The sequence below is a fragment of the Marinobacter iranensis genome, assembly GCF_029207565.1.
Lineage (GTDB): Bacteria > Pseudomonadota > Gammaproteobacteria > Pseudomonadales > Oleiphilaceae > Marinobacter > Marinobacter iranensis.
In genome coordinates this window covers 1-57,671 of record NZ_JANCMW010000008.1, presented here as the reverse complement: position 1 = coordinate 57,671, position 57,671 = coordinate 1, and the positions used below count along the sequence as shown (strand labels likewise).

Below are 57,671 nucleotides of genomic sequence, written 5' to 3'. Positions count from 1 at the left end.
ATCAACAAGGGCCTGCTGAAAATTCTCTCCAAGATGGGCATTTCAACCATCACTTCCTACCGTGGTGCCCAACTGTTCGAGGCGATCGGTCTGGCGGATGATTTGGTGGACCTGTGTTTCAAGGGCGTTCCCAGCCGTATCCAGGGTGCGGGATTCTTCGATTTCCAGCAGGATCAAGAACAACTGGCGGCTGTTGCCTGGAAGCATCGCAAACCCATTACCCAGGGTGGCCTGCTGAAGTATGTCCACGGCCAGGAATACCATGCGTTCAACCCGGATGTGGTTGGCAAGCTCCAGGAAGCCGTTACCAGCGGCGATTACGGGCAGTATATGGAATACGCCGGGTTGGTGAATGAGCGGCCGGTCTCCACACTACGGGATCTGCTGGGCTTCCGGAAGGACATCAAAGCCATTGACTTGTCGGAAGTGGAGCCGGTGGAAAATATCTTCCCACGCTTTGATTCCGCAGCCATGTCGCTGGGCGCACTGTCTCCGGAGGCCCACGAAGCCCTGGCGGTAGCCATGAACACCCTGGGCGGCCGTTCCAACTCCGGTGAGGGTGGGGAAGACCCTGCCCGCTATGGCACCGAGAAACGCTCCAAGATCAAACAGGTGGCGTCCGGTCGCTTCGGTGTGACGGCGGAATATCTGCGCAGCGCGGATGTTATGCAAATCAAGGTAGCCCAGGGCGCCAAGCCTGGGGAGGGTGGCCAGTTGCCCGGTGGCAAGGTCAATGACCTGATCGCCCGCCTGCGCTATTCGGTGCCCGGTGTAACGCTGATTTCGCCGCCACCGCACCACGACATCTACTCGATTGAAGACCTGGCGCAGTTGATTTTCGATCTCAAACAGGTTAACCCTCACGCCCTGGTTTCAGTGAAGCTGGTATCGGAGCCTGGTGTTGGCACCATTGCCGCCGGTGTGGCGAAGGCCTATGCCGACCTGATTACCGTCTCCGGTTACGACGGTGGTACGGCAGCCAGCCCGCTGACCTCCATCCGCTACGCCGGCTCGCCTTGGGAGCTGGGTTTGAGCGAAACCCAGCAGGCGTTGCGGGCCAACGACTTGCGGGGCAAGATCCGTCTGCAAACCGATGGTGGCATCAAGACCGGCCTGGATGTGGTCAAGGGTGCGATCCTGGGCGCCGAGAGCTTTGGCTTCGGCACCACCCCGATGGTGGCCCTGGGTTGTAAATACCTGCGGATCTGTCACCTGAACAACTGTGCGACCGGTGTCGCCACCCAGAATGAGTATTTGCGGGAAGAGCATTTCAAGGGCACGGTCGAGATGGCCATGAACTTCTTCCGTTTTGTGGCGACCGAGACCCGGGAATGGATGGCGAAGCTGGGTGTACGGAACCTGGAGGAACTGGTGGGCCGTGTTGACCTGCTGGAGCGCCTGCCCGGTGACACCCCGCGCCAGAAGAAGCTGGACCTGACGCGCCTGCTGTCCAACGACCATATTCCGGCGGATAAACCCAACACCTGTCAGGTGGAGCGTAACCACCCGTTCGATGAGGGCAAGCTGGCTGAGCAGATGGTGAAAGACATCTCAGATGCGATAGTTGCCAAGGCCGGTGGTACATGGTCCTACAGGGTGACCAACTGCGACCGTTCCATCGGTGCCCGCCTGTCGGGTGAGATTGCCCAGCTACACGGCAACCAGGGCATGGTGTCTGCTCCCATCACCCTGGAGCTGACCGGCACTGCCGGCCAAAGCTTCGGGGTCTGGAACGTGGGCGGCCTCAATCTGCTTCTGGAAGGCGATGCCAACGATTACGTGGGTAAGGGCATGACAGGCGGCAAGCTGGTGATCCGGCCGCCCTCCGGCAGTGCCTTTAAATCCCAGGAGACCTCGATTATCGGTAACACCTGTCTGTATGGTGCAACCGGGGGCAAACTGTTTGCTGCCGGTACAGCCGGTGAGCGTTTCGGCGTGCGTAACTCTGGTGCTCATGCGGTTGTGGAAGGCGTCGGGGACCACTGTTGTGAATACATGACAGGTGGTCTGGTAACCGTTCTTGGCAGTACCGGCCATAACTTCGGCGCCGGTATGACCGGTGGTTTCGCCTATGTGCTGGACCTGAACAATACCTTCGTGGACAAGTACAACCATGAACTGGTGGAAATTCAACGGATCTCCAGTGAAGAAATGGAGTCCTACCGGAACCACCTGCGCGGTGTTGTCCGGGAGCACATTTCCGAGACCGCGAGCGAATGGGCAGAGCATATTCTTGACAATTTCGACGACTATATCGGCCGCTTCTGGCTGGTCAAACCCAAGGCGGCGAACCTTCGCAGCCTGCTGGCCAGCACCCGGGCGCGCCCGGAGTAAGGGTGGTTGAAACAGGATCGGGGCGTTGCCATTAAGGCAGCGCCCGCGTCGAAATTGAGTCTGATGAGAGCTTCATAATGAAAGAACGACTGAGTAACGACTTCCAGTTTGTCGAAGTAGGGCGTGTCGACCCGAAAAAGGTGCCGGCAAAGAAGCGCAAAAAAGAGTTTGGTGAAATCTATCACCCGTATACCCAGGATAATGCTGCATCCCAGTCACATCGCTGCCTGGAGTGCGGTAATCCGTATTGCGAGTGGAAGTGCCCGGTACACAATTACATCCCGAACTGGCTGAAGCTGGTTTCCGAAGGCAACATCATGAGAGCGGTGGAGTTGTGTCACCAGACCAACTCGCTGCCCGAAGTCTGTGGCCGGGTCTGTCCCCAGGATCGTCTGTGTGAGGGGGCCTGTACCCTGAATGACGGCTACGGCGCGGTGACGATCGGGTCTGTGGAAAAATACATCACCGATACCGCTTTTGCCCTGGGCTGGAAGCCGGATATGTCTGCCGTCAAATGGACGGACAAAAAGGTCGCGGTGATTGGTGCTGGCCCTGCTGGATTGGGCTGTGCCGACGTTCTGGTGCGCAACGGTGTGAAGCCGGTGGTGTTCGATATCTATCCGGAAATTGGCGGCCTGCTGACCTTCGGCATTCCCGAGTTCAAGCTTGAGAAATCGGTGATGACTCGCCGTCGTAAGGTATTCGAGGAAATGGGCGTGGAATTCCGCCTGTCCACGGAAGTGGGCAAGGACGTGGTGATGGCAGACATTCTTGAGGAGTACGATGCCGTTTTTATGGGCATGGGCACCTACACCTACATGAAGGGCGGCTTCCCGGGCGAAGACCTGCCTGGCGTCCACGATGCCCTGCCGTTTCTGGTCTCAAACGTGAACCGTCGCCTTGGGTTTGAGAAAGATGCTGCCGAATTCATCGACATGAAAGGTAAACGAGTGGTGGTTCTCGGTGGTGGCGATACCGCCATGGACTGTAACCGCACCTCGATTCGCCAGCAGGCCGCGAGTGTTACCTGCGCCTATCGCCGTGACGAGCAGAACATGCCGGGTTCCCGCCGGGAAGTGTCCAACGCCAAGGAAGAGGGCGTTAAGTTCATGTTCAACCGTCAACCGATCGCTATTATTGGCGAAGACCGGGTTGAGGGTGTGAAGGTGGTTCAGACTCGCCTCGGCGAGCCCGATGAAAACGGTCGTCGCCGCCCGGAAGTGGTTGCTGGAAGCGAGGAAGTCATCCCCGCCGATGCCGTGCTGGTGGCTTTCGGTTTCCGGCCAAGCCCGGCCGACTGGTTTGACGAGCTGAAGGTAAACACCGACGATTCCGGCCGTGTCAGTGCCCCGGAGGAAGTGGAGTTCGGCTTCCAGACCAGCAACCCCAAGATTTTCGCCGGCGGCGACATGGTCCGTGGCTCGGATCTGGTCGTAACGGCTATCTGGGAAGGTCGCCAGGCGGCGGAAGGTATCATGGACTACCTGGACATCTGACCGTCACCAGGGTTGATCCGGATCATAAGGGCGGCTTGCTGATGGCGGGTCGCCCTTTTTTATTGCCACAAACCGGGTATCATTGCCCTCCAAACTTAGACAGACAGCAGATTGGGAATGCTATGACCGAGCTGAAAAATGACCGTTTCCTGCGCGCGCTGATGCGTCAGCCCGTGGATCGCACACCGGTGTGGATGATGCGTCAGGCCGGCCGATACCTGCCGGAATACCGTGCCACCCGCGCCAAAGCCGGGGATTTTCTCAGCCTCTGCAAGAACACACCGCTGGCCTGCGAGGTTACCCTGCAGCCACTGGAGCGCTTCCCGCTGGACGCCGCCATTCTTTTTTCAGACATTCTCACCATTCCCGATGCCCTGGGGCTGGGTTTGTACTTCGAAACCGGGGAAGGCCCGAAATTTCGCAATACCATTCGATCTGCCGCCGACGTGGCCGCGCTGCCAAAGATCAACGCGGAAGTGGACCTGGACTACGTGATGAATGCTGTGTCCACCATCCGTAGCGCGCTCAATGGCAGCGTTCCGCTCATCGGCTTCTCTGGCAGCCCCTGGACCCTGGCCACCTATATGATTGAGGGTGGCTCTTCCAAAGACTTCCGCGAAGCCAAGAAGCTGATGTACGGACAGCCTGAGGTGATGCACCAGCTGCTGGATCATCTTGCGGATTCGGTCATCGATTACCTGAACGGCCAGATCCGCGCCGGCGCCCAGGCGGTGCAGATTTTTGATACCTGGGGTGGCGTGCTGAGTAGTTGGGCTTATCAGGAGTTCTCCCTCAACTATATGAAGAAAATTGTATCGGGTCTGATTCGCGAGAATGACGGCCGCCGCGTGCCGGTGATCCTGTTCACCAAGAACGGCGGCCAGTGGCTGGAGTCGATTGCGGAGTCCGGTGCCGATGCCGTGGGCCTGGACTGGACAACGGACATCGGCAACGCCCGTGCCCGCATTGGTGATCAGGTTGCCCTGCAGGGCAATATGGACCCGGCCATGCTGTACGCGCCGCCGGAGCGGATTCGCCAGGAAGTGGCGGATATCCTGTCCCGCTACGGTTCCGGGCCAGGGCACATCTTCAACCTTGGGCATGGAATAACCCCGGACGTTGATCCGGAGCACGCTGGTGCGTTTATACGCGCTGTGACTGAGCTTAGTCCCTCGTATCATAAACAAGATTGATAATAGGGAGTATCGGGTGGTTGCCGGGCCATTCCAAAACGCGCCCGTGAATACGTCCATGTAGGGCTCGGTCGCGCCATCCCTGGCGCTCCACGGTTTTGGAACGGCCCGGCAACCACCCTTTGTCGCAATTTCGCGTTAACGCTCCGAAGTTCGCCCTGTTGGGTGCCAACGCTAGATAGAAGCTCCTGTGAGGTCTATAGTCATATCAGACAAGACCGGTAAACAGGAGTAACCCTTGCCAACCAAAGCTCCCGAAAAACGCCGTTTCCACAGAATCTCCTTCGACGCCGAATGCGAACTGCACTGGCAGGATGAAGTGTGGGTGAGTGAGGTTTTGGATATTTCGCTAAAGGGCGTGCTGGTGAAACGGCCGGAAGGGTGGAACGTTCCGCTGAAACAGCCTTGTGAGGTGATTATCCACCTGGATGATCAAGAGACCGGGATCGTGATGGCCGTTGAGTTACGGCATATTGAAGAAGAGCGGTTGGGGTTCAAGTGCCAGTATATTGATCTGGAGAGTGCCACCCACCTTAAGCGGTTGGTGGAGTTGAATTTGGGGGACCAGGCGTTGTTGGAAAGGGAGTTTGCGCATTTGATTGATTGAGGTGTTCGGGCGGGCTGGTTGTCGGATTACGGCTTCGCCTAATCCGACGGTTAAAGAAATAACTGCGAAGTTTGAGGGCGGGATTGGAAGGGCCTTTCCAAAAATGTGCGGAGCCATGGATGGCGGAGCCCAAGCGCACATGGATGTGCTTGAAGCGTTTTTTGGAAAGGCCCTTCCAATCCCACCAAGCACCAAACAAGCAGGCTAGGGCTCAAGCTTTAGAGTTCCTCCAATGCTGAAAGTGCATCGCTAAGCTTGGTCACAGGGATAACCTTCATCCCCTCAATAGTCTTGCGGGGGGCGTTGGATTTGGGTACCAAGGCACGGGTAAAGCCGTGTTTCGCGGCTTCATAGATGCGCTCCTGGCCACTGGGCACCGGGCGGATCTCGCCGGACAGGCCGACCTCACCGAAGATCACCAGATCCTGGGGCAGGGCGCGGTCACGGAAGGATGACACTATGGCTGCGAGTAATGCCAGGTCTGCACTGGTCTCATTGACCTTCACGCCGCCCACCACATTCACAAACACATCCTGATCCGACACATGCATGCCCCCATGGCGGTGCAACACCGCCAGAAGCATCGCCAGCCGGTTCTGGTCCAGGCCTACCGCAACGCGCCTCGGGTAGCCTCCCTGGGCCATATCCACCAACGCCTGGATCTCCACCAGCATCGGCCGTGTGCCCTCCCAGACCACCATCACCACACTGCCAGGGGCGGCCTCCTCGCCCCGGTTCAGGAAGATCGCGCTGGGGTTCTTTACCTCTTTCAGCCCCTGCTCCAGCATTGCAAACACGCCCAGTTCGTTCACCGCGCCAAAACGATTCTTGATGCCCCGCAGGGTGCGGTAACGGCTGTCGCTGGAGCCTTCCAGCAGGATGGAGCAGTCGATCATGTGCTCCAGCACCTTCGGCCCGGCCAGGCTGCCGTCCTTGGTGACGTGGCCGACCAGGAACAGAATGGTGCCGGTCTGCTTGGCAAAGCGGGTCAGATAGGCGGCACTTTCGCGGACCTGTGAGACGCTGCCGGGGGCGGATTCCGACTCGGCAACGTGCATCACCTGGATACTGTCCACCACCAGGATGCGGGGCTTCTCGGCCTCCGCGATCTGCATGACCCGCTCAACGCTGGTTTCCGACAGCATTTTCAGGTCTGCGGTAGGTAGTCCCAGACGTTTGGCCCGCATGGCGACCTGCTGAAGGGACTCCTCGCCGGTGACGTACAGCGCCGGAACGCTGGAGGCCAGATGGCAGACCGCCTGCAGCAGCAAGGTACTCTTGCCGGCGCCAGGGTGGCCCCCCATAAGGATGGCAGAACCCTCCACAAGGCCTCCGCCCAATACCCGGTCGAATTCCTGCATGCCGGAGCTGATGCGAGGCTGTTCCGCCAGACTGACGTCATCCAGGCTCTTCACTTCCGACAGGGCACCTGCAAAGCCCTCAAAGCGGGCTCCGCGGGCGCCTCTGGCATTGCCGCCACTGACGCCGCGAACCTCGCTGATGGTGTTCCAGGCCTGGCAGGCGGTGCATTGACCCTGCCATTTGGAGTAGTCCGCACCACATTCGGTGCAGACATAGGCGGTTTTGGCTTTTGCCATGGCGGTGGTGCGACCTTCTGGATTGGTTGTCGGATTACGGCTTCGCCTAATCCGACCTACGGTTAGCGTTGAATTATGATGTATTTCGCGTAGGTCGGATTAGGCCCGCAGGGCCGTAATCCGACAACACACGTCAAGCCAGTTTCTTGTACTTCATTCGCTGGGGCACCATGGCAGAATCGCCTTTGCGCTTCTTGTGGTCCTCATCGTATTCGCTGAAGTTACCCTCGAAGTACACCACTTCTCCGTCGTCCTCGAACGCCAGGATGTGGGTGGCCACCCGGTCCAGGAACCAACGGTCGTGCGAGATTACCAACGCGGAACCCGGGAAGTTGAGCAGGGCTTCTTCCAGGGCGCGCAGGGTTTCCACGTCCAGGTCGTTCGTGGGTTCGTCCAGCAGCAATACGTTGCCGCCTTCCTTCAGCAATTTCGCCAGGTGCAGGCGGTTGCGCTCACCGCCGGACAGGTCGGCCACCCGCTTCTGCTGATCGGCACCCTTGAAGTTGAAACGGCCCACGTAGGCTCGTGACGGCGTCTCGTAGTTGCCGATCTTGATAATGTCGTTACCGTCGCTGAGCTCTTCCCATACGGTATTGTCGCCGTTCAGGTCACGCATCTGGTCCACATAGGCCAGCTTCACGGTTTCGCCCACGGTGATGTCGCCGGAATCCGGCTTGTCGTGCCCGGCAATCATCCGGAACAGGGTGGACTTGCCCGCGCCGTTGCCGCCGATAATGCCCACGATGGCGCCGGGAGGCACACTAAACGACACATCCTCGTATAACAGGTGGTCGCCGAAGGACTTGCTGATGCCGTCCACTTCGATCACCTTGTCGCCCAGGCGGGGGCCGGGCGGGATGTAAAGCTCGTTGGTTTCGTTGCGCTTCTGGAATTCCTGGGAGCTCATTTCCTCGAAGCGGGCCAGGCGAGCCTTGCTCTTGGACTGGCGGCCCTTGGCATTGCTGCGTACCCACTCCAATTCGTGCTTGATGGTCTTCTGGCGGGACGCTTCTTGCTTGGCTTCAACTTCCAGGCGCTTCTCCTTGTTCTCCAGCCACTGGCTGTAGTTTCCTTCGAAGGGAATACCTTGCCCACGGTCAAGCTCCAGAATCCAGCCGGCAACGTTGTCGAGGAAATAGCGGTCGTGGGTAATGGCAACCACGGTACCGCTGTAGTCATGGAGGAAGCGCTCGAGCCAAGCCACGGACTCCGCATCCAGATGGTTGGTGGGCTCATCCAGCAGCAGCATGTCCGGGCTTGAGAGCAGCAGCCGGCAAAGTGCCACACGGCGACGCTCGCCACCGGAGAGATTTTTCACCATGGCGTCCCAGGCTGGCAGGCGCAGTGCATCAGCAGCGACTTCCATCTTTCGCTCGATATCGTGACCATCGCTGGCCTGGATAAAGGCCTCCAGTTCACCCTGTTTCTTCGCCAGGGCATCGAAGTCGGCATCTGGCTCGGCATAGTCGGCATAGACCTGGTCTAGCTGCGCCAGGGCATCGTGAATGCCGGAGACCGACTCATCGACAATTTCCTTGACGGTCTTGGCATCATCCAGCTCAGGCTCCTGAGGCAGGTAACCCACATTGATGCCCGGCTGGGGGCGTGCTTCACCAATGTAATCCTGATCGATACCCGCCATAATACGTAGCAAAGTAGACTTACCGGCACCGTTGAGGCCCAGTACGCCGATTTTGGCACCCGGGAAAAAACTCAGGGAAATGTCTTTAAGTATTTCGCGCTTGGGCGGAACCACCTTGCCCACGCGGTTCATGGTGTATACGTATTGGGCCATGTTGGCTAAACCTCTTTGAAAACAGGGTGTGAATTCTGGCGCCGGTGGCGCGGGCATCGGGGGGGGGGCCTTCAGGGATACGCTGTGAATACATCCCTGTACGCTCGACAAAATCATCCCTGATTTTGACGATCCCTGAAGGCCCGCCCCGACGCCCTTGATCTGGTTGCGTACTTTGATTCGGTAAGGTATCGAAACCAATCAGGGATAGCAATTGAGCAAAAAGCGCAGGTAGCGGCGTGTCGGTATCTGCGGACCGCATAAAGGATGATTTTTTACCCATTTGTAAGATAGAATAGCGACCCATTTTTTCGGGCAGCTAAGCACACAGGGGCAGCGCATCCATGTTTAATCGTGATATGAAAATCGCCGGCTTTGACGACGAGCTCTGGAACGCCATGCAGGCGGAAGAAAAGCGCCAGGAAGCTCATATCGAGCTGATCGCGTCTGAGAACTACACCAGCCCGCGGGTGATGGAAGCCCAAGGCAGCGCACTGACCAACAAGTACGCAGAGGGCTATCCCGGCAAGCGTTATTACGGTGGCTGCGAATTCGTCGACATCGCCGAGGACCTTGCTATCAGTCGCGCCAAAGAACTGTTCGGTGCTGCCTATGCCAATGTCCAGCCCCACTCAGGCTCCCAGGCCAACGCCGCCGTGTTTATGGCGCTGCTCAAGCCGGGCGATACCGTCCTGGGCATGAGCCTGGCCCACGGTGGCCACCTGACCCACGGGGCCAGCGTCAACTTCTCCGGCAAGATATACAATGCCGTGCAGTATGGCCTCAACCCGGAAACCGGCCTGATTGATTACGACGAAGTGGAAAGCCTCGCCCTTGAGCACAAGCCAAAGATGATCATCGCCGGGTTCTCGGCCTATTCCCAGGCGCTGGATTTCCCCCGTTTTCGCGAGATTGCCGACAAGGTCGGTGCTTATCTGTTCGTGGACATGGCGCATGTGGCAGGCCTGGTGGCAGCCGGTGTCTATCCGGACCCTATGCCTCACGCCCACGTGGTTGCGACGACTACCCACAAAACCCTGCGCGGCCCCCGTGGTGGCCTGATTCTGGCTTGTGATGACGCCGATCTGCAGAAAAAACTGAACTCCGCGGTATTCCCCGGCGGCCAGGGTGGTCCATTGATGCATGTTATCGCCGCCAAGGCGATATGCTTCAAGGAAGCCATGAGCGATGAATTCAAAACCTATCAGAAGCAGGTCATCAAGAACGCCAAGGCCATGGCCGAGGTCTTCGTATCCCGTGGCTTTGATGTGATTTCCGGCGGTACCGAAAACCACCTGTTCCTGGTCAGCCTGATCAAACAGGACATCACCGGTAAAGACGCAGACGCAGCCCTGGGCCGAGCGCATATCACCGTCAACAAGAACGCGGTACCCAACGATCCACGCTCGCCGTTTGTAACCTCCGGCCTGCGCATTGGTACTCCGGCTGTAACAACTCGTGGCTTTGGTGAGTCCGAGTGTCGCGATCTGGCGGGCTGGATGTGCGATATTCTGGATAGTCTGGAAGACGAAGCCGTCAATGGCCGGGTTCGTGAGCAGGTTGAAGGCCTGTGTTCACGCTTCCCGGTCTACGCCGGCTAATTAGCCCGAACGCACTGTCAGGCGCCCTGCAACGCAACGCCTGACGGATTGCAGGAGCTTCAGCTTATGCATTGTCCTTTCTGTGGTGAAGCGGATACCAAGGTAATCGACTCCCGGCTGGTGGCTGAGGGTGATCAGGTGCGTCGCCGCAGGGAATGTCTGTCCTGTCGCGAGCGTTTTACCACCTTCGAGTCCGCTGAGCTGGTGATGCCTCGTGTCGTCAAGCAGGATGGCACTCGGCAGCCGTTTGACGAGGAAAAACTCAGGGCCGGTCTGATGAAGGCGTTGGAAAAGCGCCCGGTCAGCATTGAGGAAATTGAGGCTGCGTTGAACCGAATCAAGTTCCGGTTACGGGCTACCGGCGAGCGGGAAGTAAAGTCCATGCAACTTGGTGAAGAGGTTATGACCGAGTTACGCCAATTGGACAAGGTCGCCTACGTGCGTTTTGCCTCGGTGTACCGCAGTTTTCAGGACGTCAACGAGTTCAAGGAAGAGATTGAGCGGCTTTCCGCGACGTCGGGCGACGACCCTGTGGATGTGGCCAAGGTCCTGGCGGATAACCATTCCTCCAAAGGACAGGCATGATCGACGCCCAGGACACAGCTTTCATGGCAAGGGCGGTGCAGCTCGCGTGGCGTGGCCGCTATTCGACCCATCCGAATCCACGCGTGGGATGTGTTATCGCCCGTGGCAGCAAGATCCTGGGCGAAGGCTGGCACGAGCGCGCCGGTGAGGCCCACGCTGAAATCCGGGCCCTGAGCCAGGCCGGACCAGAGGCCCGCGGTGCAACTGCGTATGTCACCCTGGAGCCCTGCAGCCACTTCGGCCGCACGCCTCCCTGCGCCAAGGCACTGATTGAAGCAGGGGTTGCCCACGTCTTTGCGGCCACCAAGGATCCCAATCCTTCAGTTTCCGGTCGTGGCCTGGATATGCTCCGTGAGGCTGGTGTCCGCGTAACGGAGGGTTTGCTGGCGGAAGAGGCGGTGCGACTGAATCCCGGTTTTATGAAACGGATGAACATTGGCCGGCCCTACGTACGGCTTAAAATGGCATCCAGCCTCGATGGCAGGACCGCTATGGCGTCGGGTGAAAGCCAGTGGATTACCGGCGTGGAGGCTCGCCGGGACGTTCAACGGCTCAGGGCCATCAGCGATGCCATCCTGACCGGTGTGGGAACCGTGCTGGCGGACAACCCGTCTTTGACCGTGCGCCGGGGTGAGCTGGGTGATATCGGTGATGCCACCGAGCCGTCTCGCCAGCCGTTGCGGGTGATCGCGGACCGGGATGCACGCACACCGCCAGGTGCTACGATCCTTCAGGGGGGGAACGTACAGGTTTTCTGTGCCTCTCCGACATTGGCAACGGCACCGGCGCAGGATCTTGCCGCGCTTGGCGTGGGCCTGACCGGTGTCGCCTGGAAGGACAACGGCGTTGATGTGCGCGAGTTGCTTGATTCACTGGGTGAGCTGGGCATCAACGAATTATTGGTGGAAGCCGGCCCGACACTGGCCGGAACCTTTATCAGCGAACGCCTGGTGGATGAGCTCTGGCTTTACCAGGCACCGGTGTTCCTCGGCAGTACTGGCCGGCCGACGGCCAATCTGCCACTGGAATCCATGGCGGACAAGGTGCAATGGAAAGTGCTGGATCGCCGTCAGTTGGGTGAGGATCAACGGCTGATCCTCACCCCGGGTTAACGGTTACTAAATTCATGGTTGGCACGTGCCGGTGACGGGGCGGGCAGACCAACAGGATGCGGAAACGGTATGGCACTGAACAGTATTGAAGAGATTATCGAAGATATCCGTCAGGGCAAGATGGTCATCCTGATGGATGATGAAGATCGTGAGAACGAGGGCGATCTGGTGATGGCTGCTGAATACTGTACGCCGGAAGCCATCAACTTCATGGCGAGGTTCGGCCGTGGTCTGATCTGCATGCCGATGACCCGACAGCGCTGTGAACAGCTCGGTCTGCCGTTGATGGTGCAGCAGAACGCTTCCGGGTTCGGGACCAAATTCACACTGTCCATCGAGGCTACCGAGGGTGTAACCACCGGTATTTCCGCTGCCGACCGCGCCCGCACTGTTCAGGCGGCAGTGGCGCGCAACGCCAAGGCGTCGGATCTGGTGCAGCCGGGGCATATCTTCCCGTTGATGTCGGATCCGGGTGGCGTTCTGAGCCGTGCCGGACATACCGAAGCGTCCTGTGATCTCGCTGCCCTTGCCGGTTGTGAGCCCGCCGGAGTGATCTGCGAAATCATGAACGATGATGGTTCCATGGCCCGCCGTGAGGACCTGGAAAAGTTCGCCGAGACTCACGGCCTGAAGATCGGCACCATTGCAGACCTGATCCACTACCGCACGCTGAACGAACGCACGATTGAGTGCGTGGAACAGTATGATCTGGACACGGAATACGGTGTGTTCAACCTGCGTACCTATCGCGACAACATTCAGGGCTCGACTCACCTGGCGATGGTGATGGGACAGATTTCCGCCGATGATCCGGTGCTGGTACGTGTGCATATCACCGATACCTTGCGTGATCTTCTCGGTGCACGCCGCTTGGATTCCCGCAGCTGGCCGCTCCACCATGCCCTGGAGAAGGTTGCCCAGGAAGGGCGTGGAGTTGTGGTGCTGCTCAACAGCGCGGAAGACAGCTACAATCTTGAAGATCGTATCCACGAATTTTTCGAACAGGACAAGAAATCTGCGGGTAAGGGCAGTTCCGGTGTCTATTTTACCGTCGGCACCGGTTCCCAGATCCTGCGGGACCTCGGCGTTGGCAAAATGCGGCTGCTGAGCCCGCCCATCAAATTCTCCGCGATTTCCGGTTTCGAGCTGGAAGTGGTGGAATACGTGCCCTACACCCCTGAATGATGAACCCCGGCAGCTCCGTACCTTAGGGGCGGGGTTGCCAACGAAGGAGCCATGCATGGCGGATATCAAAGTAATTGAAGGTGATTTCACTCACTGCAGCGGTAAGTACGCGCTGGTTGTTGGTCGGTTCAACGGTTTCGTTGTCGAAAGCCTGGTTGAGGGTGCGGTTGATACCCTGCGGCGCCATGGTATCGCCGATTCCGATATCACCATTGTGCGGGTGCCCGGCGCCTATGAGATGCCTCTGGCGGTCAAGCGCGTGGCCGAGACTGGCAATCATGATGCCATTATCGCCCTGGGAGCGGTTATCCGCGGTGGTACACCCCATTTCGAGTATGTTGCCGGTGAAGCATCCAGCGGCCTGGGCGCGGTCAGCCTTGAGACCGACGTACCAGTGACCTTTGGTGTACTGACCGTCGATTCCATCGAACAGGCAATCGAGCGTGCCGGCACCAAGGCTGGAAATAAAGGCGCCGAAGCGGCGATTACGGCCCTGGAAATGGTCAGCCTCTTCAAGAAACTGGGTGAATGATGAGCGCATCGGAAGACAGTACTGCGCAACCGGCCCCTGCAGGCCAGCCCAAGGCAGGCGACAGACGCCGGGCTCGGGCTCTTGCCATGCAAGGACTGTATCAGCGCCACTTCAGCAAGAGCTCGATTACGGATATTGAATCCGAGTTCATCGTTGACAATGATATGTCCAAGGTGGACACCGCCTACTTCCGTGATCTCCTTCGGGGCGTTCACCGGGAGCAGGCCGAGCTGGACCGTTTGCTGGAGCCTTTCCTCGACCGCCCCATCCATGAGGTGGATGCCATTGAGCTGGCCATCGTGCGTCTGGGTACGTACGAGCTCAAGCACCGGCTGGACGTTCCCTATAAGGTGGTGATTAACGAGGGGATCGAGATGGCCAAAAAGTTCGGTGGTACCGAAGGCCACAAGTTCGTCAACAGCCTGCTTGACAAGCTCAGCCATCGCCTGCGGCTCGCCGAGATACGCCCCCGCTGAGTGATGGGTGAATTCGAGCTGATCCGCCGTTATTTCTTCCCGATTGCCGAGGCTGGAAACACCTCGGCGATTCGGCTTGGGCCTGGCGATGACTGTGCGATTCAGCGTATTGAGCCGGGCATGGATCTGGTGTTCTCCGTGGACACCCTGGTTGAAGGTGTTCATTTCCCCCGCCAATACGACCCGGAAAAGCTCGGCTGGCGAAGCCTGGCTGTCGCGGCAAGCGATCTGGCGGCCATGGGGGCCGACCCGGTCTGCTTTACCCTGGCGTTAACGCTCCCCGATGCCGATCCGGATTGGCTGAGTGCCTATGCTCGCGGGCTGGCAAAGGCAGCCAGGAACTTCGGTTTGTCGCTTGCGGGCGGTGACACCACACGCGGACCGCTCACTCTCAGTCTGCAGGTTCATGGCACGGTACCGAAGGGGCAAGCCATCCAGAGATCGGGCGCGCAGAGTGGGGACTATGTCTGTGTTTCCGGCACCCTGGGTGAGGCGGGAGCCGCGTTGGATCATCTTGGCAGCGATAGTCCCGGGCCGGATGTACAGGCGGTTTTGGCACGATACCATTTCCCTGAACCAAGGCTGGCACTTGGCGCGGCCCTACGCGGGCGCGCTACTGCTGCCGTGGATGTGTCGGACGGGTTGGTGGCGGATTTGGGGCACATCCTTGAAGCCTCTGGCGTCGCGGCCAACATTGATACAGATCGCCTGCCGTTATCCGAACATCTGAAACGCCTGGCAGGCGAGGCGGCCATCGGCCTGGCATTGAATGCCGGCGATGATTATGAATTATGCGTTACCCTGTCGCCACAGGTCTGGGCTGACCTGCCCAGGGCAGTCCGCAGCCAGTTGACCGTCATTGGAAAGGTGGTTGCAGGAGAGGGGTTAACCATAGAGCGGAACGGCTATACTGAGAGCCTGCCGGCAGGAGGGTATGATCATTTCAGGAACTGATTCATGAGCAGCGACAATAACCTTCAGGAGCCGGAACTTCCCGAGGCCCTTCTGCCGCCGGGTTTTCTTCGGGACCCGGTTCATCTGCTCGCGTTCGGTTTCGGCAGTGGTACTGCCGCCAGAGCCCCGGGTACCTGGGGTAGTCTGGCCGCGATACCTATCTGGTTCTGCTTTTTCTGGTTGCCGCCCGTTGCCTACTGGGTGGTTGTCCTGCTGGCTTTCGTGGTGGGGATCTGGTTATGTGGCAAGACAGCCGGGGATCTCAAGGTCCATGACCACGAGGGCATTGTCTGGGATGAGTTTGTAGGCATGTGGATTGCGTTGGGGCTGTTTCCGGACAACATCTACGGAGTGCTGATGGCCTTCTCGCTATTCCGCCTTTTCGATGTGCTCAAACCCTGGCCCATCAGTTGGCTGGACGAATACCTTCCAGGCGGGCTTGGTATTATGGTGGACGACGTGGTAGCAGGCTTCATGGCATTACTATCCCTGTTCGCCATTGATCGGTGGTTAATGCCGATCATTGTCTGAACATCATGCCGAGACAGGAAATCAGTCTGGCTCAGTGAACCTGCTGCTCTTCGGGAAGAAGCCGCACAACATGCAGAAAACGCCTGAGGCCGGTTTCTGCGCGTTGCCGGGAGGCGAAAGGACCGCTATCAAAACCCTCCCGGGTGGTAAAATACCACTTGCTACCGACGCAGAAGAACCGACTGCTTCGGAACGGTGCGGGACCGTCTTCTCCGGACCGACGTTGGGTATCCATGTTTTCTCCTGAGCCCTTAAGCGCACTTCTGGTATCGGGCGGCGCGTGATTTCACTCTCTGACTGTTTAAAATTAAATCAATTCCTGCCAAATTCAACATTTTTTTACATTTTTCGGATGGCGCTGGCTCCTATTACGTAACCAATTTGTCATGGGGTTACTGTAAACAGGCAGCATGTCTTGCTCTTGGCCCGGCCACTCTTCAAAATGCCTTTCAACCACAAGTGATCATCCGCCGGGAAAACCGGTGAACTGCACAAGGATATAGCATGAGTATCTATCACGTTTCAGTCATTTTCAAGAAAGCCTGTTTCCTGGCGGTAACCCTTGCCGGATTGGTTGCACTGGCCGGATGCAGCTCAACCATGAGCAACGTCAAGACCTGGGAGGGGGATGCCGTTGATGCCTCTCAGACCGCCGTTCTCAAGGCTCCCGGAGAGATTCAGGTGCAGCAGGTGAATGGCCAAAGGCTTGGTAATTTCCTGATGGACGACCTGGCTCTGGACTATGAACTGTTGGCGGGCGAAAACCAGGTAATATTTACGTATAAGACAATCTGGGCCAAAAGTGGTGTTGTCCGCAATGGTGAATCCAAGGTGCATGTGATCGAGACTGCGCCTCAGAGTGTGACCATTGATGCTCAGCCGGGAGAGACTTACCGCTTCAGCTTTGAGGCTCCCGAAAACAGGAGCGAGGCAGAAGCGTTTGCGGATAATTTTGCTGCGAATATTGTTGATGCATCAAGCAACGTTGTTGCCCGTGCCAATGCATGGGATGGACAGTCTGAAAGCACCCGCACGGTTGCGAGGGCGCCGGTTGGCTCGGCCAAGAACGATGAAGGTGCCGGCACGAGCGCCAGCAGCGAAGGTACACTGGGTGAGCTCAAGGCATTGTGGGGCGAAGCGAATGAGGAAGAGCGGCGGGCCTTCCTGCACTGGGCTTTCGAATAACAGTCACTATTTGAACGGGTGGCGCCACCCGTTCAAATCACTCGTCGTTCAGCCTCGAAATCGGCTGAAAACCTTCCGCAGTGCACCTTCCATCATGTTCAGGGCGTCATCCGCCAGGGTGGAGTGGCTGTTTTCATAGTCGCTCCTGTCTTCCCCCTGCGATGGCAAGGCATGGGCGGCCGATTCGATCGCCTCCAGGCTGTCTTCAAGCAACCCGGTCAATGACTCTCCATCGGCAACCACATCAGGGCACAATGTGAAGTTGACCGTCAGCCTGCCTTGATAGCTCACAGCAACGATCACCAGCCCCATGCTGTCAAACAGGGGCGCAGAATTGAACTGCCTCACCAACCTTGCGCCCTGCAGATAAAGAGGCACCTGCGGCCCCGGCACGTTGGTAATCGGAAGGTTGAATACCGGCTGGTAGCGCTGGGCAATCTGTAGTTCGGAATAGAGCCTGGCAGACAGGGCCAACATGGTGGAAGGCAGGAGCTCTGTCAGGCGGTCCGCGGCAATGGCTTCGCGATAGGGCTCGGACTCCACTGCATTCCAGTGGATCCTGCGAATCCGTTGGGCTGGGTCGGGCTCACGGGTGGCAAGGTCCAGCAACATCGCTGACATCTGATTGCCGGTAGCTTTGCGAAGGCTGCTGGAACGAACGGAAACCGGTGTCATGGCAACCAGTGATCGTTCGGTATCCGCATTGTTGTTGGCCAGATAGCGGCGCAGGGTTTCCGCGCAAAGGCCCAGTACCACGTCATTCAGTGTTACATCTCCCAACGTTGCCTTGATGGTCTTGAGTCGGGAAAGATCCAGGCTGGCGGAGACAATCTGGCGGTTGGCCGTAATCTGGCGATTAAAGGGGCTGTGGGGTGCAGAAAACAGTGGAAAGGGCAATGGCAGTTTCCGCATCTGTTTCTGGATCAGGCCGCGGGCGGTTGCTTCTGCGGCACTGACGGCCAGCGAGGTCATCTGCAGAGGTTTGCGCAGGAGGTTCGCGCCGGTCTGGAGGAAAATCCGTTCTTCCGAGGGCTCTGGCTGCGGGTGCCATGGTTGTGGCGTTTCGATGGCGCGGGCTTTGGGTGTGTACTCCAGAAGCTTGCCAATAATTTCCTCGCCACTGAACGCATCAATGGCGGCATGGTGTAGTTTGACGATCAGGGCGAAGCTTTTGCTTTCTGTGTCTTGATCGTCCAGTTGAAACCCGTCAACAAAAGTGATGTGCCAAAGAGGGCGGTCTCGTTTCAGCGGCTCTTCGAGGATCCGCGAGGCCAGCCCCATCAGGCTATCGACCTTGCCATGGTCGCCCAGGTTTACATAGGCCAAGTGCCGCTCGATGCTGAAATCGGGATCATCAATCCAGTAGGGGCGCCCAAGGCGCAGTGGAATTTCCTTCAGGCGTTGACGGAACAGCGGCACCACATGGAGCCGGCTGCGCAGGTAGGCAACAAAGGTGCTGAAGGCCAGCGGCTTGTCGCGCTCGCGGGCATCGAAAAGGTAGATGCCGCCAATGTGCATGGGGGCGGTTTCGGTTTCCAGGTAGAGGAAAGAGGCATCCAGCTCCGACAGCTGCCGCATGGTATGAGCTCCGTTCACAGGTTTTTGCGTCGGGGCAGTATAAACGACTACACCGGTGATCCGTTGGCTCTTTTGCCCGGAAAAGCGTTCCGGGGAGCCAGCCCGGCTTTCAGTGCTGATTCAGGCGTTCAGCCAGGATGAAATGTCTGGTGACTGCCCCAGCTTATCCCAGAACCACATCAGGGCTTTGCCTTGGTCTTCAGCATGGCGGGCCAGGTGCAGCATGATGGGTTGTCTGGGTTCGTGGACCTGCAGGGTTTGCAGGCTGCCACTGGCGAGTTGATCACGCACGCGGGCCTCCGGGAGCCACCCCACTGCAAGCCCGGCCTGTTGAACCGCTATTTTCTGGTCAATGTTGGCGACGGTAATGGTGCGTTGGCGGCGGAATATACCGGCGTGGCCGGGTGGCAGTGAGCGGGAGGTGTCTGCTGCCACAGCGGCGGGGAAGCGGGCAATGTCTTCCTCGGTTAGCGGCTGTGTAGCGCTGGCCAAGGGGTGATCGGGTGCCACAGCGTAGACAAATGTCATTTCTCCAAGTGGTCTGGTGGTGAATGCGCCAGCGGGTTTGCTCATCTGGTCGGCGCCGACAATCAGGTCCACCCGTCGGCTTTGCAGGGCATCCCATGAACCGGCAAAGACTTCTTCCACCAGTTGCACTTCCACGGGCACGCCAAGTTCATAGAACTCTTTCACTGCAGGGAACAGGCACTCGGCCGGTAGCAGGGAGTTGAAGCCGATTCGCAGGCGGGTTTCCCAGCCCTGGGCGACCTGGCGGGTGGTATGGGCCAGGTTTTCGGCGGCCTCCAGCAGGGTGCGGCCTTCTTCCAGCAGGTAGCGGCCGGCCGGGGTGAGGGCTGCGCGGTGTCCGGTGCGGTCGAAGATGGCGACATTGAGGTCTTCTTCGAGTTTCTGGACGGTGTAGCTGATGGCGGACGGTACGCGGAAGAGTTCGTTGGCGGCACCGGCGAAGCTGCCTTTGCGGTCGATGGCATCGAGGACTTTGAGGGCGTCTATGGTGATGGCTGTGTGCATGTTCGAATTATCTGATTGTGTTGGCCAGAAATGATTGTTTGAGAGCGTAGCAGGGTGGCCGGTATTCTTCCTCTAATTTCTTGTGGGCCAGTTTCGGGGCGCGGGAATCGGGGCAGGCCTTCGCAAACACGCCGTGAACCCATCCATGGGGGCTCGGCATTGCCATCCATGGCAATGCACGGTTTGCGAAGGCCTGCCCCAATTCCCTTGATCAGCAGAGTGCTTGCCGCCCACTCAAATCACCAAGTGTGCGTTCAGCGGAGGACTTATGGGACTGCTTGTAGATGGCAAATGGCACGATCAGTGGTACGACACCTCGAAAACCGGTGGCAAGTTTGAACGTGAGGCCGCCAGGTTTCGCAACTGGGTGACGGCGGATGGATCGCCGGGGCCAGCGGGGGAGGGTGGTTTTCCGGCGGAGTCCGGGAGGTACCATTTGTATGTTTCCATGGCATGCCCCTGGGCACATCGGACGTTGATTTTTCGGGTTTTGAAGGGGCTCGAGAAGCATATTTCGGTGTCGGTGGTGCATCCGGATATGGTGGAGAACGGTTGGGAGTTTCGGCCGGATGAGGCGGCGCATCGGGATGATGTGAACGGTAAGCGCTTCCTGTACGAGGTGTACCTGAAGGCGGCGCCGGATTATTCCGGGCGGGTGACGGTGCCGACGTTGTGGGACAAGCAGAAGCAGACGATTGTCAGCAATGAGTCGGCGGATATTATCCGGATGTTCAACTCCGCGTTTGACGGGCTTGAAGGCGTACGCAGTGATCTGGATTTTCACCCGGAAGAATTGCGCGGTGAGATTGCCGAGGTGAATGAGCGAGTCTATCACACCGTGAATAACGGCGTGTACAAGGCAGGGTTTGCTACGGCCCAGGATAAGTATGAAGAGGCGTATGGGGCGCTGTTCGATTCGCTGGACTGGCTGGAGGAGCGGCTTGCAGGGCAACGTTATCTGGCGGGTAACCGGCTGACAGAGGCGGACTGGCGGTTGTTTACCACGCTGATTCGGTTTGATTCGGTGTATTACAGTCACTTCAAGTGCAATCGGCAGCGGATCTCGGACTTCCCGGCGCTGTCCGGCTATGTGCGGGATCTGTACCAGGTGCCGGGAGTGGCGGATACGGTGGATATCGGGCAGATCAAGCGGCACTACTATGTAAGCCAGCGGACCATTAATCCGACGCAGATTGTGCCGGTGGGGCCGGAGCTCGATTTTGACGCGCCCCATGGGCGGGAAACCCTGGGGTGAGCTTTTTGTGGCTGCGTTCGGGTTTGTCGGATTACGGCTTCGCCTAATCCGACCTACCGTTTGCGTCCAACCCGGATGCGCCCTCCCCCGTAGGTCGGATTAGGCCCAACGGGCCGTAATCCGACACTCCACTGCCAGCAGGCTCACTAACTAACCCGGACAACCGCAAGCTCAGTCAGCAACGCCAGCGCTTCCCTATGGTCCGACTCGGGAAGAGTGTTGAGGCAGTCGGCCGCCAGGGTGGCCTGCTCCCTGGCTTTTGCCAAGGTGTACTCCAGCGCACCGGAGCGGTTGACGATTTGGAGGATTCGGGGCAGGTCATCCAGGCCGCCCTTGCGGATCGCCTGCCGAATCAGTTGTTTCTCGTCATCGCTGCCCTGTGCCATCGCGTAAATCAGCGGCAGCGTGGTCTTGCCTTCGGCCAGGTCGTCGCCCACGTTCTTGCCCATGGCCTCCGCGTCACCACGATAATCCAGTACGTCATCCACCAACTGGAAGGCCAGGCCCAGGTGCTTGCCGTAGGCGCTCAGCGCCCGCTCCTGGCCTTCATTTGCACCAGCAAGCAGCGCACCGGTATGGGAAGCTGCTTCAAACAGCATGGCAGTCTTGTTGTGGATGACCTCCATGTACTTGTCTTCACTGACGTCCGGGTTCTTCACGTTCATCAACTGCAGCACTTCGCCTTCAGCGATCACTGCCGTAGCGTGGGAAAGTACGTCCATGATTCGAAGGTTCTGGAGTTCCACCATCATCTCGAAAGCGCGGGCGTAGAGGAAATCACCTACCAGCACGCTGGGGGCGTTACCCCAACGGGCATTGGCGGTGCTGCGGCCCCTGCGCATGTCGGAGGTGTCCACTACATCGTCGTGAAGGAGTGTGGCGGTGTGGAGGAATTCGATGACCGCTGCAAGTTTGAGGTGCTCGTCCCTGTCGTAGCCCAGGGCGCGGCTTGAGAGCAAAACCAGTAGTGGCCTCAGACGCTTACCGCCACTTTCAATAATGTATTGGGCGATTTTCTCCACCAGTGGAACGTCTGATGAGAGCCGCTTGATGATCAGATCGTTGACGCGGCTGAAGTCGTCCGCGACGGTGTCGTAAATTCGCTGGGCTGTCATGCGGCTGGTCCGGTCCCTTGTCTGGTGTTTTCGTTGGAAAAATAGGCGGGTGCCGCAATGCTAGGTATTGCGGTGATCGGTGTCAACTTGGCTTGTAAAGCGGCGGCGGTTTTCGTACAATCACGCGCCCAACTCATCCCAACCTGCGCTCCCTGCTATAGGGTTGCCGAAGCGCTTCCCTTAGAACCAGGTGGATAAGAGCAGGGATGGGTCAATCGCGGAGAACGTTAATGTACGCAGTTATTGTTAGCGGTGGTAAACAGCACCGTGTAAAAGAAGGCGAAACTCTGAAGCTGGAAAAGCTGGAAGTGGAAACCGGCGGCAACGTCGAGTTTGACCGCGTTCTGCTGATCGCCGATGGTGACAAGGTTCAGGTAGGCGCACCGGTTGTTGATGGTGCCAAAGTGACAGCGGAAGTGGTTAGCCACGGCCGTCACGACAAGATCCAGATCATCAAGTTCCGTCGTCGGAAGCATTCCATGAAACGTCAGGGCCACCGTCAGTGGTTTACTGAAGTCAAGATCACGGGTATCCAGGGCTAAGACCCTCGAGTAACCCCTTAGATAAGGAGGCTTGTAATGGCTCATAAAAAGGCAGCAGGTAGTACCCGTAACGGTCGCGATTCCGAGTCGAAACGACTTGGTGTGAAGCGCTTTGGCGGCGAGACTGTATCCGCAGGCAGCATCATTGTTCGTCAGCGCGGCACCCGTTTCCACCCGGGTAACAACGTTGGCCTCGGCAAGGACCACACCCTGTTTGCAACTGCAAACGGTCAGGTAGTCTTTGAGGTGAAGGGTCCGGAGAACCGTAAGTTCGTGAGCATCGTTCCGGCTGCGTAAGCAGCGGCGATCTCGGGTTCTGTCGAACCTTGGGTGGCCCTGATATGATTTGATATCAGAGCCACCTGAAGCCCCGCATAGCTTCCATGAGGCTGCGGGGCTTTTTAGTTTATGCGCAGTGCGCAAAGGGTTGAGTGATGAAGTTTGTAGACGAAGCCACCATCATTGTAGAGGCGGGCAAGGGCGGCCACGGTTGCCTGAGTTTTCGCCGTGAAAAATACGTGCCCAAAGGCGGCCCCGATGGTGGTGACGGCGGCGACGGCGGTTCTGTGTACCTGGAAGCCGACAGCGCTCTCAATACGCTGATCGATTACCGCTTCCAGCGTAAGCACAAGGCCGAAAACGGCCAGCCGGGCTCCGGCCGTAACTGTACAGGCATCAAGGGTGAAGACCTGGTGTTGCCGGTGCCGGTAGGCACCACGGTTGTGGACATGGACACCCACGAAGTGTTGGGGGATCTGACCCGTGCCGGTGAGCGCCTGAAAGTGGCCCAGGCTGGCTTTCACGGGTTGGGTAACACCCGCTTCAAGTCTTCTGTGAACCGAGCTCCGCGCCAGACCACCAAGGGTTCAGAGGGCGAGCTTCGCAACCTGAGGCTGGAACTGAAAGTGCTGGCGGACGTCGGCTTGCTGGGCATGCCCAATGCCGGCAAATCCACCTTTATCCGCTCGGTGTCGGCGGCCCGGCCAAAAGTGGCGGACTACCCGTTCACCACGCTGGTGCCTAATCTCGGTGTGGTCAGCGTACAGGCTCACCAGAGTTTCGTAATTGCCGATATTCCCGGCCTTATTGAAGGCGCTGCAGAGGGCGCAGGGCTGGGAATCCGCTTCCTGAAGCACCTGGTTCGCACTCGCTTGCTGCTGCACCTGGTGGACGTCGCGCCTTATGACGGCTCTTCGCCGGTAGAAAGCGTTCGCGCCATCGAGCATGAACTGGAAAAATTCAGCGAAACCCTCGCCAGCCGCGAGCGTTGGCTGGTGCTGAACAAGGTGGACATGGTTTCTGAAGAAGACCGCGAGGCTCACTGCCAGGCCATCATTGATGAACTCGACTGGAAAGGCCCGGTATTCAGCATCTCCGCGCTCAGCGGCGAGGGCACAAAGCCGCTTACTCAGGCTGTCATGCGCTGGATCGAAGACCAGGCGCAGGAAGAAGCCGAAAACCCCGAGTTCGCCGAGAGAGAAGCTGCACGCCGTCGTCAGATGGACGAAGAGGCGCGCGCCAGAATCGAAGTGGAGCGCCAGATCCGCCGCGAAGCCCGTCAGGATGACGATGATGACGACGACTTCGATGACGATGATTACGATGTTGAGGTGGTTTACGCTCCTGAATAGTGGAGTAGCGCCGGCGGGCAGGGCGTTGCGGGACACGCTGTGAATACATCCATGTACGCTCGACAAAAACATCCCTGTTTTTGACGGTCCCGCAACGCCCTGCCCGCCGGCTTATCCATGGATTGAGTTAGCATGAGCAAAAGAATACAGCTACGCCAGGCTCGCCGCCTGGTCATAAAAATAGGAAGTGCACTGCTTACCAATGATGGTCGTGGTCTGGATGTGGCCGCCCTGGGATTATGGGTGGACCAGATTGCAGAATTGGTCAGTGATGGGGTTGAAGTGGTTATTGTGTCTTCAGGCTCTGTGGCTGAGGGCATGAGTCGCTTGGGCTGGACCGTTCGCCCGGAACAACTGCACGAGCTTCAAGCTGCAGCTGCCGTCGGCCAGATGGGGCTGGTACAGACCTGGGAAGCCCAATTCAAGCGTCACGACATTCATACCGCCCAGATACTGCTCACCCACGACGACCTGTCTGATCGCAAGCGCTACCTGAATGCCCGCAGTACTCTGAGAGCATTGCTCGATTTCGGCGTGGTCCCCATCGTCAACGAAAACGACACCGTGGTCACCGACGAAATCCGCTTCGGCGACAACGACACCCTGGGAGCACTGGTCGCCAACCTGATCGAAGCCGATGGCCTGATCATACTCACCGACCAGCTCGGCCTGTTCGACAAGGATCCCCGCAAAAACCCGGACGCCAAAATGGTCGACGAACGCCGTGCCAGCGACTCCGAACTCGACGCCATGGCTGCTGGCGGAGCGGGCACCCTGGGGCGTGGTGGTATGCAAACCAAAGTCCGCGCCGCCCGCCTCGCCGCCCGCTCCGGCGCCTTCACCGTCATCGTCGGCGGCCGAATCGAAAAAGCCATCGCCCGCCTGCGCGACGGCGAAAGCATCGGAACACTCCTGCTGCCCGAACAAGGCAGAATCGCCGCCCGCAAACAGTGGCTGGCCAGCCACCTCCAGACCCGCGGCAAAGTCACCCTCGACCAGGGTGCCGTCAACGTCCTCTGCCGCGGTGGACGCAGCCTGCTGCCGGTGGGCGTGAAAAGCGTATCCGGCCAGTTCCGCCGCGGCGAAATGGTCTCCTGCGTCGACGAAAACGGCAAAGAAATCGCCCGCGGCCTCGTTAACTACGACGCCGACGAAGCCAGAGCCATCGCCGGCCGCTCCAGCGATCGGATTACCGAAGTGCTTGGCTACATTTCCGATGAAGAAATGATTCACCGAGACAATATGGTAATTGTCTAGAAGACTTCTCCCAACTTTGGAGGCAGGGCTGATCACCTACTCCGAAAACCGTGCATTGCCATGGATGGCAATGCCGAGCCCCCATGGATGGGTTCACGGCGTGTTTTCGGAGTAGGTGATCAGCCCTGACTGTGCTCGAAGTCAGGCAGGCAAGTAATAGACAGGCACAAAAAAACCGGCCAATCGGCCGGTTTCTTCATTCAAGTTCCGAAAAAGCGATTTACGCGCTCTTCAGGGCCTTGATGCGGGCACTCAGACGGCTCTTCTGGCGAGCAATCTTGTTCTTGGCGAACACACCCTTGTTAACCATGCTGTCCATAATTGGCTGAGCCTGCTGGAAAGCCGCTTGCGCTTCCTCAGGCTTGTTAGCTTCAATGTTGGCCTGGACTTTCTTGATGTAAGTACGCGCCATGGAACGCAGGCTGGCATTGTGCTTGCGGTTCTTCTCGTTCTGACGTGCGCGCTTCTTGGCTTGCGGGGAATTTGCCACCGTATAACTCCTGAGATCTGTGAAATCCGAAATTCGTGTGAAACGATTCGTAAAAATCGCGGGCGCGCCAAAACCAGCGCGTCGAAATAAATGACGCGGAACTATGCCGCCAACGCCCCAAAATGTCAAGGCTCAACGCTATTTCATCCCGGTATCCGCAAGGCCTGTGGTAAACTCGCCGCTCACCGCCGGAGAGCTCCAACGGCCCTAGGTAAATACCGAAACCAGGTCCATTTTACGCCGGAAATATCCAGAATCCACCGAACCATTGTCCAGGCCACGAATGTCGTCCGAACCTGAGCATAAAGAAGAACAGAAGGCACTGCCCAAACCGCCGGGGCTTCTCAGGTCGTCCGGTCTCGTCGGCGTGATGACCATGCTGTCGCGAATCCTTGGCCTTGTCCGGGATATGGTGATCGCCCGCTATTTTGGGGCCGGCGCAGGTGCCGACGCCTTCTTTGTTGCCTTCAAGATCCCTAACTTCCTCCGGCGCCTGTTCGCAGAGGGAGCCTTTTCCCAGGCGTTTGTGCCGGTACTTTCCTCGTATCGGCAGCAGGAATCGATCACCGAGGTCCGCCGCCTGGTCAATGCAGTCGCCGGCTCCCTGGGGTTGGTGCTGCTGGGAGTGACCGCTGTTGCCATGCTCGGCTCGCCGCTGCTGACGGCCGTTTTCGCCCCGGGCTTTCTGGATGACGATCTCAAATTCAGCCTGGCCAGCGACATGCTGCGCATCACCTTCCCTTACCTGCTACTGATCTCACTGACGGCTTTTGCCGGCGGCATCCTCAACAGCTATGACCGCTTTGCCATACCCGCGTTTACACCGGTGCTGCTGAACCTGGCGATGATCGGTGCCGCCATCTTTCTGTCGCCACTGATGGAAACGCCCATCATTGCCTTGGCATGGGGCGTGTTTATTGCTGGTGCGCTGCAGCTTTTCTTTCAGCTTCCCTTTCTGATGCAGTTGGGGTTAATGCCCCGGCCAAAGGTGGATTACAAGCACGAAGGGGTCAGCCGCATTCTGAAGCTGATGGTGCCGGCGATGTTCGGGGTGTCCGTGAGCCAGATCAACCTGCTGCTGGATACCGTGCTCGCCTCGTTCCTGCAGACCGGCAGTGTTTCCTGGCTGTACTACTCGGACAGGCTGGCTGAGCTGCCTCTGGGAGTGTTTGGTATTGCCATCGCCACGGTGATTCTCCCGAGCCTGTCCCGCAAACATTCGGCTGCATCGGTCGACAAGTTCGCGGCAACGCTGGACTGGGCCGTGCGGGCCGTCCTGCTGATTGGCCTGCCGGCCGCACTGGCTTTGGCTTTGTTAGCGGAGCCACTGATTGCGACCCTGTTCCATTATGGCGAGGTCACTGACCGGGATGTAACCATGGCGGCCCAGAGCCTGCGTGCCTACTCCGCAGGGCTGTTGGCATTCATGCTGATCAAGGTTTTGGCCCCGGGCTATTTCGCGCGGGAAGACACCAAAACGCCGGTAAAGATCGGCATTATAGCGATGGTGGCCAATATGGTTTTCAACCTCGCGTTGATTTTTCCCCTGGCGCACGCGGGGCTGGCGTTGGCCACCTCGCTGTCGGCCTGGCTGAACACCGGTCTGTTGTGGCGAGGCTTGATCAAGGAGGGTGCCTGGAAGTGGCAGCCGGGTTGGCCGCGGTTCCTGGTGCAGATCGGACTTGCCAACGGTGCTTTGGCTGCTGCAATCCTGTGGCTGCAGCCGCCGGTTGATCAGTGGCTTGGGGCGGGTGGCCTCCAGCGTGCCATGGATATGGGTATTCTCGTAGTCTCGGGCGTTGCGGTGTATTTTATTGTGTTGGCACTGGCCGGGGTTCGGGTAAGACATTTCCGCCACAGGTAGGTTATAATCGCGCGTTTTCTCATCAGTGAAACCATGCACCGCTGGCAAACAAGGGTTCGCTTTACATGCGTCTGATCCGGGGCCTGACCAACCTGAAACACTTTGCGCAGCAGGCCGACGGGCCGCTGGCTAAAGGGTGCGTTGCGACCATCGGCAATTTCGACGGTGTGCACCTGGGGCATCAGACCATCATCGACCAGGTTCATGAGAAAGCCCTGGAGCTGGGTGTGCCGTCTGTGGTGATGGTCTTCGAGCCGCAGCCCCGTGAATTTTTCCAGGGCCGGGAAGCACCGCCGCGGCTAATGCCGTTCAGGCAGAAATTCGAATCTCTGATGGCATCGGGCATTGATATCGTCCTGTGCCTGCGTTTCAACGAACGGTTTCGTAGTTATTCCGGTATGGGGTTCATCGAAGACGTGTTGATCGAAGGCCTCGGCGTCCGCCACCTGGTGGTGGGGGATGATTTCCGCTTCGGTTGCGACCGCGCAGGTGATTTTTCATTGCTGCGGGAAGTGGGGGAGCAGCGCGGTTATACCGTTGAAAATACCCGCACAGTGACCGTCTATGGCGAGCGGGTCAGCAGTACCCGGATACGGGGCGTGCTGGCCGAGAACCGGATCAGGGAGGCCGAAGCGCTGCTGGGCCATGCCTACCGCATCCGTGGGCGGGTGGTATATGGGCGTCAGCTCGGACGACAGATTGGAGCACCAACGGCCAACCTCCTTTTGCCCCATATGCCGGCACTGACAGGCGTTTATGTGGTCAGCGCCACCCTGGAGGATGGCCGGGTGCTGGATGGCGTTGCCAATATTGGGCTGCGCCCCACGGTGGATGGCAAGCAGCCATCGCTGGAAGTGCACCTGTTTGACTTTGCTGGCACACTTTACGGCCAGCGTCTTGATGTGGTTTTCCGCCATGCCTTGCGGGACGAAGTAAAATTCGACTCGGTGGATGACCTGAAGCAGCAGATTGCCCGTGATTTCGATGAGGCCCGCGAATGGATTGCGGGCCATGGCTCCTTAGCCACCGGACACTGACCGACATTTAACAACCTGAGCTACGCACCATTACCATGAGCGACTACAAGCACACTTTGAATCTGCCTGAAACCGCCTTTCCCATGCGCGGTAACCTGGCCAAGCGCGAGCCCGACATGCTCCAGCGCTGGCAGGATCTGGACGTTTACGGCAACCTGCGCAAGCAGCGGGAAGGTCGGGAAAAGTTCATCCTTCACGATGGCCCTCCCTACGCCAACGGCAGCATTCATATCGGTCATGCGGTGAACAAGATTCTCAAGGACATGATCGTGAAGTCCCGCAGCTTCATGGGTTACGACGCGCCCTATGTGCCGGGCTGGGACTGCCATGGCCTGCCTATCGAGCATAAGGTGGAGCAGGAAATCGGCAAGGCTGGTGTGAAAGTAGATTACAAGACCTTCCGTCAGGCCTGTCGCGACTACGCCACCAAGCAGATTGCCGGTCAGAAAGACGACTTTATCCGCCTGGGTGTGATGGGTGAGTGGGACAAGCCCTACCTGACCATGGATCCGAAAGTGGAAGCAGGCATTGTGCGTGCCTTGGGCAAGATCGTTGCCAAAGGTCATCTGGTTCGTGGTTTCAAGCCGGTCTACTGGAGTGTTGTGGGGCAGTCCGCGCTGGCGGAAGCCGAGGTGGAGTACCAGGACAAGGTTTCGGTGCAGATCGACGTGCGTTTTACTGCCGTTGATCAGAAAAAGGTACTTGATCTGTTTAGCACAAATAAAGGGCAGGGCGATGTCTCGATAGTGATCTGGACCACCACCCCCTGGACCATTCCTGCCAACCAGGCTGTATCTGTCCATCCCGAGCTGGAATACGCGCTGGTACAGACAGACGTCGGTAACGGCCCGGAACGCCTGATCGTGGCAGCGGAAATGGTCGACGACATCATGGCCCGCTGGGGCGTCGAGAATTTTGAAGTGCTGGCGACCGTCGTGGGCGAAAAGCTGGACAAACTTGCTCTGCAGCACCCGGTTTTCGAAAAGCAGGTTCCGCTTATCCTGGGCGACCATGTGTCTACCGACGCCGGTACCGGTGTGGTGCACACCGCCCCTGATCACGGTATGGAAGACTTTGAAGTAGGCAAAGCCAATGGCATTGGAACCATCAGCCTGGTCAAGGCCGATGGCACCTATACCCAGGCGGCTGGCGAATTTGCCGGGGTTCACGTCTATAAGGCGGACGACCCGGTGTGTTCAGCGCTGGAACGGGAAGGCAAGCTGGTGCGCGCAGAGAAGTTCAGCCACAGCTACCCCCATTGCTGGCGTACCAAAACTCCGTTGATCTACCGCGCCACGCCCCAGTGGTTTATCAGCATGGAGAAAGAAAACCTGCGTGATGATGCCCTGGAAGCCATCAAGGGCGTTCGCTGGGTGCCGGGTTGGGGGCAGAACCGTATTGAAGCCATGTTCAAACAGTCCCCAGACTGGTGTATCTCCCGCCAGCGCACCTGGGGTGTGCCGATCACCCTGTTTATCCATAAGGAAACCCAGGAACTGCATCCGGACACCCAAAACCTGATCGAAGTTGTAGCGAAAGAGATCGAGAAAGGCGGTATCGACGCCTGGTACGACATCGACACAGCTGAGCTTCTGGGCAGCGACGCCGACCAGTATGAAAAGGTTATGGACACTCTGGATGTCTGGTTTGATTCCGGTGTAACCCATGAATCCGTGCTGCGGCCCCGCACCGAGCTGGGTCAGTTCCCGGCGGATATGTATCTGGAAGGTTCTGACCAACACCGTGGCTGGTTCCAGTCGTCCCTGAAGACCTCTATCGCGATGAACGGCGTGGCACCGTACAAGCAGGTGCTGACCCACGGTTTCACCGTTGATGGCAAGGGCCGCAAGATGTCCAAGTCCCTGGGCAACGTGATCGCGCCCCAGGAAGTGATGAATGAGCTGGGTGCGGATATCCTGCGCCTGTGGGTGTCTGCCACCGACTACAGTGGTGAGATGACGGTATCCAAGGATATCCTGAAGCAGACCGCTGACGGCTATCGCCGCATCCGTAACACCGCCCGCTTCCTGCTCAGCAATCTCACCGGCTTCGATCCGGAGCAGCACGCTGTTGCGCCTGAAGAGATGATTGCCCTGGACCGCTGGATGGTGGACAAGGCCCTGCAGCTGCAAAGTGAGCTGCATGAGGACTATCAGAATTACGCCTTCCTGCGAATCTACCAGAAGGTATACAACTTCTGCGAAGCCACCTTGGGCGGTTTTTATCTGGATATCATCAAGGATCGCCAGTACACCACCCAGGCTGACAGCCGCGAACGTCGTTCCTGCCAGACAGCCCTGTTCCACGTGGCCGAAGCCCTGGTGCGCTGGATTGCGCCGATCCTGAGCTTTACTGCCGATGAAATCTGGCAGCACCTGCCGGGCAAGCGTGGCGATACCGTGTTCTACGAAACCTGGTACGAAGGCCTGACGGCTCTGCCGGACAACGCCGAACTGGGCCGCGATTACTGGAGCCGGATCTACAGTGTCAAGGAAGCTGTGAACAAGTGCCTGGAAGAGGCGCGTGGCTGTGGCGAGATCAAGGGTTCCCTGAGTGCGGAAGTAACGCTTTACTGCGAAGGTGACTTGGCGAACGACCTGAACTATCTGGGCGAGGAATTGCGCTTTGTGCTGATCACTTCCGAAGCCACGGTGGAACCAGTGTCCGATGCTGGTGACGCCGAACCGACGTCCCACGAGGGGCTGTTGGTGAAGGTGACACCGGCCAGCTATGCCAAGTGCGAGCGCTGCTGGCATCATCGGGCAGACGTTGGCCAGAGTGAGCAGTACAGCGATCTTTGCGGTCGTTGTGTGACCAACGTGGAAAGGCAGGGCGAGTCCCGCTCCTTTGCCTGATGGAAGCCGGACTGTGGAAAGTGTAATGAGTGATACGGATACAACCGGCTCCAAGCTCCGCTGGCTGTGGCTGGCGGTACTGGTGATCGTGCTGGACCTGGGAACCAAGGCCATGGCGACTGCCATGCTGACCTATGGCAACCCGGTGCCGGTGATGCCCATGTTCAACCTGACACTGCTGCACAACACTGGTGCGGCGTTCAGCTTCCTGGCTGGAGCAGCCGGCTGGCAACGCTGGTTCTTTGTCACCCTCGCGCTGGTGGTCAGTGTGGTGCTGGTGTTCTGGCTGAAATCCCTGCGGCGCCATGAAACCTGGTCGGCGATTGCCATTGTATTGATACTGGGCGGTGCTCTGGGCAATGTGTATGACCGCGTTGTTCATGGTTATGTTGTCGATTTCCTGCATTTTTACTGGAACGACTACCACTTTCCCGCCTTTAACCTCGCCGACACTGCGATCACTATTGGGGCAGGTATGATGATTCTTGATATTTTCCGTAAGCCCCGGGAGCCGGAAACGGACAACAGGAGCGACAATCGCTGATGAAAGAACTTCCTGTAGATCAGGGGACTCGCGTCACCCTTCATTTCGCGCTGAAATTCAGTGATGGTGAGATAATCGATTCCACGTTCGAGAAGGGGCCGGCGACGCTGGAAATCGGTGACGAAAACCTGCCGGAGAATTTTGAGGCGTACCTCATGGGTATGAAGGCTGGTGACCGGGACAGCTATGAGGTGCCCCCGGAGAAGGCCTTTGGGCAGCATAATCCGAGCAACGTGCAGACGTTCAAGCGCAGTGAGTTCAGCGCGGATATGGTGCTGGAGAAGGGCGTCATGATCTCGTTTGCGGATGCGCGCCAGAGTGAGTTGCCGGGTGTGGTCAGCCGAGTGGAGGGGGACCAGGTTGAGGTGGACTTTAATCACCCTCTGGCGGGGCGTACACTGACGTTTGAAGTTGAAATTATTGATGTGGAGCCCGTAGGCCACGCCCATTGACCGTGTTACCAGCCTGGCAATTCGGGTGTTTGTCAGCCTGCGGGTAAGGCCATTCCGGGATACGCTGTGAATACGTCCATGTACGCTCGACAAAAACATCCATGTTTTTGACGATCCCGGATTGGCCTTACCCGCAGGCTTCCGCAAACTTGTTTGATATCGCAGGGCGATTTTTATGCAAATACGATTGGCTAATCCTCGTGGCTTTTGTGCCGGTGTCGACCGTGCCATCGAGATCGTGAACCGTGCCTTGGATGTGTTCGGGGCGCCGATTTACGTGCGCCATGAAGTCGTGCATAACAAGTTTGTGGTGGACAACCTGCGCGAGCGTGGCGCTATCTTTGTAGATGAGCTGGAAGAGGTACCGGATGACAAGCTGGTGATTTTCAGCGCTCACGGTGTGTCCCAGGCTGTGCAGAGCGAGGCAGCACGGCGGGGCCTGAAGGTTTTCGATGCTACCTGTCCGCTGGTCACAAAGGTTCACCTTGAAGTGATGAAGTACAGCCGTGACGGGCGTGAGTGCATCCTGATCGGCCACCATGGTCATCCTGAAGTTGAAGGCACCATGGGGCAATATGATCACAGCAATGGCGGCGACATCTATCTGGTGGAAGATGAGAAAGACGTTGCCGCACTCGCTGTAAAGAATCCATCCAGGCTGTCGTACGTCACCCAGACCACACTTTCCATGGACGACACTGCCCGTGTGATTGATGCCCTCAGAGAGAAGTTCCCTGAAATCCAGGGACCCCGCAAGGATGACATCTGCTACGCCACCCAGAATCGTCAGGATGCCGTGAAGCAGCTTGCAGGCGACTGCGACCTGATGCTGGTGGTGGGCTCTCCGAATAGCTCCAACTCCAATCGCCTTCGGGAACTGGCGGAGAGAATGGGAACGCCAGCTTACCTTATAGATCAGTCAAATCAGATAGATCCGGCTTGGCTGAAGGGCAAGCAGGCCGTGGGCGTTACAGCGGGTGCGTCTGCACCAGAGATACTGGTAAATGAGGTTGTTGCCCGTTTAAGAGAGCTTGGTGGTGAGGTGCCCAAAGAAATTGAGGGCAGGGAAGAGAATATTGTGTTCTCGATGCCAAAAGAACTACGAATCGATGCCATAGAAGTCTGAATCCAGTGGCATCGATTTCGTCAAGGGCCTCTACCAGCAACTTGCCTGAGCGGCTCCACGGTTGCCTTGCTCGTCAAGCGTGATGGTCCCGCAGTCGTCTGTGGTCTGAGGTCCTGTTGGGACCGCTTGCAAGGTAAACGTATCCCGGGTCACACTCCCCACGAAGCTGATGTTATAGAATGCCGTACCATTTTGGGGGGACTGGCTGAACGGCAAAGTCGGGTTGCTTCCCGCATCACGGTAGTCAAAACCATTCGAATATCGGCGCTCCATCCATTGTGTTAATTCGAGGAGGTCCGACTGTGCGGTCGTCCTTCTGGTTTGCTCCATTTGGTTCTGGTAAAGAGGAAGGGCGATGGCTGCGATGATCGCAATTATCGCGACCGCAATGACCAGCTCAATTAATGTAAAGCCTGCGTGCGAGTTCGTCTTCAAAATTTTTATCCTTTGCATAGTTGTTCCTCGCTGCGTGTCGCGCACTATTGATTGAGCACGGTTATGCGCTGTACGGCCCGAGCACCAGTTCGGTGATCTGCAATGCCTCCCAGTTCCAGCCTAACCTGATCGCCTTGTGCGAGTCGCTTGACAATCTGTTCTCTTGACCAGGAGCCGCCGCCAAAGCGAATGACGCGCTCAAGTATGAAGGAATGATCATTGATGATCAGCATGAAGGAGTCTGAATGGACGAAGTTTATGGTTCCTTCAAAAGTTTCATCGTTGAGTGATAGTGTAGTATCGTCTGGCCTTTCTTCGGCCTGGACTGAAGCAGAGGCCAGAAGGCCTGACAGCAGCGCCGCCACAGCCAACAGGGCCATGATAAAGGTCCTGCGTGATGAAAGCGGAAGTGAGCGAATAATCATAGTGTTTTCCTGCTACTCAAATAGAAGGTTTTGACTCTGTTTCTGGTCGGCGCAGCTTCTAACGAAGCTGCTCCCAGGTTTGTCGTCCGATGCTTGAGTCCAGAGAGCGGGCGCAGAGACCGTCTTCACAGGGGTCTCCTGAGAGTTGATTAGGGTCCAGGCCTGGTATCACCACTTCTGCATCCCCGTCATCGGTTGCGATGGTACGGTTTTCACCGCCATAACCCACTTGAATGCCGCTTGGGGCGTAGCCTCCGGTGATATCACCTGAATTGAACGTGCCATCGCTGTTCAGGTCAAAGACAGGCGTATCCGAAGGCATCCCTGATGTCAGCTTCAGGTCCATGATGAATCCGGTACGGCCACTGCCGCATGGATCGCTGTCGGGGATGACCGTAGTAAATCGAACTCGATCCGGATTCACGCCAAATGGGAAGGTTGCCCGACTGATTACCCGCTCTCCCACCTTATTCGAGTTGTAGACGAGGTCGAGATACCAGCCGTCCTCATCGGTCAACGGGTTGCTGGAGCTTTCCCGAACCGTAAAGCTGTTGGTACCGTTGCCGGAGGCTCGGTTGACAACGATATCTTCCTGCCTTGTAATGGTCTGTTCCACTAGGTTTGCGCGCTGCAGCCCCGATGCTGTCAGATCATCTTTTATGGCATAAAGGGTTTGAATGTCATAGTCACCCTCGTCACCACTGCGCAGGAAACTGCCGGTTCCGAATGCAGCCACGAGTTCATCATTATCGTTAGGATTGAGGGCAACCCGAGGTGCGACAGTAATTGGCTGAATGTTGCCCGCAGGGTTCTCAGCTGTGAAAACTTTGGTAGCGTCCCAGCCCTGACTACCCCCGGTAAGGTCAAATCTCCAGAGATTGCCAAGTAAATCGCCGCCGTAGGCATAACGTGTAACAGCATCGGTCTCTGGAAAGCTGGTTATGGTTGCTGAGGCGAGGCCATTTGCGTTTGCGGCGTCGCCAGCACCGGTTTGCAACTCCTCTATCAGGGCGCCGGTTTCGAGATTAACCACAAAGAGGCTTGACTGGCCGCTGGCGCCATTGTATCCGTTGCCAAAAATGGCTGCCCAGGTTCCATCGTCGAGGCGGGAAATCTGTGGATCGGTGACACCGTAACCAAGATTGGCATGCCGGAACTCCCAAAGCACATCGTTTGCTGGCGAAAATGATCCTGGGTCGGTTATATCAAGAGCAAATATGGTTTTGCCGCCTTTGCCCATGGTGCCCAGAAGAACGGTGCGCCATTCTTTGGAGCCGTTTCCGTCCTTGTCAATGTAGGCATCCTGCACTCGAGGCGTGCCATCCATAAAATATCGGTGAGTGTAATTGGGTTTCATTAGCTCTGATATTCGGGCGTAACTGTTTGAGCCGGAAGGGAGCAGGAGTTCCGACGGTATATAGCCGAAGAGCTCTTCTCCAGTGGCACCATCAAAAGCATGCAGTATGCCGTCGTTAGCAGGCACATATAGAGCATCAATCCGGTTCTGATAAGAGGAAGTGGATCGGAATGCCCCATACTTGGTACCTTCGGTACCCTCAAGGCGTGAAAAGCCGTAGTTGGTCTTACCGACAAACTGAGGGTTTGCATTGATAACATCGCCCAGAAGTCTGAGAACGGTATTACCTCCAGCGTCTTTTCCTTCACGGTTTCTGAGCGTTGCGTGCGAATCATTGTCGCCGTGAAGCCAAGCCACTCGGTTGTGGCCGAGGTTGTCTTGAGTCGCGTTCAGTGTCGGATCTGCGTTGAGGGCCGTTCGTTGAGCGTCCGAGAGGTTCGACAGTGAGCTCGCGGAGGCGAACTCGAGCTCAACGCCCTGACTACCATTGTGAGTGATTAGCTTACGGTTGGCAGGGAGCGTCTGGGCCAGGATTTTTTCAGCATCCCAGATTTCGTTGCCAAGATCGAAGTTAAAGCCCGACAATGTGCCGGACCAATCTTCACTGCGGAATCCGGCGAAGAAACCCAGTGAGTCTGCTCGCAATACGGCAGAGCTGACAGCTGCTGATGAAGCAGATGTCTGTGACCGAGCGATCACGTCACCTAGGAAACTCTGGATTTCCTCGGCGAACTCCTTAGGGTTCTGTGCGCTGGCGTAACCACCGCGGCCATTGATGGCGGCGTGGAGCAAGTCATCGATATTCTGAGGGCTGCGGTCTGAACCTGGCTCAGGCCAATTGATAGTAATTCCGTTTGTGGGGTCAAGCGCTGCAAGCGCATCGGCTTCTTTGATGTCGCCTGTTACACCCAGCCCAATAGTAAAGGTTGTCATGTGCTGCCAAAAGGCCGGATCCGTCGACGTGACAGGGACCTTGTTTCCAAGGTCTGTGCGCAGGTCGTTCTTCCAGTACTCCATGGCGACATCGGCCAATGTGTTTGAATGGCCGTCTGTAAATGGCGATACGGCTGTATAGTTAAAGTCTGAGCCATTGGGGTCCGGGTTGTTGTAGGAAGGTCCAGGTTTGTTGTCGACATTCCCTACAGACGGGTTGTCGCCGTTCCAGATACCATCGGTCATAAGAAGGGAGAAGCTCTGGCGACATTCGATATGAGCTGTATTGTCGTCGGTGCCCGGGACTTCGCCCCAAGGGCCCCGGTCGTCAGTTCTGGAATAATACTTACCGATATCTTGGAGTGCTGTTCTTAGCGGGGTACCGCCATTAACTTCCTTGTTGTGAAGCCAGGTCAGGAATTGCTGGCGACGAGTAGCAGTATATGGGCGTACACCGCTTACCAAGGTGTCTGTGTCGCTCACGCCATCGATGGTATTGTTGTTGACGTTGATGGCGCCATAGCCAATGCGGATATTATCTGGCAGATCAAAGAATGCTTCCGTGATGCCGGATTTGGCAGCTAAGGTCCGTGTGCTGTAATAGGAAAACCAGTTTGCGTAATTTTGTTTGACTTCGGCAGAGGCATTGTTGAGTAGAACTGTGGTGTAACAGCTGTTTTGTCTAGGGTCGCTATCGCAACTCGATGAGGAGTTGAACTGCATGTAAAAGCCTTGTTCAATGCTCTGAATATCGTCAAAGCGAATATAGGTGCTGAGGTTATCCGCCCCGTCTGACTGATCGAACCCATTCACCCAGGCGTTAGTATAGCTTGAGTTTGGATAACGACCACTTCCATCCGGCTTGAAGGGCGGCTGGTAGGTTATTGAAGGGTCGTAGTAGACTTTGTTCACATGGCTGGAATAGTAGTAGTTATCGTCATCGTTGTTACCGAGGTCGTCAGGCATGTAACGCCACGCCATGGATCCGGAGTCGTCATAGATAAAAACTAGGTTTGAGTCGACGGATTCCTTCAAAAACAGTGGCACTTGTGCGAGGTTAACCTGTGCTACTGCAGATTGCACTGTACAGATTGACAACACAAAGCTGACTCCGAAAGTACAGAGTTTCTTGAGGCAGGAGCGCTGGTGCGATTCTTTGTTAAGCGTTTTCATGGCGAACTCTCCAGTTGGAGTCAGCAATTCATTTTGATGTTGATTGAGTGATCGTTAATAACAGAAGCTGACTTTCACTCAGGTGGTAACAAAACCGTTGATTGCAGAACGGTGACCGCCTCAGCACTCCCCCCTTGAGCTCTTGATGTTGTCAGGTAGCGCTCAAAGCAAGGCTGACCGGGCTCAATCGGGCAAACATCCGCGAGTCGCGCCAAGTGGTAGACAGGTTGAGCACTGACATCCGGTCCGGCGACCCCGGTGCCAGAACTGGCCGGGTTATTACCATCCCATTCCCATGGCGTATCGAGTAAATCTTCGTTAAAGGCTGCTTGGCGGGTTGACAGTGTGTTCATAATATCGTCTTCAGCTTGCCGTAAAGCCGCTTCCGAAGCCTGAAATGAAATGGCGCTGTCATGGGCATTGCTCGCCATGCGTTCTTGCATAACAGACCCTTGCATACCCCCGATGGCGAGTAATGAAATAAGCAGTAACATAACCAGGGCGACAATCAGGGTTGCTCCGCGCTGGCGTTGGTTGAAGGGTGTAACTGCTACAGGCGTCACTGGTGCGCGCGTGGTCTTCATTGCATTCTCCCCCTGAGCGCCGTTGTATTCACGGATATAAGCCGAACACGGCGGTCTCCGTTATTGGCCTGTGTGACCTCGCTGCCAAGCATGTCGAAACTGCGGTTGTTCACTTCTTCCAATACCTCGTCCTGGCTTCGGGCCATGACTGAGAATCGAACGCTCACGATGGCGTCCCAGTTAGTCACTTGGTTTGCCGGCAGGTAGGTGTCTGCTGCACTACTTCCAACTGTATCCTCACCGTAAAGAATCTGCAGTGTCTCAACACCAGAAACTAGTTCCTGAGGGGGCTGGAGAGGGATCATCAATCTGCGGAATAGAGCTGGCTCTCCATTGGTGCCCTGGCCTATGTAGAAGGCCATAGATGTGAACTCGTAAACTCTGGTATTGGAATCGTAGGGCAGGTTGAAATTATTGCCGTTGTTACCCGGGTTAACATTCCCGCCGGCCATGGTGAGAGAGCTGGAGTTTGCTGCGTTGCTCTTCTGGAACATCTCACCTTCGGAGCAGTCACCGCGGGTCGCAAGCACAACCCTGTTTACCTCCACACCTGAGTTGTCGGCCAGGTTAATGCTGTTACCGTTCTGGGGGTTCGCGGCGTTCACTGGGACACCCAGTGGTGCCAAAGCGTTAATGATAACAACATCGGAATTGGTGACGACCGATCCCGCAAGATCTGCGGGAAGGTTTGCGCCAGCCGTACCTGAGGCCCAGTTACCGGCTCCCGGAGTTGCCATGGCGTTCGCCAGTGTGACGCTGTCTCCCGGGCCGGTTCCAGTGTATTCCCAGCCTTGGAGTGCCTGATCCAGTGGCACCACCAGGCCACCGTTCAGGCGGTTGTCGACAACCTGGTCAAGAGGCCTGCCCATTTCAGCAAGGCAGCCGAAACTGCCCGCGGAACGTAAATCTGGCGACATGACGGCAGAAACAAAACGTGTGCTCTCCTGCGCATGGGCAAGGCCCTGAGTTTGGCGATAGGTTTCGTTGCCGCTCAGGTAGATCTGAGTTACCCCAAGCGTAAGAATGAGGCCGAGCGCTGTCGCGATCAGCAGTTCAACCATTGATAAGCCTGATTGGTTAGACGCTGGGTTTGTAAAAGCAGGGAAATAATTGGGCTTTGATATGTTCAAATCTGAGTCCTCACTACGACAGGGTTCATGGCCTGGTCGTTCTGGTCCCAGTCGATCGTGACTGTAACCACGTTGGTGACTATGTCCACCGCGACGGTACGTTGGGCTTCCGGAAGCAGGCACGCGAGGCTGTTTTCCCAAGCGGCGATATCATTGGCTGCTACCGTTGCGTTTGCTGGAACGAACGAGGTGTCACAGTCGCCACCATCGGCTCCCTGAGCATCGCCTTGGCCCAGCGCATAGGCATCAGGATTGTCGGAGTTCGCGCGAATTCGATCGAGGAGATCTTCCGCAAGCAGAACAGCCTGGCTCCGGCTTTGGGACTGGGAGTTCATTTGCAAGGAAACAACCTGTGTTGAGGCGACGCCCAGTATGCCAATGCCGAGAACCAGGACCGTGATAAGAATCTCGATCAGGCCAAGGCCGGACTGTTGCTTCATAGAGACTGGGCGAACTCGCCGTTTCATGGTCAGAGCATTTTCTGGAATCACGGGCATACTCCGTCGTCAACTTCAGTTCGTCCGACCGGGCTTATACGGACTTCTCGGAAGGAAATGTCACCGCTGGCGCAGCCAATTGGTGTGACGGTAAAGGTTTGGGCTGTTTGCGGCACAAGGAATCCGCGCCGGTCAAACACTAGGTCGCCAGCAGTCTCTGTGAAAGTAAGATTTCCTGGCGCTTCGAACACACGAATCTGGTCGCTGGCGCAGTCTCCAGTCGCATCCCCGTCGTGAACGCACCAGCCACTGCCAAGACCGCCGTCGGTACTGAACGTGACATTGGTGCCGCGTTTTATTGCTTCAGTTCTTGCAAGCTTTATTGACGACACCAGCAGGTTAGTGCCGGTTGTCAACCGGTTGCTTTCGATTAACCTGCCGAAACCGGGAACTGCGACTGTCGCAATGATCGCGAGAATCACCATCGTGACTAGCAACTCAATGAGCGTGAAACCTGCGGTTCTTTTCAACATGCCATATTCCGTTGGTGAGCCTCAGGTTAGTAAAACAAAGCGGCCAATGATATTCACCGGTTATTCGATAAACGGTCGAACATCGGGTATGGGCGGTATAGGGGGCTTGACGGTGTGGCATAGGTCACGCTTTTGAAGCAAAGCTCAGGAGATTATTATGCTTCAGGGGGTCGGGCAACTCAGGGTTGTTCCCCAGGGGAGTTTGATCTTTCCATCGCCGTCATCGTCGTGGAGAGTTCGAACTCGTCCACCGATATTTAGTGCCAGATAACTCATCTCAAATCCTCCGTTGCCAGTGGCAGAGCATGCGACGAGGCTCCCCATCGTTCCATGGCTCATACCTCTGGCTGAGAGTTGGAAATAGCCTCTTCCTGCTGTTCTGGAGTAAAGCCTGGATTGGCCCATGGTGAGTTCGAAAACCCTGTGAATTTTCCCTGAATCTGGTCGTTTGTCGTTGTCTGTGTCTGGGAATACGGATACCGGATTGTTCCAGTTATCAGTGCATTCCTGCGCCGCCGAAAGTGGGCAGATTGTGGTCAGGGTCTTCTGGTGGACTGCGTAAGAACGAGCTAACGCAAACATTCTGAGAGTGTCGTTTATCAGATCGGTGTGGCGGGTCGCAGAGATCAGTTGCGTCCAGGAGGCACTCGCAATTCCGGCGAGCATGGCCGCAAGAGCAAGTGTCAGAATGAGTTCAACGAGGGTGAATCCTCTGGCTTTGGCGAGGTATCGCATAGTACAACATCCATGTCGTTTATCGGGGATAACCGCTTTCTTACATCCTGTAGAAAAGCGTTGAGGAGTTTACCTGAAATTCGTTCTTTGTGGCTATTGAACTGGGTCTTTTGGGATAGCGTTCACTCCATCCCCAACTTCTTCAACCGATACCTTAACGCCCGAAAACTAATCCCCAGCCGCTTGGCCGCCGCCGTCTTGTTCCAGCGAGTGGCCTCAAGGGCCTTCTCAATCGCCTGCCGCTCAATGGTTTCCAGGTAGTTCTCCAGGTCAATTTTACCTTCCGGCACCACAAGGGATTGCTGATCACCAGTAATGCTCATGTTGTCAGGCGCGCCAGACAGCCCGGCAAGCGTAGGACCATTACCCAGGTGAAGATCCTCGGGACCAATCAGGTCGGCATCACACAGCGTAAAGGCCCGCTCCAGAATGTTCTCCAGTTCACGCACGTTGCCAGGGAAGTCATAACCCTTCAGGCGGTCGATCGCCTCCCGGGTCAGGGAGGCAGGCTCGCATTCGTACTCTCGGGCAATGCGCTCCAGGATGTGCCCGGCCAGCAGGCTGATGTCATCCGGCCTGTCTCTAAGCGCCGGTACCGGAAGCTCAATGACATTGATTCGGTAGAACAGGTCCTGGCGAAACTCGCCCTCCTGCACAAGGTTTGGCAAGTCTTTGTGGGTGGCGCTCAGTACACGGATATCAACCGGGACTTCTTTGGTGTCGCCTACGGGCCGTACGGCCTTTTCCTGGATTGCCCGCAGCAGCTTCACTTGCATGGCAAGGGGTAGGTCAGCCACTTCATCCAGAAACAGGGTGCCGCCATCTGCAGAGCGGAACAGGCCGTCCTTGTTGTCCACAGCGCCGGTAAAGCTTCCTTTCTTGTGGCCGAAAAACTCGCTTTCCATCAACTCGGACGGGATCGCACCACAGTTAACCGCGATAAAGGGCTTGTCCCGGCGGGGGCCCTGTAAATGGATCATGCGGGCCACCAGTTCCTTGCCGCTGCCAGACTCACCGCTGATGAAAACCGGCGCCTGGCTTCTGGCCAGCTTGCGCACCTGGTTTCTCAGGCGCTTTATTTCTGCGGATTTGCCCAGTAGCAGGCCTGGTTCATCGGACGAGTCAGTGTCTGACTCGGGTTCCGAAAGCTTGAGGGCGCTGCTGACCAACTCACGGAGGCGGGGGAGCTCAACGGGTTTGGATACAAAATCAAAGGCGCCGGCCTTGAGGGATTCTATCGCCGTATCCATGTTGCCGTAGGCCGTGATAACGGCAACCGGCGTACAGGGTGTGTTCTGTTGAATCCACTGCACGAGCTCAATGCCGTTGCCATCGGGCAGGTTCATGTCCGTCAGGCAGAGCTGTGGTCCGTGCTCACCCAGAAGTTTTTTGGCGCTGGTAATGTCCGGCGCGGTAAGCGTCTTTATACCCATTCGGGTCAGGGTGATTTCCAGCAGGTCCCGGATATCGGGCTCGTCGTCTACGATCAGCGCTGTATGAGTGGTCATTGGATTGTTGTCGGTTCCATGTCGTTGTACAGACTACCGGGCTTCCGGGTTTGTCATATCATCCGCCCATGATGGGCAAATGTAATGCGGAAACAACAGCCGGGCTGGTTGTCGTCTACCAGGGACAGGTGAGCCTGATTAGCCTCGCACAGTTCCCTCGCCAGATAAAGGCCGAGGCCTGTCCCGCTTTTGTCAGTTGTGAAAAACGGCTCAAATACAGACACGCGGTGTTCCGGGGCAATGCCGGGACCAAAATCACGCACGTCCACATAGGCCCGTTCGCCGTCTGCGGTGGCGCCAGCGTAGAGTTCAATCCGGCGTTCACCTGAGGCCTGTTCACTGTAGCGAAGGCCGTTATCGCAAAGGTTTACCATAACCTGCTCAATCTGACTTACATCGAAGCGCGCCGGGGGCAGGGCGCGATCCGTACGGAGAACGATGTCTGCAGGCCTCTGGTGCTCATTATCCTGGGTTTGAAGGTAATCGTCACGAAACGCAGCTAGCCATTGCCCGATGTCGATCAAGTCGGTGTTGGCAGCACGGCGCCTGGAGAGGTCCAGCACATTTTCTATAATGCCGTTCACCCGGCGGGAATGCCGTTCGATGATATCCAGCATTTTACGATCGCCATTATCCAGATTGGGGGACTCGCCCATTAGTTGAGAAGCATGGCTGATGGCGCCCAGCGGGTTACGGATTTCGTGGGCAATGCCCGCCGTCAGGCGGCCCAGGGAGGCCAGTTTCATCTGTTGGGCCTGCTGGGTTACTTTGCTCATATCGTCAATGAACACGAGGATCTGATCACCCCGCTGCTGGTCCAGTTGGGTGAAGTTGGCCTGAACCATGGGTGATGTTGGTGTGGCCTGGAAAGGCTCTGTCCTGCGGGCCGGATCTTTCAGCCAGGCTTCGAGCCCCCGCCTTAGCGGGTGGGGCAGGCCGCGGCCCCGGGTTGGCTGTTTCGAATCATCCGTGGCTGAGCCAAACAGCAGCTCTTCAGCAGCCGCGTTCGCCAGGCGGATACGCCCGAACCGATCCAGGACAAGAATACCAGTGCGCATACGCTGGATAATCTGGCGGTTAATCTGTTCCAGTTCGGCAATGCTACGGGCCCGGGAGCTGGCAAGGGCTTCGCTGCGCAGCATGCGGCGTGAGATGTATTGAAGGGTGAACGCCGCTGCAAAATAGAGAATGCCGAGGGACCCGGCACGGACGATTTCATCGGCAGGGTCACCAAACACCAATACGGACCAGGTTGAGATCCCCAGGGAGCAGATGGCGCCCAATGCTGCGTAGAAGGTGCCGATCCTGGTGGGCGTCAGTATGTTGCCCGCAGCCACCGAGACAATGACCAGGTTTGCCAGGCCGTTGGTTATACCCGTGCTGGTGAGCAAGAGCCCGTGAAGGAGCAGGATGTCCATCAGGATGGAAAAGGTAATATGGCGGCTGCGGGGCTGAAAGCCGGCCAGCATTATGAGGGCGATAAAACCGTTAATTGCCAGGTAGCAGACCACCCCGGCCTGGTAATAATCCATGGCCCGGAAGCGGGAGTCGAAGTTGATGGGGTCGACAAACAGCAGCGCGACCAGGATAACGCTGACCACAACCCGGTAGTGGTTATATATCCGGAAAAGCCGACCTTGCTGGCCTATCGGTGGCGTATCAGTTGTGGATTGCTGCTCAGGGGTTATTGTTTTTGCCATCGTCCAATGGATATCCCGGGAGAATTCTGTTGTCGTGCGGGGTTATAATAGCCTTTTAATGGCAATGAGTTACAGGAGCTGAGTTATGTCCGTGCAAAAGGATCAGTCACCCGGCGGCCAGGAGGCCGGAAAACTGCGGGTTATTATGGCCCAGCTTGATTTTCTGGTAGGCGATATCCCTGGCAATACCCGAAAGGTGATTGAGGCAACCCGGCGTGCGGAGCAGGAACATCAGGCGGATCTGGTTGTTTTCCCGGAACTCTGCCTGACCGGCTATCCTCCGGAAGACCTGCTGTTGCGCCCGAGTATGGAGGTGCGCGTAGCAGAGGCTCTGGAATCGCTGCGTGAGGAACGCCTGAAGCCAGCCATCATCGTGGGTGCGCCGGTCAGGGAGGGCGCGCTGCTCTACAATGCGGCGGTTGTCATCGAACATGGAGAAATCACCGGCCGTTATTTCAAGAAATTCCCGCCCAACTACCAGGTGTTTGACGAGAAACGCTATTTCGCCGACGGGACGGACACACTGGTAATGGAGATCCGGGGGGTGCCGGTAGGCATTACCGTTTGCGAGGATATCTGGAGCGATGGCCCGGTGGAGGACGCCGCTGCAGCGGGTGCCAGATTGGTTATCAATCTGAATGCCTCGCCCTACGATATTGACAAGCAGGCGCGTCGTAAGGCACTGATCGAACGCAAAGCCTGCGAAAACCGCGTCAGTATTGCCTACGTGAACCTGGTAGGCGGGCAGGACGAGCTGGTCTTTGATGGCGGTTCGATGGTCTTTGACCATTCCGGCGTGCTTGCTGCCGAAGCGCCTCAGTTCAGTGAAGGGCTCTATCCGGTGGAGTTTATTTGTGAGCATCATTGCCAGCCAATTTCACAGCCCGCCGTTCCCGAACCCTCGCTGGAGGAGAATGTCTACAAGGCGTTGGTTCTGGGTGTTCGGGATTACGTCAACAAGAATGGCTTCAAATCGGTTGTCCTGGGCCTCTCGGGGGGGATTGATTCCGCAGTGACACTGGCCGTGGCCGTGGATGCGCTAGGGGCAGACCGGGTGCGTGCGGTGATGATGCCTTTCCGCTATACGTCCGGCATGAGCATTGAGGATGCTGAAGCGGAAGCGGTTACGTTGGGGGTTCAGTATGACGTGTTCTCAATCGAGCCCATGTACGATGCGTTCATGGAAACCCTCGCAGCCCCGTTTGAAGGAACACAACCGGACACCACCGAGGAAAACCTGCAGGCGAGACTGCGGGGCGTGCTGTTGATGTCTCTGTCCAACAAGTTTGGTTCGCTGGTACTGACCACCGGCAATAAAAGCGAACTGGCGGTGGGTTACTCCACCTTGTATGGCGATATGGCGGGCGGCTTTGACGTGCTCAAGGATGTTCCCAAGACTCTGGTTTTCCGCCTGGCCTGGTACCGCAACAGTGTTTCGCAGGTTATTCCGGAGCGGGTGATTACCCGCCCGCCGTCGGCCGAACTGGCGCCGGACCAAAAAGATGAGGACAGCCTGCCGGGATACGATGTGCTCGACCAGATCCTCAACCTTTATGTAGAGAGGGACATGAGCGCCGATGCCATCGTTGCACAGGGCTTCGGCAGGGCCGATGTGGATCGGGTCGTGAGACTGGTGGATATCAACGAGTACAAGCGCAGGCAGGCGCCCATTGGCGTAAGGATTACCGAGCGGGGTTTTGGCAAGGACCGGCGCTATCCGATTACCAATGGCTGGAAGAGTGGTAAATAGAATCGTGACGGGCTGCCCGACATTTCAGGCAGCCCGCCTGAAGATTATTCGTCACCCATCAGGCCGAAGGTGACCACGCTGGACAATGAGCGATCTTCGCGCTTGAGAATATCTGCCTGAAATTCGCCATCTTCGTTGAATGCGGCGCTGTCCGGGAAGTTCTCCTTCAGCATGGCCACTGCATCCGTTGCACCTTTGTTCAGGTCCATGAAGCGGAAGGTTTCCGCCAGAATGATCAGCGCCTCTTCCACGGACGGGGTTGTCGAGTAGTTCTCAACAATGTAGCTAGCCCGGTTGTTTGCGGCGATGTAGGCTTCGCGGCTGATGTAATAACGGGCCGCATAAAGCTCCAGCTCAGCCAGCCGGTTGCGAATGGCGATCATGCGCTGGCGGGCGTCGGGAGCGTATTCACTGGAAGGGTAACGATTCAGCAGTTCGGAAAAGTCGCGGAAAGCCTGGCGCTGTTCGCCGGGGTCCCTGGCAGCCACGTCCACCGGAAAGTACCGTGCGGCCAGGCCGATATCCAGGTTGTAGGAGGCCAGCCCGCGCATATACAGGGCATAGTCGGCGTGGTCGCTTTGTGGGTTCAGGCGGAGAAAGCGGTCTGCCGCGGCCCGGGCGCCCTCCAGGTCGAGGTTCTGGTAGCGGGCATAGATCAGGTCGAGCTGGGCCTGTTCCGCATAGCGGCCAAACGGGTAGTAGGTCTCCAGGAAATCGAGGTTCTGCTCTGCTTCGTTAAAGTTGCCTGAGTTCATCGCATCACGGGCGTTTTCGTAATAGGTTTGCTCCGGCAGTACTTCTTCCTGCTTATCGTTGGATGCGCAGGCACTGATTAGTAACGCTGCGGAGGTCATTAGCAGTAATCGGACAACTGATCTCATGCCGGAATCCCGTATAATGGCAAAATTCGAAACGTCGGCCATTGTAACGGGGATCCGTTCCCATGTGCAGTGGCATGCGTTGTGGATTCAGAAATTCTGACTCAAACGTAACACTCATACCGGCCCCGGGGGCTTAATGTCATCTGAAAACCGTATTATCGCCAGCTTTTCCGTTCCGCCGGAGCACAGCGACCGCCGTCTGGACCAGGCAGCCGCCGAGCTGATGCCGGAACATTCGCGTTCACGACTGCAGGGCTGGATCAAGAGTGGAGCGCTGACGGTCAATGGAAAGTCCTGCAAGCCCCGGGACAAGGTTATGCTGGGTGACCAGCTTGAGCTGGACGCCGAGCCTGAAGCCCAGGTCAGTTGGGAGGCGGAATCCATCTCCCTGGATATTGTCTATGAAGATGATCACCTACTGGTAATCAATAAGCCGGCGGGCCTGGTGGTCCATCCTGCTGCGGGTCACGCTGACGGCACGCTGGTGAACGCGCTGCTCAACCACGCCCCGGAAGTGGAGAACCTGCCAAGGGCCGGCATTGTACACCGTCTCGATAAGGACACCTCCGGCATTATGGTCGTGGCGCGCAGTCTTATTGCCCACACATCCCTGGTTGATCAGTTGCAAACTCGGACCATGGGGCGTGAGTACGAAGCGATCGTGGTCGGTACACTGACCGGAGGCTCTACCGTGGACGCGCCGATTGGCCGCCATCCCCGTGAGCGCAAGAAAATGGCAGTGGTGCCCTCGGGCAAGCCCGCGGTCACACATTATCGACTGGTGGAGCGGTTTGCGGCGCATACCCACGTTCGCTGCAAGCTCGAAAGTGGGCGCACCCACCAGATTCGGGTGCACATGGCCCATGTTAAGCATCCCCTGGTTGGCGACCCTCAATACGGCGGGCGGCTACGCCTTCCAAAGGGGACGACGGAGGAATTACGTGTTGTGCTGACCGGGTTCCATCGGCAGGCACTCCACGCCCGGCAGCTAACGCTGGAGCATCCGAAAACCGGTGAGCTGTTGAGCTGGGAAGTGCCCATGCCCGATGATATGGAAGTGTTGCTCACTGCGCTTCGAAAACACGTCAAGGATCTGGAGAACCATGACTTCTGAGCTGCCACTCATTGTCCCGGAATGGCCCGCACCTTCGTGGGTGCGTGCCGCATGTACGACCAGGATAGGCGGGGTTAGCAAAGCGCCCTGGAATTCCCTGAACCTCGGTACACACGTAGGGGACAACCCCGAGGACGTAGTGAAGAATCGTGCCCTTCTGGGGCAATGGGCTGGACCAGGCGCCCAGTCTTTCGGTTGGCTTAACCAGGTCCATGGCACCGACGTGGCGGAGCTGCCGCAGGCAGGCCATATAACTGCTGACGCCAGCGTCACATCGCGGCCGGGGAACGTGTGCGTGGTAATGACGGCGGACTGCCTGCCGGTGTTGTTCTGCAATCCCTCCAGTGGCCGGGTGGCTGCCGCCCATGCCGGCTGGCGGGGATTGTGTGATGGGGTTCTGGAGCGGACGGTGGAGTACCTGGGTAATCCCGGTGGTGTCCTCGCCTGGCTGGGACCGGCCATTGGGCCTGAGCAGTTTGAGGTCGGTGCTGAAGTGCGTGAGGCTTTTCTCCTGACCGATTCACAGGCAGCGGAGGCTTTTGTTCCCAGCCCCCGGCATCCTGGACGCTATTTGGCGAACCTGTATGAACTGGCCCGGCAAAGACTGGCTCTTGCCGGAGTGCTGCAGGTATACGGTGGCGACTTTTGCACGGTATCCGACAGTAAGCGCTTCTTCTCCTATCGTCGGGATGGGCAAACCGGGCGAATGGCTAGCCTGATCTTCATTTCATGATGTCCGTCAATTTTCTGACACTTCTGGTCTTCGTTCGCTTGAAGTCCTGTCAATTGACCCTACATTAACTGTCAAAGCAGAGAAATTGCCGCCGGCTGGAACTTGCTCGCGGCCGCATGACAGATACTGGGGAATACCAAATTATGAGAATCGACAAACTGACCAGCAAACTGCAGACCGCACTGGCAGATGCCCAGTCCCTGGCTGTAGGCAGGGATCACAACTTTATTGAGCCCGTGCACCTGATGCAGGCGCTGATGGACCAACAAGGCGGCTCCATTAAGCCTTTGTTGAAACAGGCGGGCGCTGAGCCAGGCCGTATCCGTCAGGCTGTGGCGCGGGAAATCGAGAACCTGCCGGAAGTGCAGGGCTCAGCCGGCGATGTTTCCATGTCCAATGACATGGGACGGTTGTTCAATATCGCCGACAAGCTGGCGCAGAAGCGTGGCGACCAGTTCATATCCAGCGAGTTGATGCTGTTGGCGGCCCTTGAGGACCGGGGCACCCTTGGCCGGGTTCTGCGCGAGCAGGGTGTCGATAAATCGACATTGGAAGGTGCTATCGACGAAATTCGAGGGGGAGAGTCAGTCGATGATGCCTCTGCCGAAGAAAACCGTCAGGCCCTCTCCAAATATACGATTGACCTGACGGAGCGTGCCGAGGCTGGCAAGCTGGACCCGGTGATCGGCCGCGATGATGAAATCCGTCGAACCATCCAGGTGTTGCAGCGTCGTCGCAAGAACAACCCGGTCCTCATCGGTGAGCCCGGTGTGGGTAAGACCGCCATTGTGGAAGGGCTTGCACAGCGCATCGTGAATGGCGAAGTCCCGGAAGGGCTCAAGAACAAGCGTGTGCTGTCGCTGGATATGGGCTCGCTGATTGCGGGCGCCAAATTCCGTGGTGATTTCGAGGAACGCCTGAAGGCCGTGCTCAACGAACTGGCCAAGCAGGAAGGGCAGATCATCCTGTTTATCGACGAGATTCACACCGTGGTCGGTGCTGGCAAAGCCGAAGGGTCCATGGACGCCGGCAACATGCTCAAGCCGGCATTGGCGCGGGGGGAATTGCATTGTGTGGGTGCAACCACCCTGGACGAGTACCGCGAGAATATTGAAAAAGACGCCGCTCTTGAGCGCCGCTTCCAGAAGGTATTGGTCTCCGAGCCCAACGAGGAAGACACCATTGCGATACTGCGTGGCCTCAAGGAACGCTATGAAGTTCACCACGGTGTGGAAGTAACAGACGGCGCCATTATCGCTGCTGCCAAGCTGTCCCACCGTTACATTGCCGACCGCCAGTTGCCGGACAAGGCCATTGATCTGGTGGATGAGGCGGCCAGCCAGATTCGGATGGAGATGGACTCCAAGCCGGAAGCGTTGGACCGTCTTGAGCGGCGCCTGATCCAGTTGAAAATCGAACGCGAGGCATTGAAAAAAGAAACTGATGCAGCTTCCAAAAAGCGGCTTTCAGAGCTTTCTAATGTGATCAGTGGCGTTGAGCGCGAATACGCGGACCTGGAAGAGGTCTGGAACACTGAAAAGGCCGCTTTGCACGGCTCCCAGAAGATCAAGAGCCAGTTGGAGCAGGCCAGGATAGATCTTGAGAACGCTCGCCGCGCCGGTGACCTTGGCCGCATGTCAGAGCTGCAGTATGGCCAGATCCCGGAGCTTGAGCGCCAGTTGGACATGGCGAGCCAGGCGGAAATGATGGAGATGAAGCTGCTCCGCAATCGCGTCACGGATGAGGAAATTGCCGAGGTGGTGTCCAAGTGGACCGGCATTCCGGTGTCCAAGATGCTGGAAGGCGAGCGTGACAAGCTCATGCGCATGGAAGAAGCCTTGCATGGCCGGGTGATCGGGCAGAATGAAGCGGTTGAAGCAGTATCCAATGCCGTGCGTCGTTCGCGGGCGGGTCTGTCGGACCCGCATCGCCCCAACGGCTCCTTCCTGTTCCTGGGGCCAACCGGCGTGGGCAAAACCGAACTGTGTAAGGCGCTGGCATCCTTTCTGTTTGATACCGAAGAAGCCATGGTTCGAATCGACATGTCCGAGTTCATGGAGAAGCACTCAGTTGCCCGGCTGATTGGTGCGCCTCCGGGATATGTGGGCTATGAAGAAGGTGGCTACCTGACTGAAGCGGTGCGCCGCCGGCCCTATTCGGTGTTGTTGCTGGATGAAGTTGAGAAGGCGCATCCGGATGTGTTCAACATACTGTTGCAGGTGCTGGAGGATGGCCGCCTCACGGACGGTCAGGGCAGGACGGTGGACTTTCGCAACACCGTTATCGTGATGACGTCCAACCTGGGGTCGGACATCATCCAGCAGAAGGCGGGTGAAGAGAACTACGAGGCCATGAAAGCGGCTGTCCTGGAAGTAGTGGGCACTCACTTCAGGCCGGAGTTTATCAACCGGGTGGATGAGGTGGTTGTGTTTCATCCGCTGGCGGAAAGCCAGATTCAGGGCATTGCCAGGATCCAGGTTGAAGCTCTTGGCAAGCGGCTGAAGGAACAGGACATGAAGCTGGAACTGGATGATGCAGCAATGGAGTTGTTGGCGGAAGTGGGTTACGACCCCGTCTACGGCGCCCGCCCGCTGAAGCGGGCCATCCAGCGGATGATCGAGAACCCGCTGGCGCAGAGGCTGCTTCAGGGCGATTTCCTGCCCGGTGACACCATCCGTGGGTCAGTGAAGGATCACGGTTTGGAATTTGCAAAGGCGTAATGGTCAGACTCGAAAAAAGCGGAGCATCGTGCTCCGCTTTTTTTAGGGTTCCGCGGATTCTGCTAGATCAACTCTCTGCAGGTTCGCCGCAGTTTTCTTCTGCTATCTTTTCAAACTCCTGCTTCTTTTCTTCTATTTCTTCAGGGGTCAGATAGCGTAGTTCTCCTTCTTCCTCAATGCGGATTCGGCTGTTTCGCTGAATCAGTGCCAGGTTGCTCTCTGCCGTTTCACAGTTGGCGGCCCGTTGTTTTCGGCGGGCTTCTTCCACAGCGGTTTCCTGGCGCTGCTGGCTTTCCTCGGCCTCCCGGTTTTCGAGTTCTTTAACGCGCTCCTGTGGACTCATCCGGCTGTTTCCGGACCCTTTGCCGGTGCGGATACTGACAGATTCCGCCTGCTGGCCTGTCGGTTGCCGGTCGCCGAAGTGCGTAACCCCGTCTTCATCGGTCCATTTATACACGGAGGCCGCGAAAGCCATTGCTGGTGTCGCAGCGAGAAGTACTGCCAGGGTGAGGGTTTTTCTGTTCATGCCGTTACTCATTCCGCGTTAGCCTTGTCTGAGCGCCGCCTAGCAACGCCGTCTCTGTGTTAGCCTATGTTTATCATGCCATTTGTAAAGGCAACTTTCTTCTGCCTGGTTCAAATAGTTGCACAAAGTATGGCAGACCTTTGGTGGGTATGGGCAGAGAATACCGTTGCCGCTATTGACAGGGAGTTTAGCGCTGTCAAAATTACCGACTGCCTGAAGACTGGGGCCAATACGGCAGGCAATCCCGAGCGAGTATCCCCTGTTTAATGACCACACTGAATGCCCCGCGCAGGTCGCGGACTGGTTGTTGCTTACGTGCAACCCGTTGATTGGCCGTTCTCCGCAACCCTCAGGAGGGCGGCTGGCCAGGAGACAACCTCTTACAGCTGGTGTGGCGGAGTATCCGGTTCAGCTTTCACAAGAAGCATGATGTCCGGACATCCAGGCAACCGGGGCGTTTCCCGGCTCATTCACTCGTAGAAGAGGGTAGAACATCGTGGAGTTATTGTCTGGCGCCGATATGCTGATCCGGTCCCTGCAAGATGAAGGGATTGAATACATATATGGCTATCCGGGTGGTGCAGCGCTGCATATTTATGATGCGTTGTTCAGGCAGGACAAAGTCAAACACATTCTGGTGCGTCACGAGCAGGCGGCGGTCCATATGGCCGACGGCTATGCGCGTGCTACCGGACTGCCGGGTACCGTACTGGTAACCTCGGGTCCTGGAGCCACCAACACCATCACTGGCATCGCCACCGCGTTCATGGATTCCATTCCCATGGTCGTCCTGTGTGGTCAGGTCGCATCCACCCTGATTGGCGAAGATGCGTTCCAGGAGACCGACATGATCGGTGTCTCCCGTCCTGTTGTGAAGCACAACCTGAGCGTTCGTCATCCTGAAGAGATTCCCGAGATTGTCCGCAAGGCGTATTACATTGCCTCAACAGGACGTCCGGGGCCGGTCGTGATTGATATCCCGAAGGATATGACCACACCGAATGAGCGCTACGAGTATATCTTTCCCAAGAAGGTCAAACTCCGTTCGTACAACCCGGCCATTCGCGGTCACGCCGGCCAGATCAAGAAAGCAGTCGACATGCTGATGGCGGCGAAGCGCCCCATTATCTATGCTGGCGGCGGTGTTATTCTTGGCAAGGCAACCGATCAACTGACCGAACTGGTCAGGATGCTTGGCTACCCGATCACCAACACCCTGATGGGCATTGGTTGCTATCCGGCATCCGACAAGCAGCATATCGGGTGGCTGGGAATGCATGGCACTTATGAGTCCAACATGGCCATGCACCACTCGGACCTGATCCTGTGCGTGGGTGCGCGGTTCGATGATCGTGTCACCAACGCAACCGAGAAGTTCTGTCCGGGCGCGCGAATTGTCCACATTGATATCGACCCGGCGTCCATCTCCAAGACCATTGATGCGGACGTTCCCATCGTCGGCCCGGTGGACGCTGTGCTCAAGGAAATGCTTACCCTCGTCAGGGAAAGCAAGGAGAAGCCGGACGCCGATGCCATCGCGGCCTGGTGGAAGCAGATTGAAGAATGGCGGGCGTTTCACGGCATGCGCTATGAAACCAGCCCGGATGTGATCAAGCCGCAGGAAGTTGTCGAGGCGCTTTGGCGGCTCACCAACGGCGAAGCCTTTGTGACCTCGGATGTGGGTCAGCACCAGATGTTCGCGGCCCAGTACTACAAGTTCGACAAACCCAACCGCTGGATCAACTCCGGCGGTCTCGGCACCATGGGCTTTGGCCTGCCGGCGGCCATGGGCGTGAAGCTGAGCTTCCCGGACGACGAGGTGCTGTGCATAACCGGTGAGGGCAGTATCCAGATGAATATCCAGGAACTGTCCACCTGCAACCAGTACAACCTGCCGGTGAAGATTATCAATCTGAACAACCAGGCCCTGGGGATGGTCAAGCAGTGGCAGGACATGAACTATGAGTCCCGTCACTCCCAGTCCTACATGGAGTCCCTGCCGGACTTTGTCAAGCTGGCGGAAGCTTACGGCCACGTCGGTGTCCGTATCGATCGGAAGGAAGATCTGGTTCCGAAGCTCAAGGAAGTGCTGGCCATGAAAGACAAGCTGGTGTTCGTTGATATCAACGTTGACCGGTTTGAGCACGTCTATCCGATGCAGGTAGCGCGTGGCTCAATGAAGGACATGTGGCTCAGCAAGACGGAGAGGGTCTGATCATGCGTCGAATCATTTCTGTTTTGCTTGAAAACGAGCCTGGAGCCTTGTCCCGCGTGGTCGGGCTGTTCTCGCAGCGCAACTACAACATTGAAACGCTCACAGTGGCGCCTACGGAGGACGAAACCCTGTCCCGCCTGACGGTAACAACCACCGGCTCGGACAAGGTCATTGAGCAGATCACCAAGCAGCTCAACAAGCTGATCGAAGTGGTCAAGCTGGTGGATCTTACCGAAGGCGCGCACATTGAGCGTGAACTGATGCTGGTCAAGCTCAAGGCGACCGGTTCCCAGCGGGCTGAAATCAAGCGCACGGTCGATATCTTCCGTGGCCAGATCGTGGATGTCACCAGTTCCGTCTATACCGTGCAGTTGGCCGGTAACAGTGAAAAACTGGATGGTTTCATTCAGGCGGTCGGTACATCGGGCGTGCTTGAAGTCGTTCGCAGCGGTGTCTCGGGCATTGCCCGCGGTGAAAAGGTATTGAGCCTGTAACAGGCGTTGACATCATTCTGTACAATGACGGCCCCTAACAGGCCAATACAAAATATAGAGGTTTCTCATGCAGGTTTATTACGATAAGGATTGTGATCTTTCCATCATCCAGGGCAAGAAAGTTGCCATCATCGGTTTTGGCTCACAGGGCCACGCTCACGCGTGTAACCTGAAAGAGTCCGGTGTTGACGTAACAGTTGGTCTGCGCCCGGGTTCTTCTTCCATTGCCAAGGCGGAAGCTTACGGCCTGAAAACCAGTGACGTACCGGCAGCGGTTGCGGCTGCTGATGTGGTTATGGTCCTGACACCGGACGAGTTCCAGGCGCAACTGTATAATGCAGAGATCGAGCCGAACCTGAAGCAGGGCGCTACCCTGGCGTTTGCCCACGGTTTTGCGATTCACTACAACCAGATCGTGCCGCGCAAAGATCTGGACGTGATCATGATTGCCCCGAAAGCGCCGGGCCACACTGTGCGCACCGAGTTTACCCGTGGCGGCGGCATCCCTGACCTGATTGCCATCTTCCAGGACGCCTCCGGTAACGCCAAGAATCTGGCCCTGTCCTATGCCAGCGGCATCGGCGGCGGACGTACCGGCATTATCGAGACCACCTTCAAGGACGAGACTGAAACCGATCTGTTCGGTGAGCAGGCTGTTCTGTGTGGCGGTACCGTCGAGCTGGTCAAGGCCGCGTTCGAGACGCTGGTGGACGCCGGTTACGAGCCTGAGATGGCGTACTTCGAGTGTCTGCACGAGCTCAAGCTGATCGTTGACCTGATGTACGAGGGCGGTATTGCCAATATGAACTATTCCATCTCCAACAACGCGGAGTATGGTGAGTACGTGACGGGTCCCGAAATCATCAACGAGCAATCCCGTGAAGCCATGCGCAATGCACTGAAGCGCATCCAGACCGGCGAGTACGCCAAGATGTTTATTCAGGAAGGCAGCAGCAACTATCCGTCCATGACGGCTCGTCGCCGCATCAATGCCGAGCATCAGATCGAAACCGTGGGTGAAAAGCTGCGGTCCATGATGCCCTGGATCTCCGCGAACAAGATCGTGGACAAAGAGAAAAACTGATCCGGTTCCCCGGACTGGTTTGGAAAACGCGGCCCGGAGGGCCGCGTTTTTCGTATATACTCCGCCTAAATGCTTTCCGGAGTGATGGGAATGACTGACGAAAAGAAGCAAGCCGAAACAAAGGTTGAAAAGAATGATGCCCAGGGTCAAACAGACTCTGGTAGCGATGAGCAGGACATCGAATCCGGTGAAGTCGTAGAGGAAGAGTTTGTTGAGGGAGCGCCGGTCCGCCGCAAGGGGATTTATCTTCTGCCCAATGCGCTGACAACCGCCTCTTTGTTCTCAGGGTTCTACGCCATCGTGTCTGCCGCCAACGGCGTATTCGACAATGCCGCCATTGCAATCTTTGTGTCCATGATCCTGGATGGGCTTGATGGACGGGTTGCCAGGCTCACCAATACCCAAAGCAAGTTTGGTGAAGAATACGACAGTCTTGCTGATATGGTGGCCTTCGGCGTGGCACCGGGGCTGGTGGCTTTCTTCTGGTCGCTGAATAATCTTGGCCAGGTTGGTTGGGCTATAACCTTTATTTATGTTGCTGGTGCCGCGTTGCGGCTGGCACGGTTTAATACCCAGATTGGCTCCGTGGATAAAAAGTTCTTTGTGGGGCTGCCCAGTCCCGCCGCTGCGGCGTGTGTTGCCGGGCTGGTGTGGTGCTTCCATCTCGTGGAGCCGACCAGTTGGTTGACGCTGATGACGATCGTTGTTGTTGGCGGCTGCGGGGTGCTGATGGTCAGCAACATACTCTACAAAAGCTTCAAGGATCTGGATATGCGCGGGCGAGTACCTTTCGCTGCAATTCTTCTGGTGGTTCTTATGTTTGTGGTGGTTGCTCTTGATCCGGCGACGGTCCTGTTTACCGGCTTTCTTGCGTATGCGTTGTCGGGCCCGGTTTTGGCTCTGTTCAGAAAATCGCGTCGTCCCGCAGGCAAATCCGCGTAGATTTGGAGTGAAAAGTGAGCGCCTTGATCGTAGTTCGAGCAGCGTTATAGGGGCTAACCGAAATAAAGCAAAAATAGTTGATTAACCTCGTTGACACATTCTCAGGGCTCTGTAGAATGCGCATCTCTTTCGAGGGACACGCCGCTTAGGCGGGTCAGAAATTGGAAGACAATCGTTTGAAATGATTGGCAATTTTCCGACTTCAAGTCGGCGCCAAAATAAACGGTTGACAAGGCGGTGATTCGATGTAGAATACGCCACCTTGATCGGGCAAGCCCCGACTGCTCTTTAAAAAGTTGA

General features: G+C 57.1%; 52 protein-coding genes (1 of these 52 running past the window's edge). 32 read left to right on the top strand and 20 right to left on the bottom strand.

The annotated features are described in order from the left end of the window. The 4 genes from gltB to NLU14_RS13315 form a co-directional block, all read left to right on the top strand. Positions 1-2,334, top strand: the 3' portion of a protein-coding gene (gltB, locus tag NLU14_RS13330) for a glutamate synthase large subunit (protein WP_275707326.1). 2,115 nt of this gene lie to the left of the window's left edge; the window shows 2,334 of its 4,449 coding nt (coding positions 2,116-4,449); its start codon lies beyond the left edge, outside the window; the stop codon is at positions 2,332-2,334. A 77-nt stretch (positions 2,335-2,411) separates the two neighbouring features. Next, positions 2,412-3,830 carry an FAD-dependent oxidoreductase gene (locus NLU14_RS13325; RefSeq protein WP_275707324.1) on the top strand — a complete coding sequence of 473 codons (1,419 nt, stop codon included), beginning with the start codon at positions 2,412-2,414 and terminating at the stop codon, positions 3,828-3,830. A gap of 122 nt (positions 3,831-3,952) precedes the next feature. Beyond that, positions 3,953-5,023 carry a uroporphyrinogen decarboxylase gene (gene hemE, locus NLU14_RS13320; protein ID WP_275707322.1) on the top strand — a complete coding sequence of 357 codons (1,071 nt, stop codon included), beginning with the start codon at positions 3,953-3,955 and terminating at the stop codon, positions 5,021-5,023. Positions 5,024-5,261: 238 nt separating this feature from the next. After that, positions 5,262-5,630 carry a PilZ domain-containing protein gene (locus NLU14_RS13315; RefSeq protein WP_275707320.1) on the top strand — a complete coding sequence of 123 codons (369 nt, stop codon included), beginning with the start codon at positions 5,262-5,264 and terminating at the stop codon, positions 5,628-5,630. 218 nt (positions 5,631-5,848) lie between these two features. Here the strand turns inward: NLU14_RS13315 and radA are convergent, their stop codons facing one another. Together radA and ettA are read right to left on the bottom strand one after the other, a co-directional pair. Continuing rightward, positions 5,849-7,228: a DNA repair protein RadA gene (gene radA, locus NLU14_RS13310; protein ID WP_275707318.1), complete on the bottom strand. Its 1,380-nt coding sequence runs from the start codon at positions 7,226-7,228 to the stop codon at positions 5,849-5,851. A gap of 133 nt (positions 7,229-7,361) precedes the next feature. Continuing rightward, entirely contained in the window at positions 7,362-9,023 is a 1,662-nt protein-coding gene (gene ettA / locus NLU14_RS13305; protein WP_275707316.1) for an energy-dependent translational throttle protein EttA, read from the bottom strand. A gap of 344 nt (positions 9,024-9,367) precedes the next feature. Here ettA and glyA point away from each other — a divergent pair, with 344 nt between their 5' ends. From glyA to NLU14_RS13265, 8 genes are all read left to right on the top strand, one after another. Continuing rightward, positions 9,368-10,624 (top strand): serine hydroxymethyltransferase, encoded by a 1,257-nt coding sequence (gene glyA, locus NLU14_RS13300; protein ID WP_275707314.1) that lies wholly within the window; start codon positions 9,368-9,370, stop codon positions 10,622-10,624. Between the two features lie 66 nt (positions 10,625-10,690). After that, positions 10,691-11,209 (top strand): transcriptional regulator NrdR, encoded by a 519-nt coding sequence (gene nrdR, locus NLU14_RS13295; RefSeq protein ID WP_275707312.1) that lies wholly within the window; start codon positions 10,691-10,693, stop codon positions 11,207-11,209. After that, positions 11,206-12,321 carry a bifunctional diaminohydroxyphosphoribosylaminopyrimidine deaminase/5-amino-6-(5-phosphoribosylamino)uracil reductase RibD gene (gene ribD, locus NLU14_RS13290; RefSeq protein WP_275707310.1) on the top strand — a complete coding sequence of 372 codons (1,116 nt, stop codon included), beginning with the start codon at positions 11,206-11,208 and terminating at the stop codon, positions 12,319-12,321. The genes nrdR and ribD overlap by 4 nt, the downstream gene beginning before the upstream one ends. Positions 12,322-12,390: 69 nt before the next feature. Further along, entirely contained in the window at positions 12,391-13,506 is a 1,116-nt protein-coding gene (gene ribBA / locus NLU14_RS13285) for a bifunctional 3,4-dihydroxy-2-butanone-4-phosphate synthase/GTP cyclohydrolase II (RefSeq protein ID WP_275707308.1), read from the top strand. 55 nt (positions 13,507-13,561) lie between these two features. Then, positions 13,562-14,038, top strand: a complete 477-nt coding sequence (ribH, locus tag NLU14_RS13280; protein WP_275707306.1) for a 6,7-dimethyl-8-ribityllumazine synthase — start codon at positions 13,562-13,564, stop codon at positions 14,036-14,038. Continuing rightward, positions 14,038-14,514, top strand: coding sequence for a transcription antitermination factor NusB (gene nusB, locus NLU14_RS13275; protein ID WP_275707541.1), 477 nt, complete (start codon positions 14,038-14,040; stop codon positions 14,512-14,514). Before ribH ends, nusB begins: the two co-directional genes overlap by 1 nt. A 3-nt stretch (positions 14,515-14,517) precedes the next feature. Next, positions 14,518-15,468: a thiamine-phosphate kinase gene (gene thiL / locus NLU14_RS13270; RefSeq protein WP_275707304.1), complete on the top strand. Its 951-nt coding sequence runs from the start codon at positions 14,518-14,520 to the stop codon at positions 15,466-15,468. Positions 15,469-15,471: 3 nt separating this feature from the next. Further along, positions 15,472-15,999, top strand: a complete 528-nt coding sequence (locus tag NLU14_RS13265) for a phosphatidylglycerophosphatase A family protein (protein WP_275707302.1) — start codon at positions 15,472-15,474, stop codon at positions 15,997-15,999. A 31-nt stretch (positions 16,000-16,030) separates the two neighbouring features. Here the strand turns inward: NLU14_RS13265 and NLU14_RS13260 are convergent, their stop codons facing one another. Then, the gene (locus NLU14_RS13260; RefSeq protein WP_275707300.1) at positions 16,031-16,234 is read right to left on the bottom strand and encodes a DUF6316 family protein; all 204 of its coding nucleotides are present in this window, start codon (positions 16,232-16,234) and stop codon (positions 16,031-16,033) included. Between the two features lie 269 nt (positions 16,235-16,503). Between NLU14_RS13260 and NLU14_RS13255 the strand changes: the two genes are divergently transcribed. Next, positions 16,504-17,184: a DUF2057 family protein gene (locus NLU14_RS13255; protein WP_275707298.1), complete on the top strand. Its 681-nt coding sequence runs from the start codon at positions 16,504-16,506 to the stop codon at positions 17,182-17,184. 48 nt (positions 17,185-17,232) lie between these two features. On the opposite strand, the gene NLU14_RS13250 is transcribed toward NLU14_RS13255, so the two are convergent. Both NLU14_RS13250 and NLU14_RS13245 read right to left on the bottom strand, forming a co-directional pair. Further along, positions 17,233-18,762, bottom strand: coding sequence for a WS/DGAT/MGAT family O-acyltransferase (locus tag NLU14_RS13250; RefSeq protein WP_275707296.1), 1,530 nt, complete (start codon positions 18,760-18,762; stop codon positions 17,233-17,235). A 120-nt stretch (positions 18,763-18,882) separates the two neighbouring features. Then, entirely contained in the window at positions 18,883-19,794 is a 912-nt protein-coding gene (locus tag NLU14_RS13245) for a LysR substrate-binding domain-containing protein (protein ID WP_275707294.1), read from the bottom strand. A 268-nt stretch (positions 19,795-20,062) separates the two neighbouring features. Between NLU14_RS13245 and NLU14_RS13240 the strand changes: the two genes are divergently transcribed. Further along, positions 20,063-21,049: a glutathione S-transferase family protein gene (locus NLU14_RS13240; protein ID WP_275707292.1), complete on the top strand. Its 987-nt coding sequence runs from the start codon at positions 20,063-20,065 to the stop codon at positions 21,047-21,049. Positions 21,050-21,195: 146 nt separating this feature from the next. Here NLU14_RS13240 and ispB read toward each other — a convergent pair whose 3' ends face one another. Then, a complete protein-coding gene (gene ispB, locus NLU14_RS13235; protein ID WP_275707290.1) occupies positions 21,196-22,164 on the bottom strand; it encodes an octaprenyl diphosphate synthase in 969 nt (322 codons plus the stop codon). 230 nt (positions 22,165-22,394) lie between these two features. Between ispB and rplU the strand changes: the two genes are divergently transcribed. The 4 genes from rplU (at position 22,395) to proB (ending at position 25,594) form a co-directional block, all read left to right on the top strand. Further along, positions 22,395-22,706 carry a 50S ribosomal protein L21 gene (gene rplU, locus NLU14_RS13230; RefSeq protein ID WP_027831003.1) on the top strand — a complete coding sequence of 104 codons (312 nt, stop codon included), beginning with the start codon at positions 22,395-22,397 and terminating at the stop codon, positions 22,704-22,706. A gap of 36 nt (positions 22,707-22,742) precedes the next feature. Beyond that, entirely contained in the window at positions 22,743-23,003 is a 261-nt protein-coding gene (rpmA, locus tag NLU14_RS13225) for a 50S ribosomal protein L27 (RefSeq protein WP_275707288.1), read from the top strand. Positions 23,004-23,140: 137 nt separating this feature from the next. Next, complete coding sequence (cgtA, locus tag NLU14_RS13220; protein WP_275707286.1) at positions 23,141-24,337, top strand: Obg family GTPase CgtA; 1,197 nt, start codon at positions 23,141-23,143, stop codon at positions 24,335-24,337. Positions 24,338-24,469: 132 nt separating this feature from the next. Next, positions 24,470-25,594 carry a glutamate 5-kinase gene (gene proB, locus NLU14_RS13215; RefSeq protein WP_275707284.1) on the top strand — a complete coding sequence of 375 codons (1,125 nt, stop codon included), beginning with the start codon at positions 24,470-24,472 and terminating at the stop codon, positions 25,592-25,594. A 220-nt stretch (positions 25,595-25,814) separates the two neighbouring features. On the opposite strand, the gene rpsT is transcribed toward proB, so the two are convergent. Then, positions 25,815-26,084 carry a 30S ribosomal protein S20 gene (gene rpsT, locus NLU14_RS13210; protein ID WP_275707282.1) on the bottom strand — a complete coding sequence of 90 codons (270 nt, stop codon included), beginning with the start codon at positions 26,082-26,084 and terminating at the stop codon, positions 25,815-25,817. A gap of 283 nt (positions 26,085-26,367) precedes the next feature. Between rpsT and murJ the strand changes: the two genes are divergently transcribed. The 6 genes from murJ to ispH all read left to right on the top strand — a co-directional run bounded on the left by murJ (position 26,368) and on the right by ispH (position 33,962). After that, positions 26,368-27,948, top strand: a complete 1,581-nt coding sequence (gene murJ, locus NLU14_RS13205) for a murein biosynthesis integral membrane protein MurJ (protein ID WP_275707280.1) — start codon at positions 26,368-26,370, stop codon at positions 27,946-27,948. A gap of 65 nt (positions 27,949-28,013) precedes the next feature. Continuing rightward, complete coding sequence (ribF, locus tag NLU14_RS13200; protein ID WP_275707278.1) at positions 28,014-28,985, top strand: bifunctional riboflavin kinase/FAD synthetase; 972 nt, start codon at positions 28,014-28,016, stop codon at positions 28,983-28,985. Positions 28,986-29,020: 35 nt separating this feature from the next. Further along, positions 29,021-31,840 carry an isoleucine--tRNA ligase gene (ileS, locus tag NLU14_RS13195; protein ID WP_275707276.1) on the top strand — a complete coding sequence of 940 codons (2,820 nt, stop codon included), beginning with the start codon at positions 29,021-29,023 and terminating at the stop codon, positions 31,838-31,840. 25 nt (positions 31,841-31,865) lie between these two features. Beyond that, positions 31,866-32,384, top strand: a complete 519-nt coding sequence (gene lspA, locus NLU14_RS13190; protein ID WP_275707274.1) for a signal peptidase II — start codon at positions 31,866-31,868, stop codon at positions 32,382-32,384. After that, positions 32,384-32,836 carry an FKBP-type peptidyl-prolyl cis-trans isomerase gene (fkpB, locus tag NLU14_RS13185; RefSeq protein WP_275707272.1) on the top strand — a complete coding sequence of 151 codons (453 nt, stop codon included), beginning with the start codon at positions 32,384-32,386 and terminating at the stop codon, positions 32,834-32,836. Before lspA ends, fkpB begins: the two co-directional genes overlap by 1 nt. A 175-nt stretch (positions 32,837-33,011) precedes the next feature. Then, entirely contained in the window at positions 33,012-33,962 is a 951-nt protein-coding gene (gene ispH, locus NLU14_RS13180) for a 4-hydroxy-3-methylbut-2-enyl diphosphate reductase (RefSeq protein WP_275707270.1), read from the top strand. 30 nt (positions 33,963-33,992) lie between these two features. On the opposite strand, the gene NLU14_RS13175 is transcribed toward ispH, so the two are convergent. The 10 genes from NLU14_RS13175 to NLU14_RS13130 all read right to left on the bottom strand — a co-directional run bounded on the left by NLU14_RS13175 (position 33,993) and on the right by NLU14_RS13130 (position 44,912). Continuing rightward, entirely contained in the window at positions 33,993-34,415 is a 423-nt protein-coding gene (locus tag NLU14_RS13175) for a type IV pilin protein (RefSeq protein WP_275707268.1), read from the bottom strand. A gap of 26 nt (positions 34,416-34,441) precedes the next feature. After that, positions 34,442-34,822 carry a hypothetical protein gene (locus NLU14_RS13170; RefSeq protein WP_275707266.1) on the bottom strand — a complete coding sequence of 127 codons (381 nt, stop codon included), beginning with the start codon at positions 34,820-34,822 and terminating at the stop codon, positions 34,442-34,444. Between the two features lie 58 nt (positions 34,823-34,880). Beyond that, positions 34,881-38,285: a pilus assembly protein gene (locus NLU14_RS13165; RefSeq protein WP_275707264.1), complete on the bottom strand. Its 3,405-nt coding sequence runs from the start codon at positions 38,283-38,285 to the stop codon at positions 34,881-34,883. A 74-nt stretch (positions 38,286-38,359) separates the two neighbouring features. Continuing rightward, on the bottom strand, positions 38,360-38,869 hold the full coding sequence (locus NLU14_RS13160) for a pilus assembly PilX family protein (protein WP_275707262.1): 510 nt from the start codon (positions 38,867-38,869) through the stop codon (positions 38,360-38,362). Next, positions 38,866-39,930 carry a PilW family protein gene (locus NLU14_RS13155; RefSeq protein ID WP_275707260.1) on the bottom strand — a complete coding sequence of 355 codons (1,065 nt, stop codon included), beginning with the start codon at positions 39,928-39,930 and terminating at the stop codon, positions 38,866-38,868. Before NLU14_RS13155 ends, NLU14_RS13160 begins: the two co-directional genes overlap by 4 nt. Positions 39,931-39,995: 65 nt before the next feature. Next, the gene (gene pilV, locus NLU14_RS13150) at positions 39,996-40,490 is read right to left on the bottom strand and encodes a type IV pilus modification protein PilV (protein WP_275707258.1); all 495 of its coding nucleotides are present in this window, start codon (positions 40,488-40,490) and stop codon (positions 39,996-39,998) included. Next, on the bottom strand, positions 40,487-40,969 hold the full coding sequence (locus NLU14_RS13145; protein WP_275707257.1) for a GspH/FimT family pseudopilin: 483 nt from the start codon (positions 40,967-40,969) through the stop codon (positions 40,487-40,489). The genes pilV and NLU14_RS13145 overlap by 4 nt, the downstream gene beginning before the upstream one ends. A 162-nt stretch (positions 40,970-41,131) precedes the next feature. After that, positions 41,132-41,704, bottom strand: coding sequence for a GspH/FimT family protein (locus NLU14_RS13140; protein WP_275707255.1), 573 nt, complete (start codon positions 41,702-41,704; stop codon positions 41,132-41,134). 122 nt (positions 41,705-41,826) lie between these two features. Beyond that, positions 41,827-43,212, bottom strand: a complete 1,386-nt coding sequence (locus tag NLU14_RS13135) for a sigma-54-dependent transcriptional regulator (protein WP_275707253.1) — start codon at positions 43,210-43,212, stop codon at positions 41,827-41,829. Positions 43,213-43,265: 53 nt separating this feature from the next. Beyond that, a complete protein-coding gene (locus NLU14_RS13130) occupies positions 43,266-44,912 on the bottom strand; it encodes a sensor histidine kinase (RefSeq protein WP_275707251.1) in 1,647 nt (548 codons plus the stop codon). An 85-nt stretch (positions 44,913-44,997) separates the two neighbouring features. On the opposite strand from NLU14_RS13130, the gene NLU14_RS13125 reads away from it, so the two are divergent. Next, the gene (locus NLU14_RS13125; RefSeq protein ID WP_275707249.1) at positions 44,998-46,662 is read left to right on the top strand and encodes an NAD+ synthase; all 1,665 of its coding nucleotides are present in this window, start codon (positions 44,998-45,000) and stop codon (positions 46,660-46,662) included. A 44-nt stretch (positions 46,663-46,706) separates the two neighbouring features. Here NLU14_RS13125 and NLU14_RS13120 read toward each other — a convergent pair whose 3' ends face one another. Then, positions 46,707-47,543 (bottom strand): outer membrane protein assembly factor BamD, encoded by an 837-nt coding sequence (locus tag NLU14_RS13120; protein WP_275707247.1) that lies wholly within the window; start codon positions 47,541-47,543, stop codon positions 46,707-46,709. A gap of 136 nt (positions 47,544-47,679) precedes the next feature. Here NLU14_RS13120 and rluD point away from each other — a divergent pair, with 136 nt between their 5' ends. The 3 genes from rluD to clpB all read left to right on the top strand — a co-directional run bounded on the left by rluD (position 47,680) and on the right by clpB (position 52,110). Further along, entirely contained in the window at positions 47,680-48,657 is a 978-nt protein-coding gene (gene rluD, locus NLU14_RS13115; RefSeq protein WP_275707245.1) for a 23S rRNA pseudouridine(1911/1915/1917) synthase RluD, read from the top strand. Then, entirely contained in the window at positions 48,647-49,390 is a 744-nt protein-coding gene (gene pgeF / locus NLU14_RS13110) for a peptidoglycan editing factor PgeF (RefSeq protein ID WP_275707243.1), read from the top strand. The genes rluD and pgeF overlap by 11 nt, the downstream gene beginning before the upstream one ends. Positions 49,391-49,533: 143 nt before the next feature. Beyond that, on the top strand, positions 49,534-52,110 hold the full coding sequence (gene clpB, locus NLU14_RS13105) for an ATP-dependent chaperone ClpB (RefSeq protein WP_275707241.1): 2,577 nt from the start codon (positions 49,534-49,536) through the stop codon (positions 52,108-52,110). Between the two features lie 67 nt (positions 52,111-52,177). On the opposite strand, the gene NLU14_RS13100 is transcribed toward clpB, so the two are convergent. Beyond that, positions 52,178-52,636, bottom strand: coding sequence for a DUF4124 domain-containing protein (locus NLU14_RS13100; RefSeq protein ID WP_275707239.1), 459 nt, complete (start codon positions 52,634-52,636; stop codon positions 52,178-52,180). Positions 52,637-53,132: 496 nt separating this feature from the next. Between NLU14_RS13100 and NLU14_RS13095 the strand changes: the two genes are divergently transcribed. From NLU14_RS13095 to pssA, 4 genes are all read left to right on the top strand, one after another. After that, on the top strand, positions 53,133-54,851 hold the full coding sequence (locus NLU14_RS13095) for an acetolactate synthase 3 large subunit (protein ID WP_275707237.1): 1,719 nt from the start codon (positions 53,133-53,135) through the stop codon (positions 54,849-54,851). Positions 54,852-54,853: 2 nt separating this feature from the next. Beyond that, a complete protein-coding gene (gene ilvN, locus NLU14_RS13090; protein ID WP_137437935.1) occupies positions 54,854-55,345 on the top strand; it encodes an acetolactate synthase small subunit in 492 nt (163 codons plus the stop codon). Positions 55,346-55,412: 67 nt separating this feature from the next. Next, entirely contained in the window at positions 55,413-56,429 is a 1,017-nt protein-coding gene (ilvC, locus tag NLU14_RS13085; RefSeq protein ID WP_275707235.1) for a ketol-acid reductoisomerase, read from the top strand. A gap of 90 nt (positions 56,430-56,519) precedes the next feature. Then, positions 56,520-57,371: a CDP-diacylglycerol--serine O-phosphatidyltransferase gene (pssA, locus tag NLU14_RS13080; RefSeq protein ID WP_275707233.1), complete on the top strand. Its 852-nt coding sequence runs from the start codon at positions 56,520-56,522 to the stop codon at positions 57,369-57,371. Between the two features lie 101 nt (positions 57,372-57,472). Here pssA and NLU14_RS13075 read toward each other — a convergent pair. Next, positions 57,473-57,671 (bottom strand): hypothetical protein (locus NLU14_RS13075; protein ID WP_275707231.1); only part of this gene is annotated, 199 nt, incomplete at its 5' end.

Coding starts and splice junctions, on each gene's coding strand:
- NLU14_RS13325 (WP_275707324.1), top strand. CDS start 2,412: ATGAAAGAACGACTGAGTAACGACTTCCAGTTTGTCGAAGTAGGGCGT.
- hemE (WP_275707322.1), top strand. CDS start 3,953: ATGACCGAGCTGAAAAATGACCGTTTCCTGCGCGCGCTGATGCGTCAG.
- radA (WP_275707318.1), bottom strand. CDS start 7,228: ATGGCAAAAGCCAAAACCGCCTATGTCTGCACCGAATGTGGTGCGGAC.
- ettA (WP_275707316.1), bottom strand. CDS start 9,023: ATGGCCCAATACGTATACACCATGAACCGCGTGGGCAAGGTGGTTCCG.
- glyA (WP_275707314.1), top strand. CDS start 9,368: ATGTTTAATCGTGATATGAAAATCGCCGGCTTTGACGACGAGCTCTGG.
- nrdR (WP_275707312.1), top strand. CDS start 10,691: ATGCATTGTCCTTTCTGTGGTGAAGCGGATACCAAGGTAATCGACTCC.
- ribD (WP_275707310.1), top strand. CDS start 11,206: ATGATCGACGCCCAGGACACAGCTTTCATGGCAAGGGCGGTGCAGCTC.
- ribBA (WP_275707308.1), top strand. CDS start 12,391: ATGGCACTGAACAGTATTGAAGAGATTATCGAAGATATCCGTCAGGGC.
- ribH (WP_275707306.1), top strand. CDS start 13,562: ATGGCGGATATCAAAGTAATTGAAGGTGATTTCACTCACTGCAGCGGT.
- nusB (WP_275707541.1), top strand. CDS start 14,038: ATGAGCGCATCGGAAGACAGTACTGCGCAACCGGCCCCTGCAGGCCAG.
- thiL (WP_275707304.1), top strand. CDS start 14,518: ATGGGTGAATTCGAGCTGATCCGCCGTTATTTCTTCCCGATTGCCGAG.
- NLU14_RS13265 (WP_275707302.1), top strand. CDS start 15,472: ATGAGCAGCGACAATAACCTTCAGGAGCCGGAACTTCCCGAGGCCCTT.
- NLU14_RS13260 (WP_275707300.1), bottom strand. CDS start 16,234: ATGGATACCCAACGTCGGTCCGGAGAAGACGGTCCCGCACCGTTCCGA.
- NLU14_RS13255 (WP_275707298.1), top strand. CDS start 16,504: ATGAGTATCTATCACGTTTCAGTCATTTTCAAGAAAGCCTGTTTCCTG.
- NLU14_RS13250 (WP_275707296.1), bottom strand. CDS start 18,762: ATGCGGCAGCTGTCGGAGCTGGATGCCTCTTTCCTCTACCTGGAAACC.
- NLU14_RS13245 (WP_275707294.1), bottom strand. CDS start 19,794: ATGCACACAGCCATCACCATAGACGCCCTCAAAGTCCTCGATGCCATC.
- NLU14_RS13240 (WP_275707292.1), top strand. CDS start 20,063: ATGGGACTGCTTGTAGATGGCAAATGGCACGATCAGTGGTACGACACC.
- ispB (WP_275707290.1), bottom strand. CDS start 22,164: ATGACAGCCCAGCGAATTTACGACACCGTCGCGGACGACTTCAGCCGC.
- rplU (WP_027831003.1), top strand. CDS start 22,395: ATGTACGCAGTTATTGTTAGCGGTGGTAAACAGCACCGTGTAAAAGAA.
- rpmA (WP_275707288.1), top strand. CDS start 22,743: ATGGCTCATAAAAAGGCAGCAGGTAGTACCCGTAACGGTCGCGATTCC.
- cgtA (WP_275707286.1), top strand. CDS start 23,141: ATGAAGTTTGTAGACGAAGCCACCATCATTGTAGAGGCGGGCAAGGGC.
- proB (WP_275707284.1), top strand. CDS start 24,470: ATGAGCAAAAGAATACAGCTACGCCAGGCTCGCCGCCTGGTCATAAAA.
- murJ (WP_275707280.1), top strand. CDS start 26,368: ATGTCGTCCGAACCTGAGCATAAAGAAGAACAGAAGGCACTGCCCAAA.
- ribF (WP_275707278.1), top strand. CDS start 28,014: ATGCGTCTGATCCGGGGCCTGACCAACCTGAAACACTTTGCGCAGCAG.
- ileS (WP_275707276.1), top strand. CDS start 29,021: ATGAGCGACTACAAGCACACTTTGAATCTGCCTGAAACCGCCTTTCCC.
- lspA (WP_275707274.1), top strand. CDS start 31,866: ATGAGTGATACGGATACAACCGGCTCCAAGCTCCGCTGGCTGTGGCTG.
- fkpB (WP_275707272.1), top strand. CDS start 32,384: ATGAAAGAACTTCCTGTAGATCAGGGGACTCGCGTCACCCTTCATTTC.
- ispH (WP_275707270.1), top strand. CDS start 33,012: ATGCAAATACGATTGGCTAATCCTCGTGGCTTTTGTGCCGGTGTCGAC.
- NLU14_RS13175 (WP_275707268.1), bottom strand. CDS start 34,415: ATGCAAAGGATAAAAATTTTGAAGACGAACTCGCACGCAGGCTTTACA.
- NLU14_RS13170 (WP_275707266.1), bottom strand. CDS start 34,822: ATGATTATTCGCTCACTTCCGCTTTCATCACGCAGGACCTTTATCATG.
- NLU14_RS13165 (WP_275707264.1), bottom strand. CDS start 38,285: ATGAAAACGCTTAACAAAGAATCGCACCAGCGCTCCTGCCTCAAGAAA.
- NLU14_RS13160 (WP_275707262.1), bottom strand. CDS start 38,869: ATGAAGACCACGCGCGCACCAGTGACGCCTGTAGCAGTTACACCCTTC.
- NLU14_RS13155 (WP_275707260.1), bottom strand. CDS start 39,930: ATGGTTGAACTGCTGATCGCGACAGCGCTCGGCCTCATTCTTACGCTT.
- NLU14_RS13145 (WP_275707257.1), bottom strand. CDS start 40,969: ATGTTGAAAAGAACCGCAGGTTTCACGCTCATTGAGTTGCTAGTCACG.
- NLU14_RS13140 (WP_275707255.1), bottom strand. CDS start 41,704: ATGCGATACCTCGCCAAAGCCAGAGGATTCACCCTCGTTGAACTCATT.
- NLU14_RS13135 (WP_275707253.1), bottom strand. CDS start 43,212: ATGACCACTCATACAGCGCTGATCGTAGACGACGAGCCCGATATCCGG.
- NLU14_RS13130 (WP_275707251.1), bottom strand. CDS start 44,912: ATGGCAAAAACAATAACCCCTGAGCAGCAATCCACAACTGATACGCCA.
- NLU14_RS13125 (WP_275707249.1), top strand. CDS start 44,998: ATGTCCGTGCAAAAGGATCAGTCACCCGGCGGCCAGGAGGCCGGAAAA.
- NLU14_RS13120 (WP_275707247.1), bottom strand. CDS start 47,543: ATGAGATCAGTTGTCCGATTACTGCTAATGACCTCCGCAGCGTTACTA.
- rluD (WP_275707245.1), top strand. CDS start 47,680: ATGTCATCTGAAAACCGTATTATCGCCAGCTTTTCCGTTCCGCCGGAG.
- pgeF (WP_275707243.1), top strand. CDS start 48,647: ATGACTTCTGAGCTGCCACTCATTGTCCCGGAATGGCCCGCACCTTCG.
- clpB (WP_275707241.1), top strand. CDS start 49,534: ATGAGAATCGACAAACTGACCAGCAAACTGCAGACCGCACTGGCAGAT.
- NLU14_RS13100 (WP_275707239.1), bottom strand. CDS start 52,636: ATGAACAGAAAAACCCTCACCCTGGCAGTACTTCTCGCTGCGACACCA.
- ilvN (WP_137437935.1), top strand. CDS start 54,854: ATGCGTCGAATCATTTCTGTTTTGCTTGAAAACGAGCCTGGAGCCTTG.
- ilvC (WP_275707235.1), top strand. CDS start 55,413: ATGCAGGTTTATTACGATAAGGATTGTGATCTTTCCATCATCCAGGGC.
- pssA (WP_275707233.1), top strand. CDS start 56,520: ATGACTGACGAAAAGAAGCAAGCCGAAACAAAGGTTGAAAAGAATGAT.